The sequence below is a fragment of the Psychrobacter piscatorii genome (genome assembly GCF_904846415.1).
GTDB classification, from domain to species: domain Bacteria; phylum Pseudomonadota; class Gammaproteobacteria; order Pseudomonadales; family Moraxellaceae; genus Psychrobacter; species Psychrobacter piscatorii.
Genome location: NZ_CAJHAR010000018.1, coordinates 1 through 57,671, shown reverse-complemented (window position 1 = coordinate 57,671; position 57,671 = coordinate 1). Strand labels below are relative to the sequence as shown.

The following is a 57,671-nucleotide window of genomic DNA, read 5'->3' as shown; positions in this document are numbered from 1 at the left end:
CCGTTATGGCCAAGCGATGCATTATGTGAGCAATATCAGAAGTTATCTTGAATCTATCAAAACTCAAACGGTCTAGTTAATAGACTCCATTAGATATCAAATATCTTAAGACACCCAATTTTTACGTAAAAAAAGCTGCTCTTACATAGAGCAGCTTCTTTATGCGTTACGATTTATATTAGCGATATTTATGTATATATCATTCGATAATACGTTACTGCTTAACGATTGGGTACCGTTAGACGCTGACCACGTTGCAACATAGTATCAGCAGCGATATTATTCATCTCAGCCAATTCTTGGGTTGATACGCCATATTTACGAGCTAAACCAATCAAGCTATCGCCTGAGCCAACCGTATAGCTCACTGTCGCTTTTGGCACTTTTAGGGTCTGTCCACGCTGTAGTTGAGCGTTTGTTGCCAAGTCATTGGTCGCTGCCAAGTCCTCTACAGAGATACCAAACTGACGTGCTAAGGCAATCAAGCCATCGCCAGATTTGACCTTGTAGTTTTCAGTATTTCCTAGCTTTTTACCACTGCTTGCAGGACTACTGGTATTGGTGCTGCTAGCAGAGCTGCTACTACTCTGACTGCTGTTGCTTTGACTGCTGTTGCTTTGACTACTATTAGAAGCCGAAGAACTTGCCACGCTACCGCCAGCAGGAATAGTGATGGTACGACCTAATATCAAGTTAGAAGTCGTGCTCAGGTTATTTACTGAGGCTAAATCGCTCAAGCCGATATTATAGCGTTTGGCGACACCGGTTAGCGTATCACCTGATTTTACTTTATAACTGACGGCTTTATCATTCAGTTGGCGATCAACTAGCTCTTTTGAAACAGGTACTTTAATCGTCTGCCCACGTTGTAGGCGCGCTCTTGCATCAAAGTTACTGTTTACAGCAGCGATCTCTGCTGCACTAACACCCACGCTATTTGCAATACCAATCAAGGTATCACCTGATTTTACTTTATAGCTGGTGGTCGCTACTGAGCTTGTATTACTAGCGTTGCTAGCACTGCTAGAGCTTGTGGTGCTTGCTGCATCGAAATTAACGCTGGCAGGTACTTTTAGTGTTTGACCCACATACAGCGAGCTTGTGCTATTGATACCATTTAGGCTAGCTAACGTGTCTGTCGATACGTTAAACTGACGTGCTAAGGCAATCAGACCGTCACCTGGTTTTACTTTATAGCTCTTAGTCGCCGTGCTTGATTTGCTTGGTCTGGTAGATGGTGCTGCAGGTGTTGTGGCGGGCGCTTTTACCTTACCAGGTACTAGCCAGAGTTTTTGTCCTCTGAGCAGATCAGCACGGCTACTGAGATTATTGTAGCTGGCAAGCTGTGTGACCGATAAACCAAAGCGGTTAGCCGTACCGATAAGCGTATCACCACCTTGTACAACGTAGCTTTCAGGCTGATTGGCGGCTGGGTTACTGGCAGCGCTTAGTGGCTCGATAGTTTTGGCGTTGTATAGATACAATGTGCTGCCAGATAGTAGGTTGGCACTGGCATCTATTTGGTTCCATTCTGCGATATCACGCCAATTTACTCCTGCACGGCTCGCGATATTCGATAGAGTATCGCCACGTTTGACCGTATAAGTGGTACGCATGCCTTGCGGTTTTGGTTTACTAACTGACGTTTTAGCAAAGCTCAGCTTTTTCTCTTCACCGCTTGCTTCCAAGATAGACTGCTGCGTCTGTACCGCTGATAGGTTGATGTTACCATCTGCATTAATAACATTGGTCTCAGAGGTATTGCTACGAATTTGGTTGGCAATGAAGTCGCGCTCTTCTTTGCTAAGCGGTGGCTCTTGGACAATCGTATTATTCTGAGTAATCTGAGCTGAGGTAGTCGGTAGACTGTTGCTGCTCTTGAGCTCAGCATTGATTTTTTTGGTCTCTGCATTGGTTATTGGCGGCTCGGTACGTACTGAGGCATTACCACTATAGACAGAGCTGCTAGTCGTTTGGGCAGACGGTGAGATATAGCTCGTTGTTTGCTGAGGTACGCTTGCGCTGGCAGCATAATCAGCCAATGCGCTACTGCTGGATGGCAATGACGACGAAGTGTATGGCTTGCTGTTGTAGCTTGGCGTCGTTGTGGTTGGGGTGCTTGTATTGCTAGAGGCCAATACATTGCCTGTACCATTACCACGCAATAGACTCAGTTTGGCATCAGCATTCAAGTTAACATCGTTAGGAATGATAACGCGCTGTGGACCAGAAGAATCCACACGACCTGAAGTCAATGCCGTGTTGAGTCGCTCTAACTCATCATAACTCACGCCTGTAAGCTGTGATACTTCAGACAAGCTCACACCGTAGTTGACCGGTACACTACGGAAATGCTGACGGTTAGCGATAGCTGGTAGATATACGCCATACTGTTCAGGCTTGGCCACAATCTCGGCTACTGCCAAAAAGCGCGGCACATAATTCATGGTTTCAGTTGGTAGTTGTAGTGACCAGTAGTCTGTTGGTAGTCCACGTGCGGCATTGGCATCAATCGCTTTTTGGATACGACCAGGTCCTGCATTGTAGGCGGCTAGCGCCAGCTCCCAACTACCAAACTGATTGTGTAGCGCGGTCAAAAAGTCGTAAGCGGCGCGCGTTGATTCGATAACGTCACGGCGACCATCATAGGTGCTGCTTTGATTCAGACCATAGATACGACCCGTACTTGGGATAAACTGCCATAGACCTGCCGCTGCTGCACTACTGGTACCACTTGGATCGTACGAGCTTTCAATGACAGGTAACAACGCCAGCTCTGTTGGAATATTGCGGCGCTCAGCCTCTCGTACCGTATGGTAAATGTAGCGACTGGCACGCGCCGTCAAACGGTTTAGATAGTCTTGTCTGCTGGTAAACCAACTCTTTTGCCCTTCGATACGCTGATTATAAATCGGCTTACCACCGTTCATACGGTAGCCGGCACGTAAACGATTCCATAGGTCACCATACTGCTGAATAGCAAGCTGGTTGCCCTCCACCATCGTCATGTCAGTGGCTTCTAATAGATCTGCCAATTCATCCAAGCTCTCTGCATCCAAAAATGCAGTTGAATAATCTGCACTACCCGTAGTCGCCCCTTGATTAGCAGGACGCTTGGTAATAACAGCTGAGCTATTGGTTGCACCTTTATTTTTTACTGTTGAGGTGTTGCTACACGCACTGATAAGTAAAGTTGATACCGCAAGCGTCAATGGTAACGCAACAAACGAGCGAGATTTTGATAGCACAGTAGACATGATATTGGAAGTTTCCTAACGACAGAAAGTGATAAGACGAAGTTGAGAGATAGTATAGTATGTAACGTAAAGTAAAGACCAGCCTAATATAAAAGATACTAATAATCATTTTTATTAGTATCTAAGAGATTGTATTGACCAGTACTTAGTTAATAGCTACTTGTGATACTGCACGTAGTAATACAGCGTTACCAGTCGATACTGTCAGCGTTACGCGAGATGTCGTAACAAATGATATTTGCTGACCGTCTTTCGTCCAGCTCTCATTTGTCGTTACATTGGCTTTGGCCTGATCTCCTGTAATAACGATGTTATCTACAGAAATATCGTAGCGATAATTAGACGTATCATTCCAGCTGTTTTGCAATAGCTTCAAATACGCATCTTTATCTAAGCTAGTAGATTTACCTTTTCTAGATAACGAAATCAATGCATCGTCAGATACCAGACGCGCGACTTGATTGATACTCTGGCTATTTGCAGATGATTTCATTGCTGCGGCGTAGTTTTGCACCAAAGCTTCGGTCATGGTGGCAGCTTGCGCACTGATACTCACTGTGCTGGCCACTGCTACTATCGCAGTTATGCTAGCGCCCTTCAGTAATAGAGCCATTAAGCTCTTTCCCCATAGTCGTTTCATGATAGTCCTTAGCGATGCTATTTTCGTTATTGTCATATATTGGTTATTGTCATATATTGGCAAGGAGCGTCTTTATAGCATCTAGTTTAGCAGTATATTGGTATAAGCGTACTCATATAATAGGCCGAGCCTATCATTGAATTCTCACAGCCGTGTGACACCCTGTGTAATTATTGCGAATATAAAAGCACAGGATGCTCACAAAAGCCGTTCTTTGAATCGAAGGTTATTATATCCTCTGATTTCAACAACTTTGGTCGTGATAATAGCAATAGCATTCAATCGATAACGCTAGAATTTGTTTTCACTATTGCTGTCTTCATACTGCTCATCATCACTGAGTTTCATACCCAAACGCTCTACGCGTCTGTCCATCATTTGTCGAGCTAAGGCCTGCATGTCTTCCACGCGATCTATTTCATCGACAATCTCAAGACCTAATAATGTCTCAAAGACATCTTCTAACGTGACAAGCCCTTTGACTTCACCGTATTCGCCAACCGTAATTGCAATATGAATACGATTTTTTAGCATAAGCTCCAACAGATCAAACAGTTTCATTTTAGAGAATACAAACGTTATGTCTCTTTTGAACTGCGTCAAAGGCTTGTGCATGGCATGATTGACTTTTGCCAATAGCATGTCAGTTTTTAAAACAAAACCAGTAATGTTATCTAGATCGCCATCATAAATGGGCAATCGAGAAAACGTGAGCTTTGGACGATCAACCAATAATTCAGCCACTGTTTTGTTTTCTTCAAATGCGAGCATCACTGAGCGCGGCGTCATGATGTCTTCGACTTTAATCGCGCCAAATGCAAGCAAGTTACGAATGATACGAGATTCTAGTGGATCGATTTGACCCGACTCTTCACCGATACTAGCAAGCGCAGCAAACTCACGACGGCTAAATGCTTGTGGTTCTTTGCCACGTACCAGCAGTTTCGTTAGTCGCTCCGAAACCCAAATAAGCGGATAAAGCAGCAAGATGATACCGCGCACGAAATAAGCAACCATACCACTTAACTGACGCCAATATACCGTTCCAAGTGTCTTTGGGATAATCTCAGATAAGAATAAGATAGCCAACGTCATAATGGCAGAAAATAGCCCAAACCAAGCACTACCAAACACGATCGTAGCCTGAGCACCCGCTCCGATAGAGCCAAGTGTATGGGCAACGGTATTCAACGTTAAAATAGCGGCCAACGATTGATCAATATTATCGACCTTTAAGCGTCTTAGCATATTTGCTTTTTTTGGATTCGTTTCTTGAACATCCGCAATATAGGATGGTGTCATGCTCAGTAATGCGGCCTCTGATAAAGAGCACACAAATGAGATACCGATAGCAACAGCCACAAAAAATATCAATAATGCTACGCTAAGTGCGGTTGGTGCTGCTACAGCAGTTGGTGTTGCTACAGCACCAGCTGCCCACACTGCCTGCGGTAGCATAAGAATTGCCAATGCAGATAGTGCTGACAAAGAAGTATAACCAAATCGAGAACTAGTAGTCATTCTCGGGGGAGGCTCTGCAGATGCGTCTTTACGATGAGCACGCGGACGACATAAACGAGGTACAAACATAAAAGTGGTGAACAAGTTAGGTAACCTAAAAAGAGAAAAGGGAATATGTTGTAACGAGCAAACCATGTCGATTGACAATGTGATTTAGAGTATCGATTAATCAATATTCATAGTCGCTCAAAGCTGACTTAGTCACTATTTTAAAGCGATATTATGCTTCTATAGACAGCATACTAAATGCAGGCAATCATTGCCATTTGATAGTAGCATTGATGATACCAATGCACAATAAGTCGCTATTTTTAAGTTTTTATTTTTTGACACTTTTTATTGTTGCGTTTTGCCTCCATACTCATTATTAGTCAACGCCTCTCTTCGGCTTATCATTTTGTATTTTATCTTTGCTGATATGAACCTATTGAAGCGTGAATCCTTGGCTGGGTGGTATCTAACTGTATTCAACGTCAAGTTAGCATGATATAGCACTAAGAAAAACGTGCCCCGTCTATGATTAACAGTTACCAAGTCTAGGATTTTTTGTTACTATGCGTCTAATTTTATTTTTACCTATCCTTTATTGAGAGAGAAATATGGAACAGTTCGGTCAACTTATATTGCCTGTTGCCTTTTTTGCCATTTTTTACTTTTTGGTTATCCGTCCACAGTCTAAACGTACCAAAGAGCACCGTGCAATGGTCAATGCATTGACTGCTGGCAACGAAATCATCTTTGCTGGTGGCTTGATGGGTCGTATTAAAGCGATAGAAGGCGATTATGCCGTCGTAAGCTTAAACAACAACACTGATGTAAAAGTACAACGTGCTTCTGTTATTTCAGTATTGCCTGCTGGTACGATCGAAAGCGTTTAATTATTACTGAGCTTTATCGGTAGTAATTTAATGGTCGTATCACCACTGGGTGCAATGACCAAATAATGACCGTATATCATTTACGGTCATTTTTCGCTATTAAGGTAGTCGCTATTAAGGTAGTCGCTATTAAGGTAGTCGCTATTAAGGTAGTCGCTATTAAGGTAGTCGCTATTAAGGTAGTCGCTATTAAGGTAGTCGCTATTAAGGTAGTAAGGTACGGCTGCTATATAAGCTAGCCTAGCCTGTAGATATATTGACTTTGCCTGTTTCACCAATGATATTTTTGGTGACTCGATAAAGATACGTCTGTATTATTTGCTTTACTGTTTTATATTTTACTATCACCGCGGATGATCGCAATGGAGTCTGCTGAATGTGGCAGTCGATCATTGCTGTCGCTAACTTCCCATCTGCTAACTTGTGGCTCACGTCGCCAGTCGTTTATCAACTTAAAGAAGTGATTATGCAATATCCCGCTTGGAAATACTTACTTATTGCCGTCGTGCTCATCATTGCCGGTCTATATGCTGCTCCTAACTTATACCCTGACGAACCTGCCGTGCAGATTACGAGCGCAGCAGCAGGCACGCAATTGTCTGAAGGTATCTTGACCCAGTCTCAAAGCTTACTCGAAGAGGCAGGTCTAGAGAATCATAATGGTACGTTTGAGGGCAACAGTGCACTGGTACGTCTTAACAACCCAGTCGATCAGCTAAAAGCGCAAGAAGTACTACGTCAAAACTTGGGTGAGGACTATGTAGTCGCTCTCAACTTAGCACAAACGACCCCGCAGTGGCTGCGTGATATCGGTGCCAGACCGATGAAACTTGGCCTTGATTTACGCGGTGGTGTACGTTTTGTACTAGAAGTCGATATGGACAAGGCGCTTGAACAGCGCTTGAACAGTGCCAGTCGCGATATGCGACGTGATTTGCGTGCTGAGCGTGTGGCAATCAAAGGTATAAAAACCGAAGATCGCGGCGTTGTATTACATTTTGCTGATACAGATACGCGTAATCGTGCACAAAACATCTTGCAAGGCTCGATGAGTAACACTTTCAACTTGCAGTCTTCTATTGATAACCAAGGTCCTGCATTGGTACTGTCATATAACGATGCCACGCTTGACGAAATCAATAGCTATGCGGTCAATCAGAACTTAACAACGCTACGTAATCGTATTGCTGAGCTGGGTGTGACTGAAGCACTAGTACAATCTCAAGGCTCAAGCCGTATCGTGGTTGAGCTGCCTGGTGTACAAGATACTGCTGAAGCAAAACGTGTCCTTGGCCGTACTGCCAACCTTGAGTTCCGTATGGTAGCAGAAGACGCTGATACCTACACAGGCGGTATTCCTCCAGCAGGTACTGAAGCATTCCCATTTGAGACACTCGATGGTCCACCAGTATTGCTAGATCGCCAAGCGATCGTCACTGGTGATAAAGTGACCAATGCACAGACTGGCCTAGATGAAAGTGGTCTACCGGAAGTAAGCATTACCTTGGACAGTGCTGGCGGCAAGCTAATGCAAAACGCCACTCGCACCGCTGTTGGTAAACAGATGGCTGTCCTGTTCATTGAAAACAAGCAAAGAATCACTTACGAAGAAGATCCAGCAACTGGTGAGACAACTGAAGTACGCACACCTTACGCTGAAACCAAAGTCATCAACCGCGCCAATATTCAAGCGGTACTGGGTTCATCATTCCGTATTACTGGTCTTGATAGCACCGCTGAAGCCGCTGAGCTTGCGCTATTGCTACGCTCAGGTGCACTTGCCGCACCGATGTACTTTGTAGAAGAACGCACCATCGGCCCATCATTGGGTCAAGAAAATATTGATAAAGGCTTATTCTCTACGCAGGTCGGCTATCTATTAGTCTTTGCATTTATGATCATCTTCTATCGTCTGTTCGGTGTGATTGCCAACGTGGCATTGGCAGTGAACGTTATTATTATTATTGCGATTATGTCAATTTTGGGTTCGTCACTGACGCTACCTGGTATTGCTGGTATCGTCTTGACCATTGGTATGGCAGTTGATGCCAACGTACTGATCTTTGAGAGGATACGAGAAGAGATTGCCAATGGTGTACGGCCAAAATCCGCCATCGTGGCAGGTTTTGATCGGGCATTTAGTAGTATTTTTGATGCCAACATTACAACCTTATTGGTCGCGTTTATCCTATTTGCGATTGGTACGGGTCCGATTAAAGGCTTTGCGGTTACGCTAGCTATTGGTATTGTCAGCTCACTGTTCACCGCTATTTTGGTGACGCGTGCCCTGGTACAAATTGCTTATGGTAAGCGTAAATCCATCAAAAGTCTGAGCATCGGTTAGGAGAACATTATGGCGATCGAAAATAATAACCCTTTAGAACAGCAGAATAACCCTGATCGAAATGGCTCAAACGGTGATGCGACTACTACAAGTACCCGCCGCCGTAACAAACCACGCCGTGATGGTAAAGGTAGCAATACCAAAACCAACAACCCGACTACAGCGAAATCTGGTAAAAGTAGTAGCCGTCGTGGCGGTAAAGGCCAAGCTGGTAAAGACAATCAAGCACTCGCGACCACTGTTGATCCTAATCTAGTATCAAGCGATGCCGCTGATGATGCGGCTGCAGTCGCTGAAGGTGGCATCAAAGCGGTTGGCAATCAACGTATCATTCCATTTATGAAGATAGAAAAGCCAATGGCGCTGCTATCTTTGTTTATGGTGATCGGTAGTATCATTGCTATTGCCGTCAACGGTTTGAACTTAGGTCTTGATTTTACTGGTGGTGTCTCAGCAGACATTCGTTATGAGCAGCCTGTCGAACAGGTTGCCGTTGTACAAGCACTGGCAGACAATGGTTTTGATGATGCGGTTGTACAGTACTTAGGTACGCGTGAAGAGCTACTCGTACGTTTGCCGCCCCAGTCTGATAACGTGGATGGGCTGAATACTGACCTAACTCAAGCATTAGCACTACCTAACAATACCGCTACTATCAGTAACGTCAATATCATTGGTAGCCAAGTGGGTAATGAGATTTACCTCAACTCAGTCATGGCACTCGTGCTAGCATTGGTATCTATGCTTGGTTATGTTGCCTTACGATTCCAGTTCAAACTATCACTAGGTGCCGTATTATCGCTATTTCACGATGCAGTGGTGACCATTGGTGTATTTGCGCTATTTGGCTTCCCGTTTGACTTAACGGTATTGGCGGCTGTTTTGGCATTGATTGGTTATTCATTGAACGATACGATTGTTGTTTATGACCGTATCCGCGAAAACTTCCGCCGCGTCCGTGGTATTACCCCAGAGCAGACGATTGACTTGTCTTTGACTGAAACCCTACGCCGTACTATTATGACCATCTCAACGGTTTTATTGGTCGTCTTGGCCATGTTATTCTTGGGCGGTGAAGGGCTATACTGGTTCTCGGTCGCATTATTTATTGGTTTGCTAGCAGGTACGTATTCATCGACCTATATCGCAAGCTCGATTCCATTACGTATGGGTCTATCACGTGATGACTTTATTGTGAAAGTGAAACCAGAGTTCGAAGAAGAGATTGTCACTTTTAATGATCCAAAGATGTTTGAACAAGACAATGTCTAATAAAAGTTACTAAAAAATAATGTACTAACCTAGTGTGTTATGAAGCTTAAAATCATTACTTGTTAAATGCGAATGATGATTGAACAAAGGCACCTGACTCGTGAATAGTGAGTCTAGGTGCTTTTGTCTTTATAGCTATTTTGCCTCACATATAAACTGTATTGCACTGCTGTTTTGCCACAGATTAAATAATATATTGCCCTCTTTATCGCCTCAGTATAAACGAGCCAACAATGTCAGCAAATTCCTCAATACCTAATGCCATGCCGCCTATCGATACAAGCTATAAGCGTATCATTGCGATTGCCCTGCCTGTACTACTCGCCAATCTCGCCATGCCATTGCAAAGTGTTATCGATACGGCCATTGTGGGCAATATGAATGAGACTGCCAAACTCGCTGGTATGGGCTTGGCGATACAGCTGCTATCCTTGTTACTTGTCAGCTTTAACTTTCTGCAATATGCCTCGTCTGGACTGTCCGCGCAAGCATTAGGACAGCTGGCCAATCATGCTGATAACAACAACCTCACTGCGACAATAGCCTCACCGTTACTGTCTATTTTGCAGCGCGCGTTGTTATTAGCCTTCTTAATCGGCGCAGTTTTGCTACTGGCCAAACCGTGGCTGATCCATATTGGTTTACAGGCATTATCTGCCAATCCTGAGAGTGGTCTCGCGGCCAAAACTTACTTAGATGTCCGCTTCTGGGGCGTCATAGCCGAGCTGATGAATTTTGCGTTTATTGGTTGGTTTGCAGGACAAGGTAAAACACGATACATGCTCTACCAGCAGGGATTTATCGCTGTCCTCAACATTGTATTGACCTTATTTTTTGTGTTTATCATGCAAATGGGATTGGTCGGTGTGGCGCTGGGTACGACCATTGCATTTTGGTTAGGTGTATTATTGGCATTGTGGCTTAGTTGTCATCATTTAAAAATATCTTGGGCCGCATTATTCAAAGTTGATAAGAACCACTTTACAAAAGAGAAAATACTTAGGCTATTTTCTTTAAATAAAGACATTTTTGTGCGCACCCTTATTTTAACGCTCAGTTTTGCTTGGATTACTCGACTGTCTGCCCAAAGTGGCGATGTTATACTGGCAGCCAATGCTATTTTATTACAAGTACTAAGTATCTCTGCCTTTGCGCTTGATGGCGTCGCAGTCTCTGCTGAGACCTTGAGCGGACAAGCCGCTGGTCGACGTGATTGGCCGCGTTTTCGTACTATCATCAAGCGTACAGGCGTCGTCAGCTATGGGCTTGCCATTATGTTAAGTGCTATCTGGTGGCTTGCAATGCCAACTTATCTAGATTTTATGACCAACATTGAATCGGTGTTTGCCCTCGCCTATGAGTACCACCTATATGCAGTGTTGCTACCCCTCGTGGGTGTTGGAGCCTATTGGTTGGATGGTATATTTTTTGGTTTGACAGCAGGCAATGTGATTCGTAATGCTGCCCTGATATTAGCTGCTGCTTTCTTTCCGTTAAGCTGGCTGCTTTATCAGCAATGGGATATGACTGGGATTTGGCTAAGTGTATGGTGCCTGCTGCTATTGAGGCTAATTATCTTGGGCGGATTTTTGTACCGTGCTCATCAATCAAGTAGTTATGAGAGGCTACAGCCAGAGGCTTAAACATTTTTTATTGTACAGCCACTGATCACACAGTCGTTTATCATACAGCCATCACATACCATTTTGACGCAATACAGTGTTTATTTTTAAGTGTAAAACAATCCGTTTATAAAATAGTGTAAGAAAATTTAGGATGCCATGTGACCACTCATTCAAACGAACTCAGTCATCAACAAGAACGCACTCACGATTGGGCTGAGGGCTTCAAAAAAAGCTTGCCCGTTGCGATGGGATATCTGCCTGCTGGCATTGCCTTTGGTGTACTGGCACAAGTTGCTGGTATTCCTGTATGGGCAACGATTATGCTTAGCATTGTGCTCTATGCTGGAGCGGCTCAATATGCTTGTTTGCCAATGCTCAGCGCTGGCCTACCGATCGGTAACATCGCGACCAATATCGCCGCCATTAATTTACGCCACGTGTTTTATGGTATGCCGTTATTGCAATATCTACCAAAACATAAACTGGCAAAAACGTATTGCTTATTTGCCCTGACTGACGAGACTTTTTCAGTCATGACCAGTTTGCCAAACGAGTCACGACAAGCACTCATACTTCCGATTAGCTTATTTAACCAAAGCTGGTGGGTGCTCGCGAGTGCCATTGGCGTGATGATTGGAAGTACGCTTAGTGACTTAATTCCACATTTGGATTTTGCTTTGGTTTGTCTGTTTGCGATTTTGGCATATGAACAATTCCAAAGTATTAAACGTTATTTTCCTATTGGCATCGCTGTGATTGGCTTGATTGTCGCGTCTTTATTCACTAGTGATTGGTTGTTATTGGTGGCTATCACTATCTGTATGTTGATGATTTTGGTGCGTGGATTTTGGATGCAGCGTCAAAATATAGGAGAGCGTCATGACCAGTAGTTATCTTATTTTTGCGACGCTTGCCATGGCAGCGGTGACGTTCATCACTCGTGCATTGCCAGCATTAATCCCTAGAAAAGTTTTAGATACGCCTTGGCTACATCGACTGAATGAAAGTCTTCCCCTATCGGTAATGGTCTTACTTATCTTAACCAGTCTGTCATATCAGAACTTGCCAGTGGATATTGCCTTGAGTGATCCTGAACTACATCTGTTAATGGCCCAGGTTTGTGCGCTTATATTGGTACTTTTTATTTATCATATTAGCCGCCAGCTCTTGGTTAGCATGGTTGTCGGTATTGCCGCGATCAATGGTTTTGTCTGGATATTTACCAACTTTTTGACTTAGCAGCATCCTACCTTATACCAACACCCAGTATTAATTTTACTGGTATTTTTGGTAAAAAAAAGCTGGACTCTATTAAGAGTCCAGCTTTTTATTTTCAAGCAATATATTTATCGCTATCTGACTTAAAGCTCTTCAACACCCATCATATCCACAGGTGTATCCGCTACTATTTGCACGCCTTTCTTGCCAGTTTTAGCCGTATCATTACGCTGCTCTTGCAAGTGATCAAGATACGCTTCATTGATTTGGCCCGTGATGTAGCAGCCATTAAATACAGCACAATCAAACCCTTCGACTCTGCTGTGCTTGGTATCTTTGACAGCATCGATCAGATCGTCTAAATCTTGGAATATCAAACGGTCAGCGCCAATGATCTCACGTACTTCCTCAACACTATTACCTGAAGCAATCAGCTCGGTACGCACTGGCATATCAATACCGTATACGTTTGGAAACTTCACTGGTGGCGCGGCACTCGCAAAAAACACCTTATTAGCACCTGCATCACGCGCCATTTGAATGATCTCATGACACGTCGTACCACGAACGATTGAGTCATCAACCAACAGCACGTTTTTGCCTTTAAACTCTAACGGCACCGCGCTTAGCTTTTGACGAACGGATTTTTTGCGCTGCTGCTGACCTGGCATGATAAACGTACGACCGATATAGCGGTTTTTCATAAACCCTTCACGGTACTTGACATTCATTTTTAACGCCAGCTCCATCGCTGAGGTACGTGACGTATCTGGAATCGGGATGACCACGTCAATATCATGATCCTCGCCCCACTCTGCAAGGATTTTGTCAGCCAATTTTTCACCCATACGTAGGCGTGATTTATAAACTGAGATATTGTCCATAATAGAATCTGGACGGGCAAAATAAACATACTCAAAGATACAAGGCGTATATTCTTTTGGCGCTACGCATTGATGCGTATGCAGCTTATGGTTCAAATCAATAAAAATAGCTTCGCCTGGTTTTACATCACGAACGATAGTGAAGCCAGAACCTGTCAATGCGACTGATTCAGAGGCGACCATATACTCGGTGCCACCGTTTTCTGCCATGCGCTTACCAAAGATAAGCGGACGGATACCGTTTGGATCGCGGAACGCGAGTAATCCATGACCAGTAATCAAGGCCACAACGCCATAAGCACCTTCACAGCGTCTATAGACGGCTTTTACTGCTTCAAAGATGTCATCAGCTGTTGGATGCGTCTTACCTAGATTTTGCATCTCATGTGCGAGTACGTTCAGTAGCACTTCAGAATCTGAATCGGTATTGAGATGGCGACGATCTTCGATATATAAAGATTTGGCCAGACTCTCAGCATTGGTCAAGTTACCATTGTGCGCAAGCGTGATACCATAAGGTGAGTTAACATAAAATGGCTGAGCTTCAGCGCTACTAGAAGTACCAGCGGTTGGGTAACGAACGTGACCGATACCAAACTTACCGACCAACTTCATCATATGACGATTCATAAATACGTCACGTACCATACCGTTTTCTTTACGTAGGTAAAGTCGACCATCTTGCAAAGTGACAATACCTGCTGCATCTTGCCCGCGATGCTGTAGCATCGTTAAGCCGTCATAAAGTATCTGATTGACTGGCTCATGAGCTGCAACTCCAATGACTCCACACATATAGCTATATCCTATTTTAACTCATACATTAGTACGACAATAACGGCAAAACTGCTGACAGTATGTGGCTAAAATCACGCACTGTCGTCCACCGCTAACCTGATGATTTTGTAAGAAACTTCATGATAATTTTTAATCATCTGTTTTCGATGATCAGTGACACATGCAAACGTTTAGAAGTATAAAAAGAATTAGAACAATAGAAAATTACGACTGATTGACTTGATCCCAAGCCATGCCCAACACATCTGACACCAATGCTTTACCCATAGGCGCATAAGGCATCAGCTCAGGGGCCAACACTGAGGTTTGCCATTGCGGCATTTGTACTAGTAGTGGCGCACTCACACTTAACACAACCAATACCATGAGTACATTTTTGGCAGCACCAAGCACCCCGCCTGCCATTTTATCGACCACGCTCAACCGTAGGGTTTTGAGCACACCTGAGAATACAAAAGCCACCAAGTGCATGATCGCCAATATCACAATCACCACTAGCAAAAAGGCCATGGCCATTTGTAGCACTGGGCTTTGCACGATACCAGATAATTGAGGCGACACCGATCCTGCGAGCCGGGTCGCAGCGATAAGAGCGATAAACCAGCCTACTAAGCCAACAGCTGTTTTGATCAGGCCAACTTGAAAACCGCGCCACAAACCAATCAAGACAACAATAGCAATCACAATATCTAGACCGCTCATATTTTGCGCCTCACCATCTCATTCATTTGACTAGCTTTCCATGGCATCATAATAGCCACCGATTGCTTGAATACAAGACTGTACTAGCCCAGGTCCTCTATATATAAGACCTGTATAGAGCTGTACCATGTCCGCACCTGCTTCGATTTTTTTGACGGCTTTGGCACCACTATCGATGCCACCCACCCCTATCAAAGCAACTTTACCATCTAGCTGATCAGAGAACTGTTGTAAAATCTGGGTACTAATGTGGCTCACCGGACGACCTGACAAGCCGCCCATTTGATCGCCATCACGCAAGTCTTCGACACCCACGCGGCTCAGTGTCGTATTGGTTGCAATCAAGCCGTCAATTTCAAAGTCTAATAACTGCTGTGAGATATAGTCAACTTGCAGTGGCTCTAGGTCAGGTGCAACCTTGAGCACCAATGGCACATAAAAACCATATTCGGTGGCTAGTTGACTGTGACGGTTTTTAATTGTATCCATCAGCTGGGTCAAAGCCTCACCACTTTGCAAGTCACGTAAATTTTTGGTGTTTGGCGATGAGATATTTACCGTGATATATGAGGCGTGCGGATACACACGTTCCAAGCAATAGACATAATCATCAGCGGCTTGCTCTACTGGCGTGTCGGCATTTTTACCAATGTTGATACCGATATTGCCTTTGTATTTGCAGCGTTTGACATTATCAATCAGATAATCAACGCCTTCATTGTTAAAGCCCATACGGTTGATGATGGCGTCTGCTTGCTTGATTCTAAACAGTCTTGGCTTATCGTTGCCTGCTTGCGGCCTTGGCGTGACCGTACCTACTTCTATAAAACCAAAACCCAGCTCAGCCAACGCGTCAATGTAGTCACCGTTTTTATCCAGTCCTGCTGCCAGACCCACTGGATTAGAGAACTGCAATCCCATACAGTCAGTAGGCTGCATCGACTGACCATACGCCAAACCTAAAACACGCGCTTTATGTGCTTTATCCAATAAAGATAAAGTCATCTCATGGGCGTGTTCGGGATCCATATTAAACAAAAAAGGACGAAGTAAGGCATAAGACATAGTGATGGCGGACCCTGCTCGAAAGAAATAGTGGATAAAGAATATGAGTGAAATCAGGCGGAGCGATTATATCAGCTTAACAGAAACAAGAGCAAAGTTTCACACGGTAAATTTCCACATTTAACCCGCCGTCAGCGCATATCAATCAGCATTTATTAGATAGCAATAATAGTTCACTGTCTTTTAAGCTCAGCTGAATCAACAGCGAAAGACAACTACGGCATCGTATTAAGGTACTGGGCGGCCGTCAGTGAGTGCAATCCAACCACGTATAATTCGATATAAATGCCAGATAAAGGTGAATGTCACAATCAACAAACCAAAGCCAGCCAGTAACGTCGAACCAATAGCGATATTGCCACTATCAGCTAGCATACTCACGCCAAAACCACCTAAAGCAAAAGCAGTGATGACAATACCAATAATAAACCAAACGATACTGTACCAAAACGTTTTGATTTGCCAATCAAAATGCGTGGATAACCATGTGCCATCAGCATCGTGGCGCTTGGCATAATTCATCACAATCGGCACGATCCACAGCAGACCAGCGGTAAAATAGCTAATCACGTATAAGAAATAAGTGATGTGATTATAAATGGTTAAAGAACGGCGCTTATCGTTGCTCATACTGTCACTCATTGGTTTGCGTTGTCCTTGCTGGTCAGTAATCTTGTCTGCTGAAAACTATGCTCATCAGTATCGTTATTAAGAAAGTGCTGTATGCTAAATATCTATCGTTAGCAGTGGCTAATAAATGTTTAATGGTGACAGATAAAAAGCTTTTCAATGACATCTAACTCAAAATACCATTTGAAAAGCAAGTTACCGATAAATTGAATTGGAACATATCATGTTCTGTTACTTATATTCTACTATTAAGCCCATACCTGCTACTAAACAGTATCAAGTTATAAAGTGACAGTGGCTTGCACTTGGATAGATTTATTCGTTAGGTCTTGCTGCATAGACAACTGCGTGAACTGCCAACCTTGCTGCTCTAACTTGCCAAGAGCGGTACTCACGACAGCTTGACTGGGGTGGATAAAGCTTAACTGCACCGAATCACCAGCCGCAACGACCTGAGCATCTGTAATTCCTGTGGTATTTAGCAGCGCACTAATGCGATTGGCAGGCGGCATGTCAGCCTCTCCATTAGCGTTATTGCCAGTACTTAATGCATTACTATCGATATTACCTGCTTGCGCCCGCAACCAAAAATAATCAGCCACTTGTTCCTGATAATCATTTTTACTCTCTTTTGCCGCTTGATGAATGCTATAACCGCCATAACCGCCGATAAACAACAGCAAAAATACGGACAAGATGGCTAACGCTAATTGATCACGTTGAGGTAGCGCTTGCCAGCGCGTTGATAGCACATTTTGGTAACTGCTCATACGCTCTGAGAATGCGTGCGTTTCGGTATTGGTTGCAGAGACAGCTGCACTGCGTTTGGTACGGCGCTGTAATCGTTTCATGTTTTGACCTTTTCTTACCAATACTCTGATGAATTATGATGCTGCTGGAGTGTTCGCCGTATCGCTGTTTTCCACCACATCCACAGTGACCTGGGCACTAAATTGACCTTGATCATTACTACTCACTTGCGCAAGCTTGGCATTCAAACCTTGCGCTACTAGCGTGCTCGTGAACTGATCCAAACTGCCACGATCAGGAGCAATGAGCGTAAAACTAAGTGCGGATGGTTGCATCACAAGTGTCTGTGCACGCAATGAAGATTGTTTGATTAAGGGTGATATCTTTGACAGCGCTGCCATGTGTGATGCCGGTGCTTGGCTGTCACTAAGCAGTTTTGGTTGTAATTGCACTTGGAGCTTGGTTCGAGTACTGAGCGGCTCATCAGCGAACCAAGATTGATATTGCGCAGCTATTTCAGTCTTGGTGGCAGCTGTTGCCTCATTATACTTGTACCACTGCACCCCATCGGTTGCCATCTGTAGTACTAAAGCCGATAACGCAACCATCATTGCTACCCGTAAATACGGTGATAACTGTGAGTCGGTTGATTTGATAAAGAAGTTCAGCGCATGACGTTCTGGGTTGTCAATGGGCGCTGGTGCCGTGGGCAAGCTCGTTAATAACAGCTGGTGATCGGCGATCAGCGCTTTCGTTTGCGCCATAGAACTGGTTGTCGCTGATGTTGCTGGGATATTATTGATACCCATACTATCCATTTCATTAGCGGCTAAATCACTGATAGCAAGGCTATTGGTTTCAATAGAATTCAGCAACATCACTTCGCTTAAGTGCGGAAAGCGCTCAAAAATCAACGGTAAATAGCTGACAGCCATGCCTTGGCGCAATGATTGGCGCAATAACAGAGTATGCTCGTCTTGATACAATGTCACTTGCTGACCTGCGCCTTCTTCTGGCGGTGGCAGTAACAAGAAATCTGGCAGTAGTGCCACTATATTCATACCCACGAGCTGAGCACTTTGCTGCCATGCCTCAATATCATTTTGTGCCAATGCGTATAGCTGCGTCGTATCAGCATGGCTCAACTGGCGAATAACCAATTGTTCAACTGGTGTTAGGGAGGTTTCTTCAAACAAATACTGCTTACCACTATTACCCAGCTGCTTGAGCTGAGCAGTATTAAGCGCTGTGTCTACTTGCAATACATGACTTGAGGGGAAATATAAACAAATTGCCTTTTGGCCATTGGATTTATGATGACCATAGATAGTTTGTAGCTGTTGCCAACCGTCAACCGTCTGCCATTGCTGTACATCTTCGTGCCAAACAGCTAGCGGGCTATGCTGCGCTCGTAACCAAACATGTAACACTAAACGTGTCCTCGATTATTGCTGCGGTTATAAAAGTACTGTGATGAAGCAGTGCTACTATTCAAAAAGGATTGAGTCATTTTATCTGCTGAGCCAGTCGCTTAATTGGCATGATTGCCTCATTCTGAATTCATCCTATCTAAGAAATGGCTAGCCTAGTATGGTTGATCAGGTACAAAACGATCCACTTCAGTGGCCATCCCAGTCATGACAAAATCCATTTCAAACACTCTGGCTTCTGCCAAAGAAAATGACTCAGGATAATCACCGGTCAACAAGCCTGCGATATAAGCGACGATTGACATATGACAAACAACAACCAGACATTCTGCATCGATATTCGAAATATCCATTAAAGCCTGACGGGCATCATCAGAGGGCGTGATATTGTCCTGCACTGTTGAAGGTACTTTTGGCATTCGCGACTGGAATGCAGCCAGTGTCTGCTGCGCCCTATCATAAGGACTGACGATAAAACGATCTGGATGATAGTGTGTGGTCACATACTCTGCCGTCTGTGCCGCTTGCTGTTGACCAAAGTCAGTTAGCTGACGCGCACTATCTGGACGCGTCTCATCTTCGGCTTGACCATGACGTACTAATATAATTTTCATAACCTTCCTTGGTGCGCGGAGTTAGCACTGTCTCTCAACAGTACCTTTTAATAGAACATCTTACTTATCAGCATCGCTATTTTTACTTTTGGCATCGGCTTTGGTATTGTCTTTAGCGCTGTTACTTGAGTTTTTCATATGAGCGGTAAGCGCAGCATTGCTATGGTCATGCGCCATCACAAACTCAACATCACTACGGAACCCAGCTTCCATCAAATGTAGTGCCACGCCTAGCGCTGCTTTATCTTCATAAATGACTGCATAGAGCGCATGGGTGATAGGCATATAGATGCCCGCTTTGGTGGCTTTTTCGTGGACTTGCTGAATGGTGTTGACTCCTTCAGCAGTTTGACCCAGTTTTTTGACTGCGGCATCAATACTCATGCCGCGACCTAGCATATTACCAATACGATAGTTGCGGCTTAGCTCTGAGCTACAAGTGGCATATAGATCACCTACTCCTGACAAACCTAAAAAGGTCAGCGGATTGGCCCCTTCTTCGACACCGAAACGACTCATCTCTGCTAAGGCACGAGTAAGAATCATTGCTTTGGTATTTTCACCCACTTCATAAGCAGCTGCCATACCCATGGCGATGGCATAGATGTTTTTGAGCGCGCCGCCAAGCTCGACACCGCGTACATCATCACTCGCGAACACTCTAAAGAAGGCACTGTGTAAGGCCGCTTGGACCGCATGACGCAATGGCTCAGACTCACTTGCAATCACCGTGGCAGACGGCATGTTTTTCATGATTTCTATGGCAAGGTTTGGCCCTGACATGACACCGAAATTCACTTCAGGCAACACTTCTTTAATAATGTCGCTCATCATGGCAAAGGTATCTTTCTCCATCCCTTTGGTCAGCGATACGATAGACTGCCCACTGATCAAAGGCGCAATGTTTTTTACCGTTTCGCGAAAAGCCAATCCCGGCACGGCGATAAAAATAATATCTTTGTCTTTGACGGTAGCCGCCAGATCATGACTGTATTTCAAACGGTCATCAAGCTTGTAGCCAGGCAGATATTTTTTATTAGTTTGAGTTTTTGCCATCGCTTTTACAGTACGTTTATTACGTACCCACAGCGTAGCATCGCAGCCATTACGCGCAGCCAAATTTGCCATTGCCGTACCAAAGCTACCACCACCTAAAAACGCCAAACGCAGCTTGGTAGGATTGCTGTGAATCTCTGCCATATCTTTTGCGACTGCCGACTCAACCGGGTTAGGTGTTGATTTTTTACGACCGATGCCTGACTTACTTGCACGCTCTAAGATACCTGCCAACATGCCGTTTTGTTTTTCAGACGTATTGTTGCCCGCCTCATTGTTAGCGCTGTTGTTATCTTTATTGCTATCGTTAGGACTTGTCATGTTCTTTTATCCATGTTGACTGACTTATTCTCAATAGGAGCTACTGTTCCCAGATATTTCCGATACTCGGGCTCACGGTCTTTTTGAGGTAATAATTTTACCAAGAGACAACACCGAGTCAAATTATGACTCGAAGCGTACTAACGGTTCGATATCAATAGGTTTGCGTTTGGATTCATCTTTTGGACTAGTGCCAGTATAAACAAAAGCAGTCACATAATCATCTGGACCCACATCAAAATAAGCTTTTACCGCAGGCTCGTTACATAACAGCCCAGTACGCCAAACTGTACTAAATCCCTGAGCTTTGAGTGCCAGTATCAAATTTTGCACAGCAGCACCGGCACTTAGCATTTGCTCAAAGGGTGGGACTTTTTTATGCTCTTGCATTTGCGTCACGACCGTTATGATAACAGGCGCTCGAAGCGGCATAGTATGGGTTTTTTTGATGGTTTTCTCAGACAGCTCTTCGCCATCTTTGAGCGCTTTTTCTTTTACTGCGGCTACCAACGCGTTACCTAGCTCGTGACGTGCCTCCCCTTGGGTCACAATAAAGCGCCATGGACGCAGTTTTTTATGATCGGGCGCTGTCGCTGCACACTCAATAGCAGACTCAATTTGATCCCGCGTTGGGGCTGGTGTATCCAAATTACCCATGCTGCGTCTTGAATTAATCCAACCAATCAGCTCTTCACTGCTAGCTGAGACATCATTTGCGGCTACATTCTGAACAGGCAGTTTATTGTCCTGTGACGCTTGGTTATTTTCATCTATTGTAGTCATTGTCTGTCCTTATTTATTATTATTTCTTTCTTTTTACGAACTACTTTTAAATTTGATACTTGTCATTGAAAATACTAAGCACCGAATGCTAAAAAACATTTGAGCTCTAGCAATACCGTTTTAAAAAACATCAACTATGCAGCATCTTCGACACGGTGATCCATGCGTAGATAGTCTTCTGACTGCATCTCAAGCAAGCGCGAGCGGGTACGCTCAATCTCAAACGCTAGCTTTTCCCCTTGATACAAGTCCAAAATCGATTGCTCTGCGCGTACCAACAGTTTTACACGGCGATCATAAAACTCATCAACCAGATAAATAAAACGGCGCGTTGGATCACGCAAATCATCATCTAAAGCGGGTACTGAATCAACTAATACCGTGCTGAATTGTTTTGCAAGCTCAATAAAATCAGATGCCGAGCGCGGCGCCATGCATAAATGTCGAAAATCGCAAAACAAGATATCTTCGGTACGCGCGTTGACTTTGACTTCGCGGCCATTGATAGTAATTGGCTCGTTGCTAATTTTTTGATTATTAGACAAGCTGGCAAAGCGGTTAGCTAACCAGTGATGGTTGGCTTTAGTCATTGGTGATTCATATAACTCTGCTTGCTGAAGCACGCGCAGACGATAATCAATACCGGAGTCGATATTCATCACTGTCGTATGGCTCTCAACCTCTGCAATGGCTGGTAGAAAACGGTCACGGTGCAAACCATCTTTGTACAAACCAGATGGCTCAATGTTTGACGTAGCGACCAAGGTAATACCGCGATTAAACAGCATCGTAAACAAATCACCCAAAATCATGGCATCAGAGACGTTAGACACAAAAAATTCATCAAAGCAAATAATGACCGCTTCTTTATAAATAATATCGGCAACTTTTTCGAGTGGATCACTTTCGCCTTGGAGTTTATTCAATTCTTGATGAACACGCTGCATAAAATGATGAAAATGTAGGCGCATTTTGCGTTCAATGGTCAATGAATCGTAAAACATATCCATCATCCACGTCTTGCCGCGACCGACACCGCCCCACATATATAATCCAGTTGGCGCGACAGGCTTGGATTTCAAAAATCCAAAGAACCCTTTCTTTTGCGGTGCGCTATTGATGAGCTGATGGTAGATCTCATCAAGATAACTCATGGCCTGAAACTGCTGCTCATCCCGAGTAAACTCATCTGTACTGACGGCTTTCTCGTAACGTTGCAATGGAGATAAACTCATAATACGACTCATCGTTGGATTAAATAAATATCAAAATATTGGGGTGGCTAAGTGCGAGCCTAAAACATGCATTAGCGATTAGGGTCAAAACTATGCATTGCTATGCGTTTCTAATAACTTTTTAAGTTCTGATAAGCGACCATGAAAAAAGTGACCAGCACCATCGACGACGCTTACTACAATTCCTAAGCGATCTGCAAATGCCTGCATATTTTCAGGCGCGATTACTTCATCCGCATTACCATAAATCTCAAAAGTTCTATCCGCAGGCAAACTAATATCAGTACTGTCGTTTTTTTCGACTGATGGTGCGATAAGTGCGATTTTCGACACATCAAAATCATCCAACCCCCATATATGCGCGGCTTCAAGTACTTGCTCAGCCACGCGGGCCGTGACATAACCACCAAAAGAAAAACCGCCAAGCCATAGCTTTCGGGCATTGGTTTGTTCAGCAATCCATTGTAGCACGGTCATTGCATCGACCACTTCACCTTCCGCATAATCATGCTCGCCTGTCGATTGACCAACGCCGCGGAAGTTAAAACGTACCACATGCATGCCATTGTCACGGGCAAAGCGGTACATAGTCGTGACCACTTTATTGTTCATTGTCCCATCGAACAACGGATTGGGATGGCATAGCAGCGCGACGGTATCTGTATTTGGGTCATTAGGATTGTCATTTTGCCATAGTGCGTCGACCTCGAGCACACCAGCAGGAGCAGGAATCAATTGCATAGTATTACTTATTAATAAAAAATGAATGGCTCAATTATCCTAGATATGATTTTTATTTCAAGTGATTTGCTGTGTACGGGTGCGACTTGTTTTATTTTAGGCCAAAATTGACTCGTAGCAGTTGAGTATATTATTGATTTAAGCAAGCTTTGTTTGTCATAGATTGGGTAGGCAATACTGCTGTAATACCGCACACAATAAGCGTCTAGACAGGTAATATCTAGATACGTTACATTCATGAAGCTTTGCCTATCGCTAAGACGTTCTGTTTATATACATTAGGAATTATTTATGAATACCTTTAATAAAACTGCCAGTTTAAGTGCAATATTGGCCGGTGCGCTCGTTTTAAGCGCTTGTCAAAGCACGCCATCATCACCAGTGATCCAGCGCGCTAACTCTATTTATGAAACCACTGGCATTGCTGATACCAAAGTCAAAGCACAGCAAAATGCGATCGATAGTGCGCAAAAAACCTGTCGAAGCAAACAAGTCATTATCGTTGATGACAATGTCAAATATAATGGCATCTTAAATGAACGTACTGGCCGTATGGTTGGACAAGTGGGTTCCGTGGTCGGCTCAATCTTTGGTACAGGCACACCAGATTTGTCACGCAATGATGATTATGAGTACAAGATCAATTTTCGTTGCCAGTAACTCTCTATCAGCAACTCTCTAAATGAGCGACGCCATTTGCGTTTCTCTAGCATCACCTGACATACTGTGATTTATGAAATAGCCAACAAGCTGCGATATGGATAATATATCAATCAAAGCTTGTTGGCTTTGCTTTTTGTGTGCGCCCTTTTGGGTTAAACTATCCGCTATCGTATTCAGCACATCCTCATTAGTCTTTATGTTTTCATTATCCTTGGTCTTATATCATGCGCAAACCCAATCTTTCAAACATCAAACAGGCCAAAGTACTCGAACCTGCCAAAGATTTGGCCACTCTAGAGGCCGAACTCGCTGAGCAAGAAGACGAGCTAGAAGATACCGTTTTACGCCTTAGTGACTATTTATCCGCGGTTGAAATGGTCATCAAACAGACCTTTGACCACCGGGTCTGGGTAAAAGCAGAAATCCGTAACCTATCTAGCAAGGGTGGTCACTATTATTTTGAATTGGCAGAAAAAGACGATGATGGCAAAGTGGTCGCCAGTTGCCGCGGCAATCTATGGCGCTTTAAAGCGGCTCGTGTATTAGCCAAGTTTGAACGCGCGACTGGTATGCCGCTTGAGCGTGACTTGACCGTACTCCTCAAAGTATCGGCAGGATTCCATGCCCAGTATGGCTTTTCAATCACAGTTGAGGATATCGACCCCAGCTATACGCTAGGCGACTTGGCACGGCAATATGCAGAAATGGTCGATCGTTTAACAGGCGAAGGGCTATTACACCTTAATCAGCAGCTACCCGCTCCTTTTGATATCGAACATGTGCTGGTTATTGCTCCTGAAAAGGCCGCCGGATTGGGCGATTTTCAAGCAGATGCGGATCGCTTAGCCGGTACAGGTGCGTGTCACTTCCACTATCATAATGCGACTTTTCAAGGCAATCATGCGCCTGCGGAGATACGCCAAGCCATCGTTAATGCTCAGCAGCAGTTTTATGACACTTATCAGCGTTTGCCTGATTTATTGGTCATTATTCGCGGCGGCGGTGCGGTTGGTGATTTGGCTTATCTCAATGATTATGAGCTGGCAGCGTTGGTTGCTGAGCAGCCTGTGCCTGTCTGGGTTGGTATCGGTCATGAGCGTGACAAAGTCATCTTAGATGAAGTGGCGCATACCAGCTTTGATACGCCCTCAAAAGTGATTGCTGCTATCCATAGCCATTTAGCCCAGCTCGTCACTCAAACGCTGCACTATCAGGCGCAAATCAAGCAAGCTGCTCAGCGCCAATTGAATACTGCTGAGCAACAAACCGCACGCCAGTTAAGCCAAATACAGTCACAGACTATCGGACAACTCACCGCTCTACGAAAAGACAGTGACTATGCGTGGCGCAGCATTCAACAAAGCGCACAGCGCCAAGTAAAGCAAGCAGTCAGACTAACAGCTGAGCGATATACGCAAACGCAAACCTTGGCACGTCAACAACTGACGAAAGCCGCGACTAATAGCAGAAGTCATCAAGAGTCAATCATGCAAAACGCGCAGCAGCAAATTGTGCAAGCACAGCGCGATAGCGAACATCTACGTGATATTGTGCTATTACATCGCCCGTCTCGCGTGCTCAAACAAGGCTATGCCATGCTCACGGATGCCAAAAACAACCAAACGCTCACGAGCAGCACCCAACTGTCTCCTGAGCAAACTGTCAATATCATTTTAAAAGATGGCAACGCAAAAGCGCAGATTATCGATATCAATATGGATAAGAAAGCGACTGAAATCTCAGACATGCCCATTCAATCATATAATAATATCTAACAACTACTTATCTACTTACCTTTAAACATTAGGAAACTTTATGACCACCCCTACTCGCAGACGCAAAAAAGCCGCCCCAAAAACCTTTAAGGCGGCTTACGACATTTTAAAAACCAATGCGACTGAACTGCAGCAACAAGACGAGCCTGATATTGATAACCTAATGACTACGGTTGAAGAATCTATTGCGGCTTATCACGTTTGCGAAACCCGTATCAATGCGGTACAGCAAGCATTGGATGCAGCCTTCGCCGAAGAAAAATCTACTAGCAGCACGGACAATTAGATTATTCAGGCTCATCAACTTCAAAGACTTGGCGTAGATAGGCAAGATACGTGTCATTATTAATCATGGTCTTGCCTGGGCTATCAGACAGCTTGGCCACTGGCTGACCATTGCATTCGACTAATTTGAGCACGATATTAATCGGTGTGATGCCCATATCATTAGTCAAATTGGTGCCAATGCCAAAGCTGGTTCTAATACGATCTTTGAAGTATTGATGCAGCTCCCACGCTTTTTCTAAATCCAGCCCATCGCTGAAAGTCAAAATCTTTGTCTTTGGATCTATCTTTAGCTTTTCATAATGTGCCACTGCCTTATCTCCCCAGATGTAAGGGTCGCCACTATCGTGACGTAACCCATCAAAGAGCTTGGCAAAATACAAATCAAAGTCGCGCAAGAACGCATCCATGCCGACCACGTCTGTCAATGCAATGCCCAGATCGCCCCGGTACTCATGCACCCATGCTTCAAGCGCGGCCTTTTGTGAATCACGCAAACGCACATCTAATGCCTGAAATGCTTGCATAAACTCATGTGCCATCGTGCCTATCGGTGTCATTCCTAGCTGTTTTGCCAGATATACATTGGATGTACCGCCCACGATTTTTGGCTCAGCTTTGTGTAGTGTCTCAACCACATGCGCTTGCCAGCGTTTACTAAAGCGTCGACGCGTCCCAAAATCAGCGACGATAAACGGCGGTATATCACGCCCATACTTTGCCTGCTCTAGGGCATATTGATGCAACAGCGCTACTTTTTCATCAAGGCGACGTTGCCCTTCTTCAATCACACTATCATTCGATAACGCATTAAAATAAAGCTCATTGACGATAGCCAGTACAAATACTTCAAAGAACATTGCCTGAATCATCGGTCCTTCGATGTCGATAGACAGGCGACCTTTATCATCGGTACTGACTGTAATAAACCGGCGTTTTAACTTGAATAACTCAAGATAATCGACAAAGTCTGAGCGCATAAAGCGCAAACTACGAAGGTAGTCCAGCTCATCCGGCAAAAAACGCAGCTCACACAGGCTATCTAGTTGCTGCTCTAAATCTTTTTGAATATCGGCCAGTGGATAAGCCGACTCTTTATTATTGCGGCAGCGAAAACGATATACGCCATGTGTCTGTGGAAACTGATGCAGCATGGCTTGTAACATCGTAAATTTGTACAAATCATTATCGAGCAGTGAGGTAATAATGGGTGAATAGGTAGCAGTCATGCTATGGCCTTAAAAGTGCAGAAATGAGAAACAAGTGTCACCGAAACGACCAAGCGACCTTATGTCTGAATAATAAATGATATCTGGATAATAAATAATAGACACTCATAGAGTGTGCATCACCAATAAACCATCAAGTATAGCGAAGTTTGGGGTTTATTTCAGAATTCGCGTCAGATTGCAGCAAAATTCGTACAACTAGCGAAAATGATAATCAAATATCTAACAGTACATGGCACAAAAAAGACGCTAAGATTGAACTTGGCGTCTTTTTTATTTATTCAAAGGTAGCAATAAAACGACTATGATTTCACCAGTTTTACTAGTGGTGCATAGCCTGATTGCGGCATCACACTAACTGGGATGAATTGTAGCGCCCCGCCATTGATACAATAACGCAGACCACCACGGTCTTTTGGACCATCAGGAAAGACATGGCCCAAATGCGAGTCAGCCACGCGGGAACGAACTTCAGTACGTACCATATTAAAGGCATTATCCTGATGCTGGGTAATCACTTGCATATCAATAGGCTTAGTAAAGCTGGGCCAGCCGCATCCTGACTGGTATTTGTCCGTCGACAAAAACAACGGCTCACCACTGACCACGTCAACATAAATACCAGGCGCAAATAAATCATCATATTCATGACTAAAGGCGCGCTCCGTCCCAGCCTCTTGCGTGATATTGTACTGCGCTTTGGTCAATGTATTCTTTAGCGCATTTTTATCAAATTTAGCATAGCGCTTGGGGTCTAACGTCTCAGCCACGGTATTAACGGGTGCAAGGGTCACTGGCGCAAGCTTAGTACGAGTTGTCTCTTCAGGCTTATCATCAGCAAGACTTAAATCAATATGACAATAGCCGTTTGGATTTTTTGCTAGATAATCTTGATGGTACATCTCAGCCAAATAGAAATTATCTAAAGGCTCATTTTCGACCACGACTTTTTGCTCGTATTTGCTTTGTACACGCTTGAGCGCAGCATCAATCACGGCTTTATCTTCTTTGTCGGTGTAATACACACCTGAGCGATACTGGACGCCCCGATCATTGCCTTGTTTATTTAAGCTCGTTGGATCAACCACTCGGAAATAGTATTTTAAGATGGTATCGAGGTCTGTTTTGTCGGCATCATAGGTAACTTTTACGGTTTCTGCATGCCCTGAACCACGAATGACTTGCTCATAGCTTGGGTTGGCTGTATCGCCATTGGCGTAACCTGATACGGCATCAACAACGCCGTCGACACGCTCCATATAAGCTTCAACACCCCAAAAACAGCCCCCTGCAAGGTAGATTGAGCGGGTGTTGATTGGTTTGCCTGTCTCATTGTAATACACGCCATCTTTTTGCTTGATAGATTCGATTTTATTGTTGTCTGATGCTTGTGCATTGGCAGGTTTAGCGTTACCTGCTTTGAGCTCAGCGAAGCCATTATCTGCATTTTCGGCAAGTGCGTAAGCCTGCTCTGCTGATATATTACCTTTTACCAAGTGTACCAGATTGCCATTTTTATCGAGGATAGCCCAGCTCGGATAAACTTGCACGCCAAGCTTATTGATAAGTTCACCTGAAGGATCAGTCAAGACAGGCAAGTTTGGGTAGTCAGCTTGTACGCCCGCATACCAAGTACTAAATTCACCATCAGCTTTTTCATTGAGATGACCGGGGCTTGCGACTGTCACCACGTTTAAGCCTGAAAACTTAGGATCAGTGCGCCACGTCTCAGTCTCCTCTAATGTACCCAAACATAACGGGCACCAGCTTGCCCAGAATTTTACCAAGGTCGGCTTATTAGGATCAATCACTGCCGCACCTGTGTCGCCTAAGCCCTTTGTTAGCTGCGGCAATGCTTGCATTTGTTTGAGCATATCGGAGGGCAACATGTCACGCGAGCTGGTGACGCCAGTATTTTGACTACCTGATTTGGTACTACTGCTTGCGCTGCTTTCTGCATTACTCATCTGGCCACAAGCCACCAATATGCCTGCACTTAGCACTGTCGTCATGCTAAAGGCGCTAACGTTTTTTAGCCAGCTTGATGAGCGAGGTTTCTTAGTTTCTTCATGATTACTATTTTTTTGATTGTTTTTATATGACATGACGTGTCCTTGTTACGGATGGTGCGAGTTTTGGCAACTATGAGCGTGTAAATAGCTCAAAATCCTATTATGAGGCAACTCAAGTTAAAGAGATAAGACTTTGAAAAATGGTGGAGAGACAGTGATTCGGACTGTTGAGACGCATTAGTTTGTCTTAATAGTATACAACGCTATTGGAGCCTACTTCAATAGTAAGCTATCGATAGCTACACTTATTTAACAGGATAGTAAGAGTCCTGATATAGAGGGCGTTTCAATACAATAATCAGTGCATATCAAGCCTTTGCACTCATAAATTGCTCAACATAGTCATCGGCAGGATTGTGCCTTAAGTCGCTTGGCGTTCCTGTCTGTATTAAGCGTCCACCATTTAGAATACTGATGCGCTGACCGACTTTGACTGCCTCATCAATATCATGGGTGATAAAAACAATGGTTTTATTGAGTCGATCTTGCAATGCAAGCAGTTGATCCTGCAACTGGGCACGAATGAGGGGATCAAGCGCAGAGAACGCCTCATCCATTAGTAAGATAGGATTGTCCGTTGCTAAGGCTCGAGCCAGCCCAACACGCTGCTGCATCCCGCCTGATAACTCATCAGGGTAGCTGTGCTCTAAATTGTTAAGGCCCACTTCATTGAGCCAGTGACGCGCGACCTCATGACGCTCGCTCACACTCATTTTTCGGACACGCAGACCATAAGCGACATTTTGAATCACAGTCATGTGCGGAACTAAGCCGAAATGCTGGAAAACCATGCTGACTGTTTGCTGGCGGTAGTGCTGCAACTGTTTATCATTGAGTTCTAAAATATTGATAGCGTTAGATGAGCGTTTGTCTACTGGCGCAGTGTTTGCCTGCGGATTATCCTTGGCGTGCGTTTTGGTATTGACCGTTGTATTAACCCATATCTCACCGCTGGTTGGATCAATCAAGCGATTGAGATGACGTATCAAGGTCGACTTGCCAGAGCCTGATAGCCCCATGATGCAATGTAGCTCGCCTGCCTTGATATTCAAGTTGATATCGTAAAGTCCAACCGAGTAGCCGGTTTGTTCTTTGACTGCAATACTATCCATACCCTCAGCCAGTAACGTCAATGCAGACTGGGCTTGCGTGCTATTGGCATTATAGATTTTACTGATATTTTTTAGCTGGATATGATTCATCGTGACTCTCGCTATTTGCTTGATTTTTTACGCTGGCTTTATTCATTGACTACTAGACGCATTATTACCCAATCGGACGCCTGCCTGCTTTGATTGTTTTTTGACGAGCGCGCTTCCCTTGACCAAAGGCTTGAGTGATGCGGTCAATTATAATGGCAACGATAACGATAGCCGTACCTGCTTGTAAGCCTTGCCCGATATTGAGCGTTTGGATAGATTGCAATACATCTTCACCAAGGCCCGGGGCACCAATCATCGACGCCAGTACCACCATGGCAAGCGACATCATCACCGCTTGGTTAATACCTGCCATGATACTAGGCAGTGCTTGTGGTAATTTAATCCAAATAAGTAGCTGTAAATGCGTACTACCAAAAGAGCGTCCTGCTTCGACCATTTCGTGATTGACTTGCGTGATACCCAACGTCGTCAGGCGAATCAGTGGTGGCAGCGCATAGATAACCGTTGCAAAGAGTGCAGGCACTTTACCAATACCAAACAGCATCAGCACGGGGATGAGATACACAAAGCTTGGCATCGTCTGCATCACATCGAGGACTGGCGTCACAATTTTTCGCAGCAGCTTGCTACCCGACATAGCAATACCGATAGGAATACCGATCACCACCGTGACCAGTACGGATACGATGAGTAACGCCAAGGTATCAATCAGCGCGCCCCATAACCCAAAAGCACCAATCAAAAACAGCCCTGCACCGCATGCCAGCGCGAACCAAATCTTGCGTACACCAAACCAAGCAAGCACCGTCACAAGCGCGATAATGAGCCAAGGCGGAATAACCGTTAATAATCGCTCAATGGGTAACAGCAAGTAAGTAAGTGTCACCGTGCTAATAGTGCGAAATACGTCTCCATAGTTTTGGACGACGCTTGATAAGGCATTGTTGAGCGGAGTCTCAAGCGACCACGAAGGGAAGCTGGATGAGAGTGCTGACTGATCACTATTATAGGTAGCTGGATCAGCACTGATAACAGCACCGTTTAAGCTAATGCCTAGCTTAGTCGCAAGATTAGTGGCAGCGTCTTCAGACAACCATTCTTTCCAAACATTTGGGTTATCACGCAAAAACGCCAACGCCTGCTCATCGCCACTACGCTTACTCTCACTCATTTCCAAGATAGCGCCGTTCAGCTCATCAGGCGTAAACTGTACCTTTTTGAAGACCTCTGCTAGCTCAGGGTTGGATTCGATAAATGGGGTAGATACGGCAATACCGAGAGGCGATACTGGAAAACCAGATACACAATCAGATGTACCGTCAGCGAGTAATAGGTCTTGCCAGCAGGCATCTTTATGAGGGGGAAACTCCAAAGCAGCAAAGTCATACTTTGCCATTAGGCCCGTAGGCTGCCAGTAATAAAACAATAGCGGCTTGTGCTGCTCAAAAGCAGAGGCGATTTCGGCATCGAGCGCAGCGCCCGTACCGGGGTGAGCATTGTTAAAGATACTACCAAGCCCTGTATTTTTTAGCAGACGCGTATTAAAAATCTCACAGGTCCAGCCAGAGGGACAATTCATAAAGCGAGATTTGCTCGGATCTTCAGTGTCTTTGAATAGCTGAGCATATTTTGGCAGGTCTTGATAACGACGTAGCCCTGGGTTTTCTTCCAACACGTATTTTGGGACATACCAGCCTTGGGTCGCACCGCCTTTGAGCGTATCGCCAATGACGGCCACTTTGTTCTGCTCGATGGCATCTTCCATGATTGGTGAGCGTCCAATCCACTGCTCACCGATGATCTGAATATCGTTTTGAGACAATGCGGTCTCAAGCGCAGGCCCTGCTCCTGGTACTTCTTCTACCGTACAGCCATAACCTTCTTCAGCAATATACTTAAGCACCCCAGAGGTAAACTGTCCGCTCTCCCACGTCAGTGCGCCAAACTTGATCGGTGACTGACAAGCTGCGGATGCTGATACAGGCAGCAACAGCGCGCTCATACACAGTAAGCTTAATGCAATCCATTGGCGCATGTTCTGTCCTATTTATCGTTTTTTACTGGCATGAAAGAAGCATCAAAACCACAGAATTTCACGATACCATGTTGATTCACAACATCTATGAATCATCTACTGTTGTTTAGACTTACTACAAAGTGTAGCGACTTATAGGAGTAATGACAAATGCTTATTTATCGATTGCTGAGATGGTTAAACCTCAGGCCATGCAGATATAAACGCTATCATTAATAAATCTTTTTCCAATGCTAACCTTTGATTTTGGGACAAAAAAATAGCACCTATTTTGATAGATGCTATAGATATAGGTACTATAGATTACGGTATCAAATGAAGAGAGTTCAAAATCAATTTTTGAATAACTCCCATAGGGCAACTATTTCAAAAACAGTGCCATCGCCTTTTTAAACAGTCCACCATAAGGCGGCAATAAGAAATTGAGACCATTTAGCTTGGTCTGTACAAAGATAGGTTTCATATGGCTCAAGCGCTCAAAGCCCGCTTTGCCATGGTATGCGCCCGTACCAGAGTCACCGACCCCACCAAACGGTAAGTCATGCTGGGCGACATGCATGATCACTTCATTAATACATAGACCACCAGAGACCGTGTTGTTACGCACGTTTTCGACGCTATTATAGCTGTCACTAAAGACATATAGCGCTAGTGGCCGTGGACGCGAGTTCACAAAATAAATTGCATCGTCGAGTGTCTCATAATGCATCAGCGGCAAAATCGGAGCAAAAATCTCATTTTGCATCAGATCGCTATCAGGCGCAGGCTCGCTCACAATCACAGGTGGCATCAGACGCGTTTCTATATTGGGCTCAACCGCAGTAAGTGCGTGTATCTCATCACCTGTTAGCGCGTCTAAGTAGCCCTTAACCCGTTTAAACTGCTCACCATTGATAATGCGTGAATAGTCTGGATTGTTTTCGATATTGGGATAGTGCTTGGCCATCCACTCTTTTGCCAAATGGATAAACTGGTCATGATATTGACGCTGAATCAATACATAATCTGGGGCAATACAAGTCTGACCTGCATTTAGTGTTTTGCCCATCATGACACGGTTGACCACCGACTCTAGATTGGCATCATCCAATACAATCACTGGTGACTTACCGCCAAGCTCAAGCGTCACTGGTGTTAAGTTAGGCGCGGCGGCAGCCATCACCTTTTTGCCTACAGCAGTCGAACCCGTGTATAACAAGTGGTCAAATGGCAACTCACTAAAGGCGGCAGCAATATCAACCTCGCCCAGTACCACACAGATCATATCTGGCGAAAAATAACGAGAAATGGCATCAGCGAATGTCTGAGCAAACTGCGGCGCAGCTTCGCTCATTTTGACCATGATTCGGTTGCCCGCGGTGATTGCATCAATCATCGGACCAATCGCCAAAAACAGTGGATAGTTCCACGGCACCATAATGCCGACCACACCCAATGGCTGCGGCTGAATCTCATTGTGAGCTGGCATATACAACGCTGAAATAGGCGCGCGATGTGCTTTCATCCACTTTTTGCCGTGTTTTTTGGCGTGACTGATACCTGTGAAGCTCGGAAACAGCTCGGCAAACTGAGTCTCTGATTGGCTACGATACCCAAAGTCTGCGCTGATTGCTTTTGCAAAGCTTTCTTGATTGTCGCTTAGCATCACTTCTAAATTATCTAGCTGAGTCTCACGAGTGCCCCAGTCATTGATCGGCCGCGTACGGCTCAATGTTTGTAGGCGTGAGAATTGAGATTTCATCTCATCGATGGTTTTTGCAGTACTCAGTGCTTCAGGCATACGCTGCAGCGCAAAACCTGCATCGGTTGGGGCCTGCTCATGGGCGTGTTTGTTGCTATCTGTCATTTGTCTTCCTTGTCGTAGTCACATGTACTCATATGTCGTGTAGTCACTACATTATATTGGGTCATAGGCGCTGTCTTTCTAGTCAGACGCGCGCTTTAATAACCTGCCCTGACTGTCAATTTCATCAGATTCCATTCATTATACTTTAATGTAGCGCATCAACTGTGCAATGAACAGCACCTTTCATTGACTGCTGCGTTTGTAATCGCCTACTAAAGCCATGATATTAAAATGGTTTTACTTTTTTCTAGTGCGTTTCTATTGGTACTCACATGCCAGATCCGATGCTAGACTGCAGATAAACTTTGGGCGATAGATGCCAAAACTGCTACACTACCTATCGACATTATCTATCTTTAAACCAGACAATAATAAGACAGACACGCTCATGCAAAACGACACACAACTGCTCAATGACACGCTGATCAGTAAATCTCTGTCAGCAGCCGATTATGTTCCCACTCTCGATGCCATGCTGTCACGTACTCTCGAACGTATCGATCTAAAAAAACAGCAAGGACTACGCACGCCTGATGAGTTATGGATCGTTGACCATAACGATGTCTATACGCTTGGACAAGCAGGCAAAGAAGAGCATATACTGCAGCGCACCGACACGCCTATCATCAAGACCGACCGCGGTGGTCAGGTAACCTGGCATGGTCACGGACAGCTGGTCCTTTATTGGTTGTTTGACTTAAACAGTTTGGGCTGGAGTGTGCGCCATCTGGTCTCCCATGCTGAGCAAGCGATCGAAGACGTCGTCAATGACTGTCTGTATAGCTCGCCATCTAGTCGTGACAATATCAGTGCCCATGCCCGCCGTGATGCACCTGGCGTTTACATGTATTCTGACCCCACTGTAGCGGATGACAGTAGCAATGCTAATAGCAACTCGCTAGATGACAAATCTCTTGATAATAAGATTATGCTTGGAAAAATAGCGTCGTTAGGCTTCAAGATTAAGCATGGCTTTAGCTATCATGGTATCGCAATTAACTTAGACTGTGATTTGTCAGCATTCAATGCTATCAATCCCTGCGGTTATGCGGGTATGCAGATGTTGCGCTTGTCTGATTTTGTGGCCATGCAGACAGAATCAGAGCAAAAAGAGTCAGAAACACAAACGACTCAGCAAGTCAGCGATACACTCAGCTACAAGATAGTTACCCAAAAACTTATCGATAACATCGCCAAGCGTCATGCTGGACTGATTGAATTGAGAGCCATCGCGCCAAAGTGAGTTTTGAGTTCATTTTTGCATAATCTTTTTTTGCATAATATCTTGCACGCTTAGACTTAAGCATTAAGAGAAAATTTAGACCAAACTTGTTATAATCGCACCCAGTACAAATCGGATGCGGCAAAAATTTTGCAGTATCCCTAGCTACATCAATCATTCAAACCTCTAAAACAAAAGCAAATTGGAGTATTTCATGGCAGATTTTAATAAAATTTTGGACGCAGGCGACGTAGACGGCGGCATCATCAACGTAGTAGTAGAGATCCCAGCTGGTAGCAGCCATAAAATTGAGTGGAATCGCGAATTGGCCGTATTTGAGCTTGATCGTATTGATCCACAGATTTTTGCTAAGCCATGTAACTATGGTTTTATCCCGCAAACGCTTGACGAAGATGGCGATGAGCTTGATGTGTTGCTACTGACTGAACAGCCACTACCGACTGGTATCTTCCTAAAAGCAAAAGTCATCGGTGTGATGAAGTTTGTTGATGACGGCGAAGTGGATGACAAAATCGTTGTTGTACCTGCTGACGACCGTGACACCGGTAATGCTTACAACAGCCTAGAAGACCTACCAAAGCAGCTAATCAACCAACTAGAGTTCCATTTCAGCCACTATAAAGACCTGAAAAAAGCAGGTACTACTGTAGTTGAATCTTGGGGTGATGTTGCAGAAGCGAAAGAAGTCATCAAAGAATCTATCCAACGCTGGAAAGACCTATAATTTATCAAAATTGGCATAAATGCTAATCGTAGATAAATACCAAAATACCGCGATCGCAATGTGATCGCGGTATTTTTTTGCTTGAATATCGTTTGTGTAAAATGGTTATAATGAACCCTATTACTCATTCACACGCATACGCCGTAATAAGGACAGCCATGTTTAACCCCGACCCTAGCAAAAAGCCGGTCAATACAAAATTGCCAAAAGACGTCATCATGATGGTCGAAAAAAACAACTTGGTAATGGCCATCAAAACGTTGGCGGCAGACGAAAACATCAGTATGGATGAAGCCAAAACTAGGATTGATGCCTACGAGACAGCACTAAAGGTAAAACAACAGCAAAAGCTCAATACCATCGCTAGTAAACAAGGTATCCCCAATCAAGCCATTAGCTTCGATAGAGAGCAAGAGATCGATGACGGGCCTGGACCATTGGTAAAAAATCGTGTCAAAACCACCAAGCAAAGCCAAGGATTTAAGAGCCTGCAAGATGGTGTCGATGGTCAGCTAAACGACTTGGGCTATAAGAAACCTTTGCTCCCTTATTGGCTAAAACGATTACTCGTTATCGCTGTCTTGATGATAGGTATATTTTGGATATTGTGGCGAGTGTTTGTTTAAATAAAGTACTGAATCGCGATACTTTTTATAGAACTGTTTATCGCTGATACTGTAGCCTGCGAGTATTGTTACTCACAGGCTGGACAATAGAAAAGCCTAATAAGCTCTGCTGGTTTCGCTAGTCTGTTATAAGTGGTTCCATGATAGCGGTCTGTTTTAAGTAGTCTGTTAATAGGTTTTTGAAGCCTTTTTGATGGTTCCCCTAGGGTATACCTTTACATAACTATCTCTATTCATTATCTCTTCTACCGGCACGATCAATTATTCATCTTTCAGAGAATATTAACATGAGTAATATGCAACGATTGAAATCCACATTGTTAAATAAAAGTAACGATAAATGGTATGAGAACGGACAGCTATACACTGGCATCATCTTTTTTGATAAACCAGATTATCAAATTGAAGCTTATGAAGTTAAAAATGGTGAGATTATCAAACCTTATGTTTCACCTTGTCAGAGGGGGCTATCTTCACCTATCCAAATAGATTCTACAGAGTTCTGTAATGAGATTGATGACATATACGGTTCTCGTGGAATACCACAACTCTATAAGAATAAGCTATATCAAGGTATGTCTTCTACCTTTGTAGAAGGTAGGTGCGACTTAGAGTTATATACTCACGAAGACGGTATATCTGAAAATCGAATAGACTGGAATACTCTTTCGTATGAACCAAAAGAATTCTTATTAAATTATCTCAATGATGGAGTAATGTACTCTTATAACGAACATTCGAATGAAATAAACTTTACTTATCACTGCTCTCTTGTCGAAAAAAATAATGACGAAAAGGTTGGTATAAGATACACCAAACCGTTAGCCACAGTTGGCTATTTTGAAGTCAGTGGTAATGCTTTAATCACAAAGTCTTATATGAACAGCCCTATATCTGTGCCTGACGTGTATAGAGTATTAAATAGCTATAAGAGCTTTGTATTTAGTAAGTCTATACGGCTCGATATAGATAAAAATCTTATAGAGGATCTATTTGATATATGGATAAAAAATAACAGCTTTGAACACGTTGAAAGTATGTCTATTAATGGACTGAATGGTTTAAAGGATTTAGATTTTTTTAAAAACACACAAGCATTTGGAAAATTAAAAGAGATTCGTCTGAATAAGATAACTTCAACCATACAAATAAATCAACTCAAAGAGCATATGTCTCATATTGATATTATTATACTAAATTACTAATTGTTTATTCCTAAGCTCTAGTTCGATGTCTGTATAGCGCACCGATCACGAACATAATATATATGACAAGTACACCATGAAGTACACTGTGACTATTTCAGCGAGTTAAAACTTTGATACCATTAGCCCACAGCCGAAGATTCAAGTCCTCACTAGGGAACCGCCCATTCTGCGCACAAAGCTACATTATGGCAAATAAACTTTAACCGAAGTAAATTGCTAAGAACAAAAGGCTACTAACGCCTTACCTATCTATATTATAGGAACATTAATACAAATAGATAGAGCATTAAAAAAGGATACCATCGTATCCTTTTTTTGTTTTCATAATAATTGAGAGTAAGCCAATTTTAGTGATGCTCACCAGGGAGAATTCTGGCAAAGGCACGCTGAGCAAAGTTAGGCTTGCTATCCGTCGTTTGCGCCGCCGTCGAACTTGGAAAGATACGATAACCAATTGATTGAATACCGACGTTAAATGCTGGCACCAACGAGTACGTCGCTGAGGCAAATTTGCCCATATTACTGGCGATACTATTTGGCTTATGGACAATCGCTTTTGCGACCATTAATGCGGCTTCATCAGGCATCAAAGCTGGCATATAACGGTATAGCTTGGTTGGGGCGATCATAGGGGTACGTACCAAGGGCATAAAGATATTGGTGACCTTGATATTATCGCCTTTGACTTCCGCGGCTAAGCAACGACTAAACGCATCTAGCGCAGATTTTGACGCCACATACGCAGCAAAACGAGGGCTGTTGGCTAATACACCAATCGACGAGATATTGACAACTTGACCCGTTTGGCGGCTAATCATCGTCGGCAAGAAACCAAGAATAATTTTGACCGCGCCAAAATAATTGATCTCCATAGTGCGCTCAAAGTCATGAAAACGGTTGACCGACTCATGGACTGAACGGCGAATCGAACGACCAGCATTATTGACCAATACATCCACATGTTTAAAATCAGCAAGGATTTGTTCGCTAGTTTTTTCAATCTCATCCATATTGGTAAGGTCACATGGATAATAACTGGCCCTGCCACCCAATATTTCAATATTTTCTTTGACGGTTTTTAGTTTGTCTTCAGTACGCGCCAACAAAATAACATGCGCCCCGCACTCACTTAATAAAAAAGCCGTACGCTCGCCAATACCACTTGACGCGCCTGTAATGATAATATTTTTACCTTTTACTGCTTTGGTTATTGCTTTTTTCGAGGGATTAGCCATAAAAAGTCCTTTTTGTCTGTCCTATACCAATGAATATTCGTTTACAGCATAGCAAAAAAATATCGCATACAGTGAACAAAACACCAGTAGCTGATAGTTAATTTGACGATTTTAGGGGTTTATAGTGATATATCATCATATAATAGTGACGATGTTTAGCGCCATACTTTTTGCTGACTGATACAGAGGAGACGTTATTTTGATCGGAAACTTAACCCACTATATTGACTTGATTGCCAAGATAGTCGAAGTCATAGGTGTCTTGATTATGTTTTTTGGACTCCTCTTTGCTTTTTACAAAGCATTTCGGATATCGGGCGGCCTGAACCACAATACCTACGTAGAGATCAGGCAGACCGTTGGCAAATCCATTCTTTTGGGACTTGAGGTATTGATTGCTGCAGATATTATGGCAACAGTGGTGACAGAGCCGACATTACGCAGCGTCTTGGTGTTGGGTATTATCGTGCTTATTCGTACGTTTTTGAGCTTATCGCTACAAGTTGAGCTAGAAGGCCGATTCCCTTGGCAAAAAGAAAAGCCCACACCTGAGAAAAATCCTGATGCTATGCCTTTCAATGAAGCCGCCCCTATTGATAAAACATAGATTGAATCAATAGAGTTGAAAGAGGTATCAGTGATTTATGCTCATAATAAGCGTGATGAAACTGTGCAGGCCATTACTACTCATACGTCTGCAAAAAACTCTCAACCACGCGGAACTGTCCGGCGGTACTCTCCTCGCCATACATCGCTTGACGGAAGGCGTTGGAGTTGGGGATGCCTGTCGTATACCACGCAATATGCTTGCGGGCGATACGGCAGCCAGAGTACTCGCCATAAAAGTCATACAGCTCTTGCAAATGTGCCAGTACGATTTCCTTTATCTCACTGACACTAGGGGCATCTAGACGCTCGCCAGTACGCAAAAAATGCTCGATATCGCGAAATATCCACGGCTGCCCTTGCGCGGCTCGCCCAATCATCACTGCATCACAGCCTGTCATCTCATAAACATGCTGCGCTTTTTGCGCGCTGTCGATATCACCATTGGCAATGACAGGAATGCTAATGCTGTCTTTGACTTCGCGTATTAACTCGTAACGCGCCTCGCCCGTATACATATCTTCGCGCGTACGCCCATGGATGGCAATCGCGGCAATACCTGCTTGCTCTGCCCGCTTGGCGACTCGTAGGATGTTTTCACGACCATTTTCAAACCCCAATCGTGTTTTTAATGTCACAGGCGCATCAACAGCATTTACAGCGGCATCAAGCAGTCTTGCTACTAAATCCTCATCTTGTAGCAGCGCTGAGCCTGCCAGCTTACGACAAACCTTTTTGGCAGGACAGCCCATATTGATATCGATAATCTGCGCGCCATTATCGATTTGATAACGAGCCGCTTCAGCCAATTTTTCTGGTTCTGCGCCTGCTATCTGTGCAGAAATAGGCGCAATCTCGTTATCAAAGTTGGCACGATATAGGGATTTTTTGCGCGCATAAAGTGCCGTATCAGCGATGATCATCTCACTAACTGCATGACCTGCGCCAAATGATTTGCACAATCGGCGAAAAGGGTTATCCGTCACACCTGCCATCGGTGCGACCATCAAACGGTTTTCAATCGTCAGACCACCTATATTCAATGGCTGCAACAATGGATGGTCAGAAAAAGTCGAGGACGAGGGTAAAACAGGAGAATCAATAGACATAAAAAAACGGCTTGATTTGTAAGGAAAACAAGCCGTTATTCTAAGGATTCTTGCACTTATTGCAAGCGATTAACGTGAATAGCTTGCATAAGCATTAGTCATTTTTGATACATGCCGTGCATTATTTATCAAGCACACTGCCCTGCTCTAGCGTGATGTCATCATCATGCTCTTGCATGCGCCACGGTAGACTATCAGGCGATACATTGAGGAAATGTAAATACTTCTCGAACTGATCGATGATGTCATTAATCACTGATTCAGATTTGTAGCCGTATAAATCATACGTCTGACCACCACGGCGTAGATACACCTCAGCACGATGATGGTGCTCTTGTGGCAATGTATCTGCACTGTCTTCAGTATAATAATCGGGCGCATCATGCTCAGATAGGCGCACTTCATACCAAAACTCGACATCGTCACCACGTTGTAACTCAAGCACCGCACGGTTATTGACTGCGTCATAGTTGACCTCAGTCGTCCAACCAGTTTCTGCAAATTTAGACGACACTTCCATCATCGAAGGCATCACCACTTCTTTGATGTAATTCAAGACCTTTTCACGCGTTGGCTTGTCGGTCATATAGTCGATACGCTCGCGCCATGCAGACGGTTTAAGTAGATGCGGTGGCAGTCTGTTGTCATTACCAAGGCTCTGATTACGATGTCCTTCGATACGCAGCGCACGCCACATGCCAAACATTGAGATCAGAATGATAATCGCAAACGGTAACGCACTGACGATAGCTGCCGTTTGTAGCGCCGTTAGGCCACCTGCAATCAGTAGGACGGCTGCCACAGCGCCTTCGGTCACTACCCAAAAGCTACGCTGCCACCACGGCGTATCACTGCGACCACCAGCTGCTAGCGAATCGATCACCAACGAGCCAGAATCCGATGACGTCACAAAAAAGGTAATAATCAATAAAATGGTCAATGACGACACAAATTCAGTAAATGGCAAGTTCTCTAGTAGCTTAAACAGAGCAATCGCTTGGTTGTTTTGTACTTCACTGATCAATGAGGTATAACCATCGACCATAATCATGTGTAGCGCGGTATCACCAAACACCGAGAACCAAAAGAACGTAAAGAAAGTCGGTACGAGCATCACACCCAATACGAACTCACGGATGGTACGACCACGGCTAATCTTGGCGATAAACAGACCCACAAAAGGCGCCCATGCAATCGTCCATGCAAAAATAAACAAGGTCCAGCTGCCGATCCAATCGCTATTTTCGTACGCCTGTAAGCTAAAGGTACGCTCGACGATATTACCCAAATAGCTACCCGTATTTTCCATAAAGGCGTTCAAGATAAAAATCGTCGGACCGACAACAAATACAAATAGCATCAGCGCAGTTGCCAATAGCATATTTAAAATAGATAAGCGTTTTACGCCCTTATCCATCCCTGCCAATACCGATACCAATGCCGCGGCTGTCACCAAGGCAATGGCAATCACCTGTACGGTCGTATTCACTGGAATGATATCTGGCAACAGATAATTGAGTCCCGCATTAATTTGCGATACTGACAAGCCCAAACTGGTAGCAATACCGAACATCGTACCCAATATCGCAAACACATCGACCGTATGACCGATAGGGCCATGAATCCTGTCACCAATAATCGGATACAGTGTCGAGCGTATTGATAATGGTAGACCATGACGAAACGCAAAATACGCTAAGGATAAACCAACGACACCATAAATCGCCCAAATATGAAAACCCCAGTGGAAATACGCAATTTGCATCGCCTCTTTTGCCGCGGCAATAGTCTGCGGGTCCGACATTGGCGGACTGGAAAAATGCATCACTGGTTCCGCTACCCCATAAAACAGTAGCGCAATCCCGTAGCCTGCCGAAAATAGCATGGCAAACCATTCAAGGAATCCGTACTCCGCCTCAGCATGATCAGGGCCCAGCTTGATACTGCCATAAGACGAAAACGCCAGTACAATAATAAACATCAAAAACAGGGCCACTGCCAGCATATAAAACCAGCCGAATGTCTCAGTCGTAAAACTAAGCACATCACTGAACAGAGCACCCGCTGCCTCAGGATCAATCGCGGTACCGATGACTAGCAGCAGCATAATGACCGCTGCAGGTATAAAAACGGGCAATAAAATGGTAGAGCGTGAACCGTTACTCATAAGCAGTGGTATCCTCAAAGCCAAGAAAATAGGAGATAAAAACGATATCCCTAAACATAATCAACATAAAAACTATCAATATAGAGACTGCTAAATCATCATGGCGGTGGTAATACCGATTGATAATAGCCAAGTAATATGTTGGTAGTGTTAAACAAGGATACTGTGTAACATAATCTTTGCCTAAACCCTAGAACGGGCGCGTATTTATAACAATAACTTAACGATTCTTACACAATTATTACTGGGCAATAAAAAAGGCAACTTGTTAGTTGCCCTTCAATCTTATATACCTATCATCCTAGCAATTTATGCCTCGATATCAGACGGCACTAATAACCATAGCAAGTCGCTGAGCAATGTCTGCAAGCTCACCTTGATTAGCCTGCGTTACTGCATGACGTCCTAACTCATGAATGCTCGATGGAATCAGATGCACATGATAATGAAATACGGTTTGACCAGCTTCCGCACCATTCAACTGCATTTGGATAATGCCTTCACGTTCAAACACTTGACGCTGGGCCTGCATGACCTTTTTAGACGTCATTAATACCGCAGCGGCATACTCTGGCTCAAGATCTGCCAAATCTACCGCTTTCTGCTTCGGTATCACCAATACATGACCTTCGGCTTGCGGCATGATATCCATAAAGGCAAGCGTCTTATCGTCTTCATAGACTTTGTGACAAGGAATATCACCGTCCAGCATTTTGGCAAAAATATTATTGTCGTCATAAGCAGTCTTTTGATTTACTTCAGTCATTATTTTTTCCTTTGATTATTTGATTGTTGGATGCTTAACAGCTTTTAAAATGGTTTAGAGCGCTTGTCATATAGTGGACGAAATATAAGTTTAGTACAAGTTGCTATCATTTCCGTCGTTGATAAAATCAAGCTGTATACTCCCTAGCTTATCCCACTAATTTATTGGCGAGTCATGCCTTTTAAATGTTATATTAACCCTCTATTTTAACAACGCTATGTTTATGGATTCGTCTACTTTGTCAACTCAACCAGATATGGATAATACTGCTATAACCCTTGATAATAAGGAAGAACACTCTGATATTGAGAGTGAAAGCGGTACTCAAACCATTGACCCAAATGCTATTATCTTAGCAGAAGCCTTGACTGACAAAGCTATTAGCTGGCAGATACACAACTGCAAAATTGTCAAAAAGACCGTCACGCAAGATTTGCCACTGCCTTTTCTTTATCATTACGATAGCTTAGACGATGCCGTCAAGCAGTCGCATCCACTCACCCCTGAATTACTGCTTCAATTCAATACGCCTATGTCAGCTCACGAAGCGGCTAAATTGATTGGCATTGATGAGGAACTGTTGACCAGTCCTTGGCATGTGAAAGTCATTGGTTCATTGGTGGTGTTCAGTGAGGCATTGCAGTTAGCCGTTCGGTTGCATTGGACCAATACGGGCAAAGAGACGCAGCAAATCTATACTAAGGATGCCGCCGACGCTATGATTGCCGCTTTTGAAGACTGGCAGTTTTTTGGTCGTGTCGACGTTCTTTATAAAAATAATAAGCAGACGTTAATCAGTATTGATGCGCAAAATGCCAATACTCAAGCATTACCTGCCGAATCGCTATTGACGATTGACGCAAGTGGCGACTATCAACAGCTTTTGGCCACCCATGCGCTGGCAGCTATTTTGAAGCTAGAAGCCGATAAAGCTGAACTACCTTGGTTTGATAAAGCGATTTTAGCTCGCATTGAATAGTGCCTTAATTGTACTTTTATCATATTAAACCCATTACCATTACTAAGCTATTTTCAATTATTCATATCTAATGGTATGGTAAAGACTTAGTATTATTCACTAGTCTTCATATCAGATAAAAAGCAAACTATAAGCATCACACTTGCGAGTTCACACTCAAAAAAATCTCGCCTATTAGTAAGGAATATCACATGGATTATCGCTCAAAAACCTCTACCGGCGGTCGTAATATGGCAGGCGCGCGCGCATTATGGCGTGCCACTGGCATGACTGACGGCGACTTTGGCAAGCCAATCATTGCGATTGCCAACTCTTTTACCCAATTCGTACCCGGCCATGTGCATCTAAAAGACCTTGGACAACTGGTCGCACGTGAGATTGAGCAAGCTGGCGGCGTTGCAAAAGAGTTCAATACTATTGCAGTCGATGATGGTATTGCGATGGGTCATAGCGGTATGTTGTACTCGCTACCAAGTCGCGACCTGATTGCTGACTCGGTCGAGTATATGGTCAATGCGCACTGTGCTGATGCGCTAGTGTGTATTTCCAACTGCGATAAGATCACCCCCGGTATGCTAATGGCGGCAATGCGTCTTAACATACCCGTGGTATTTATTTCGGGTGGCCCGATGGAAGCAGGCAAAATCCTAGCCAGTACCGTTGGTAAGAGCCACAATACCGATAGTAGTGATAGCAGTGCCGTTCGTAAACTTGACCTTGTCGATGCCATGATGGATGCCGCTGACGACAGCATTAGTGATGAGGACGTAGCAGCTATTGAAGCCTCAGCCTGCCCGACTTGCGGTTCATGCTCTGGGATGTTCACAGCCAACTCTATGAACTGCTTGACCGAGGCGTTAGGCTTGGCCCTACCGGGTAATGGCTCGCTACTCGCTACTCATTCACTACGCCGTGAGCTATTTTTAGAAGCGGGACGCACTATTGTCTCGCTTGCGAAACGCCGCTATGAGCAAGATGATGATTCGGTATTGCCGCGCTCTATCGCGACAAAGGCAGCTTTTGAGAACGCCATGAGCTTAGATATTGCCATGGGCGGTTCAACCAATACGATCTTGCATCTACTTGCTGCGGCCAATGAAGCTGAGATTGATTTTAAAATGGCTGATATTGACCGTCTAAGCCGCGGTGTGCCCTGCCTAGCAAAAGTAGCCCCTGCCTCGCAAAAATTCCATATGGAAGACGTGCATCGTGCGGGCGGCGTCTTTGCCTTGTTGGCTGAACTTGATCGTGCGGGATTGTTGAAAACTGACGTACCGACTATCCATAGTACGACAATGAAAGAAGCGATTGATAAGTGGGATATCATGAATCATGATAACCATGAGGCACGCGCGCGCTTCCTTGCCGCACCGGGTGGCGTTCGCACCACCGAGGCATTTTCACAATCAAAAGAGTGGTCAAACCTTGACGTCAACCGTGAGTCAGGTTGTATCCGTAGTGCCGAACACGCCTACTCTGCAGATGGTGGCTTGGCCGTACTGTACGGCAATATTGCCGAGCGTGGCTGCGTGGTCAAAACCGCTGGTGTCGACGAGAGTATCTTAACCTTTACCGGTCGCGCACGTATTTTTGAATCACAAGATGATGCAGTTGCTGCGGTATTGGCTGACCAAATCGTTGCAGGCGATGTGGTCATCATCCGCTACGAGGGCCCTAAGGGTGGTCCTGGTATGCAAGAGATGCTCTACCCAACGACGTATCTGAAGTCAAAAGGACTGGGCAAAGAATGCGCCCTACTCACTGATGGTCGTTTTTCTGGTGGTACATCCGGTCTATCAATCGGTCATGCTAGCCCAGAAGCTGCTGAAGGCGGTGCCATTGGTCTGGTTGAAGAAGGCGATAGCATTCACATCGACATCCCAAATCGCACTATTAACATGCAAGTCAGTGATGCAGACTTAGCCGCTCGCCGAGAAGCTATGGAAGCGCGCGGTCGCGATGCATGGAAACCCGTCAGCCGTGATCGTCACGTTTCTCCCGCATTACGTGCTTATGCAGCTATGACTACCAGCGCTGATACTGGTGCTGTACGTGACGTAAGCCAAGTAGAGCGCTAAGAACTCTATCTAAACCCTTCGTTTTCATAACTTACTTATAAAAATCTATCAAGCCTGCGCCATGCAGGCTTTTTTTTCACCAAAAAACAACGCATCTGTCGTTCTGATAACTATTTTTTTCGGTAATAATTCTTTTTTATCGTCATGATAAGTCATATTGCAGACTAGATATTAAGCATCCATACCAGCCATTACCAATATCAAAAGTCAACCTCTCAAAACCAGCCCTTAAAACATAACAACATGCGAAAACCTTATGATTGAAAACTACAATTTATTTTTATTAATCTGCGGTATCGCCTTTTTATTAGGGGCATTGTTTCCTGTTATCTTTAAACGCACCTCGATCTCATTGCCTATGCTACAAGTGAGCTTCGGTCTAATGATGGGTTACTGGTGGACGTCTCTATCGTTTTTGGACCCTATCAATAATGGGATAATCATCGAAAAACTGACTGAAATTGTCATTTTGGTCTCATTGGTTGGTGCGGGTATCAAAATTGACACCGAATTTTCTTGGCGGCTGTGGCGACCCACGGTCAGGCTCTTACTCATCACGATGCCCATCGGTATTTTTGCGATGGCAGGGTTAGGCTATTATGCCTTTGGCTTGAGCCTCGGCGCTGCTATTTTGCTGGGTGCGGTATTGGCACCTACCGACCCTGTTCTGGCCTCTAGCATTCAGGTGGGGCCACCTAATACAGGGAGAGAAGACACACCTCGCTTCACGTTGACTTCAGAAGCAGGGTTAAACGACGGATTGGCTTTTCCTTTTGTCTACTTAGCCATTAAAATTGCGGAAGCTTTTAGTGAAGGAAACGCTTTTACCAGTGAGATGCTGTGGTCATGGTTCACCCATGATGTTTTATGGAAGATTGGCGCAGGGGTATTGGTGGGTGTGCTGGTTGGTAAAATATTGGCCAAAGTCGTTTTTTCTAGACACACTCGCGAAACTACCATCTCACAAGGCTATGTGGTTATTGCGCTGACACTACTAGCCTATGGACTTGCAGAGTATGTACATAGTTATGGCTTTATTGCTGTATTTGTGGCTGCATTTGCGTTTCGTCGCTCAGAGTGTGAGCACACTTATCATCAAAAACTACACGATTTTGCTGAGCAATCAGAAGGCTTGCTCATGTCATTAGTGCTGGTTATTTTTGGTATGTTCTTGGGTCAAGGTTTGCAATCTGGGGTTGAGCTTACATGGCGTGTCTATGTCGTCAGCTTTACTTTCCTACTACTTATACGCCCAATTGGCGGATTTATCGCCTTATCAGGACTCCATTTACCCCGTGCTGAAAAATACGCAATTTCAGCACTAGGTATTCGCGGTATTGGTACTTTGTACTATCTATCTTATGCGCTCAACACAGATTTCTTTGCTGAGGATGATGCACTCAAACTGTGGATTGTCTGCTCGATCGTGATTCTAACCTCCATCTTCATCCATGGTCTGAGCGCAACAAGGCTACTTAAAATGACACCGAAAGGGCATCATTAATCATTCATGATGCCAGTATCATTGATAAAGTGAGTTCACTTATAGAGCTGACTTTATCAGCGCACTTCATCAACCCAGCTCAAAACCGCTTCTGTCAATGCAAACTGGCGGATATCATTGAGCATAGTGGTATCAAAATTATGGATAAAGGCAAATGACAGTTGACGCGTAGGATCACACCAAGCGACTGAGCCGTTATATCCCATGTGCCCAAACCCTGATAGTGCTGGATCAATGCTATTATCGATAGTATCTTTACTGCTACATATACTGAATAATCTGTGGTAGCCCAATCGCCACTGCATTGGTGCTGGCATGACGGCATCTAGGCCTGTGACTTGAATTGTGGAGAGCTGCTTAAACGTAGCACTATCAATTAGCGTCTGCCCTTGCCAAACCCCACCATTGGCCAACATGGCATAGATAGTGGCTAGCGCATCCGCTGAAGCGACACCATTAGCAGCGGGAATGATTGCCTGTAGTGTGTTGCGATTATGATAATCAAGTGCTTGTTTTCCGGCAGGAATGAGCGCTGCCTTATAGTTTTTCAGATTGAGCTGGCTGGTATTGAAATATAGGCTATTAATACGCGCAGTATTTAATACAGGTTGTATGTTATCAATATTTTTGTTATCTAGATCGTCATTAAGGCTACTTTGCGTTTCAGCTGTACGCTCATCATTTAGCATTTTCTGTTGCCAGTAATGATAGCTAGGTAGACTTGCATAAGTACGTAAAGTGCTTGGTGAGTCGGATTTTAAGGTTGGTTTTTGGCGCTTGTTACGCAGTTGTACGCTATCCTCATTTGATGACTCAAAGTCTTTGGCAAGCTTTGCTACTTGATCTACTTTGCTATCTGGCACACCAAAATAGCAACTGTCTGCAATACCTAAAGGCTCAGTTAGATACTGGCGTAATGCTTCGGCTAATGACATATGCGTTACGGCTTCTATCACACCGCCGAGTACCCAACCATATATCAACGCACTGTACGCGCTGTCATATGCAGCGGCGTCCTCAGGTGCTGTGATAGGCATTTCCTCAATATGACTCAGCATAGCGCGCCAATCGAGCACCGTGTCACTATCGACATCGATACTGGTGATCGAAAACAAATCAGCCTGATGTGACATCACCTGTCGCAAGGTGATGTTGTCTTTACCTTTTGCGGCAAACTCTGGCCAATAGTGAGCAATGGGCACATCATAACCAAGCAGCTGCTGCGACACCAATACATGCGCTAGCGTCGCTAAAATGCCTTTACCGGTAGAAAAATTAATGGCAAGCGTATCAGACTGCCATAATGCATCCAAACGCGCCATACCTGTACTTGCCTGCGCAATACACTCGCCTGCCTGATACACAACCACAGCACCACCAGCTGGCGCGTCATCAAGTTGTAAATCTGTCAATAACTGTTGTAAGCGGCGTTGTAAATCTATGCTCATAGATGTATCGATATTTTTATTATTTTGATCATTGCTTTGCTTATTGTCGTCCATCATTGCTACCTTGCTCCAGTATTGTGAACTGTCCTAGTATTAAAATCAGTTGGGTACATGCGTTATAGAGATATTGTAGATCAGTATAAATGCATTGATAACCAATAAAAAAGGCCACCTATCGGTCGCCTTTTTATGCTTCAACTATTATGATAATTTAGCGCGGTACTAGCAAGCGATTATGGACTTCTTGTTCAAGCTTGGTCAAGCCGTGACTACGTCCACGCTCCATAGCAGTATCCATCTTGCGCCCACGCAACCAGCCTGCGCGTAGTGCAATGGCAGCCCCTACTCTGTTGCCTGAACCGCAGTGCATGGCCATCTTTTTACCATGATACTGACGCAATATATTATCAAACGCCAATATCTTAAGCTGCTTTAGCTCTTCAGCGCCATTAATAGGCAGGTGCTCGTAGCTCATTCCTGCGCGCTCAACAGCGGCTGATTCATTAAAACTTAACTCATCCTCTGGCTGCAAATTAATCACCAATTCAACGCCAGCTTTTGCTAAGGCGGCGACTTTTTCCTCATTTAACGCGCCGCACACAATGGTATTGGCATCCGGACGAAAATAAGGCTCAAAAACAGCGGACAAATCGACGCCATTATCTGAGTCGCTATGGTCATCACTTGAGATGTCAGTGGTAATGTTTTCATTAGCAGCTGCTGTATCAATAGTCATTGATCTATCAGCTTGATCCGTACTTGTCGCGCTATTTTGTGAATTCATGTTTTGTGCAGTCATAATGATAAACGTGTTGGTTAAATATGGCTATTAAGATATAGGTTTTAATACATCGTACAATGCTTGCTACTTGCTACTTGCTATTTAATGTCACGATACCTGCCAAATGTGGCTTACTGTTTTTAGAGCTGTACAAGCCAAAATCACAGGTATCTCCTGCGTTCTCAAGCTTCGCTACTGGTTGAGCGATAAGCTCTACTTCTGCTGGCAAAAAGATAGGCAGTTTAAATGAGACGTCGACTGTATAAGCATCAGGCAGCTCATCCATTAGAGCAAGACATTTAGCTTTTGACCACATGCCGTGTGCAATCGCTTTAGGAAAGCCAAAAGCGCGCGCTGATAGTGGATGCAAATGAATCAAGTTAAAGTCACCTGAAACAAAAGCATAACGACGACCGATATCTTCTGGTACTTCAAAAATACTGTGTACGTCTTTTTTACCTACTTCTGGCTTCACAGCAACTGGACGCGGCGTGCTTTTTTTATCTTTACTGCTGGTCGTTTTTTTGCTGCGTGATAGGTAAGTTGACGTCCCTTCCCAAATCACTTTGTCCTCTGCTTTAACCGTGGTGACAAAGTCAAATTGCTGACCTTGAGCATGGTCACGTAAGTTATCAAAAGTGACTGACATAGACACCGTTTCGCGCTCACCGATAGGACGATGCTGCGTGACGCTATTGTCTACATGTACCAGACCCAACATCGCAAATGGGAACGGCTCTTTGACCATCATATTCATCTGTAGAGTCTGTGATAGCACTGAAAAGTACGTCGCTGGAACTTTACCATTATCAGCAAAGCCACAAATTTTACGATAGTCATTTAGATTATCATGATCGATATGCAAGTCATCGACGTAATAGGTGGCCTGCGGCAATTGATCTTTACTGACTTTGCCACTGTTACCAATAGGTAGTAAGCTTTTGACGATATTGGCATAGGTAGTGTGCGCTTTTGGCAACGCGTCATAATGGGTGTCTGACATAAGTAAATCCTAAATGTGGCTTGAACAAGATTTTTAACGTATCTAGAGATATTAAGCAGTCATTGACTGGTACCTATTATCTAATAAGCACTATATTCAATCAATTTTACAAGTATCTTTAATAGCAAAAAATAGTTTGGCTGATGGCTCTTGTGTTTTTATCATAAAAAAGCCACCCGTGGGCAGCTTTATTACAATTTATCAGCAAATATTTCGTAAGCATATGTGAGGCAAATCAAAAACAAGGGATAATACCATCACGCTACCCTCTCATTGTTTTCCACATACTCTCACCAATAAATCAGTATTATGCGCCAAGTAAGCTTTGACCACAAACACGAACTGTGTTGCCATTTAGGCCACCCGAAGCAGGTGAAGCCAACCATGCGATGGTCTCAGCCACGTCAACTGGTAAGCCGCCTTGGCTCATTGAGTTCATACGACGACCAGCTTCGCGAATAGCAAACGGAATTGCTTCCGTCATTTGTGTTTCGATAAATCCTGGTGCTACTGCATTGATAGTCATGCCTTTGGCATTGTCTTCTAACTGCTTAGCAGTCGCATCAACCAAACCGATAACGCCCGCTTTAGAAGTGGCATAATTGGTCTGACCCATGTTGCCAGCGATACCTGAAATAGATGACACACATACGATACGGGCATTTTCTTTTAGTACATCATTATCGAGCAAGTAGCGATTCAGTTTAGCAATGCTACCCAAGTTGATATCGATGACCATGTCCCACTTTTTCTCATCCATTCTCGCCAATGTCTTATCACGAGTCACGCCAGCATTATGAATGACTGAATCTAGACCACCACGCTTTTGCGCCGCATCTGCGATTTCTGCGCCAGCGTCATCGCTAGTGATGTCTACTGTCAATGCAGAGCCACTGATTTCGCTAGCAACTTTTTGTAGGTCAGCTTGCTGCTGCGGTACATCAAGACAAATCACATGCGCGCCCTCGCGAGCCAAGACACGGGCGATTGCTTCGCCGATACCACGACTTGCGCCCGTCACTAGCATCGTTTTACCGCCTAAAGGCTGATTCCAATCGACGTCAACTGAGTCGCCCTTGCTCACACGTACCACTTGTCCTGAGACATAAGCTGAACGTGCTGAAGTGAAAAAGCGCAAGGTCGAGTCTAGGTTCTGCTCAGCGCCCGTTTCTACATAGATGAGCTGGGCTGTAATGCCGCGCTTGAACTCTTTACCTACTGATTTTACAAAGCCCTCAAGTGCACGTTGTGCCATGGCAGTTTCGATATCAGTGATGTCCTCTGGCGTACGACCAATAACGATCACTCGGCCTGATTTTTCTACGCGGCGCGCCTCGCTATGAAAAAACTCGTACACTTCTTTTAGCTGATCCGCATTGCTAATATTGCTTGCATCAAAAAGCAACACTTTGAACTGATCGTCACCACCTGTATTGGCTTTTGCTTCAACGCCTGCATCAGCAAGAGCGTCTTTAACATCATCACGGCTGTTTACATATACATCAGCATGCACATCTAACAAAATACGTGCAACAGATTCACTAATGCTTTTGTCCTCACCATTAGCACGGCCAACTAATACACTGCCACGAACCAAACGCTCACCGCTTTCAAAACGATCAAGCGTCGCTGGCATTGGCAAACCTAAGTTCTTTGCGACTTTTTTACCAATAGAAGATTGAACAAAATCACCATAACGGTCTGACATAATATATTCCCTATAAATAATGAATGGTTGAAATAATAGTAAACACTAAATGTAATACGCCTATTATATAGACTCATCAACATTGTAATTATTGATATTTGGTAAATCATCTTAAAACTAGCCTAACTATACACTGCCATTAGAAACATGTCCAAAAACAGACAATGTCTACAACAATCTGTAAACAAGTCAGTATACAAGCTGGCGACTTTTTACCAACTTACTGACCATCATAACATGTTAAAATCCGACCTATAAGTTATGGCAAACATAATTATTGATAACAATATATTATCAAACGTATTGTTATGCAATGCTACTATCTGATACTCGTTGGTACTCGCTAGTCTATTAGCGCCTTAACCAGTATGCTTAAAGCTGTCATTGAACTTATATAAGCGACACATCGTTTGCTAAAGATATACATTAAACGAGCACAAAACGACTTATCATACACAGCGATACTAGGTGATAAATGATAATATTTGATTTTTGCTTAACATGACTTTGCCACTTTTTTTATTTTTACCCTTCAACTTTTCTGCCCATACTTTTTAAGGATAATATTATGAGTAATAAAAACAACCACCCTGATAGTCCAGTTGTCGAAAGTACTGTTGTTAAAGCCAGCGATGCAAAACCACAAGAAACTGCTGAAAACAATGAGCCTACTAAAACTGCTGACGTTAAAGCCGATACTAAGGCTGATAGCACACAAGCTGACAACACAAAAAAAGAAGCGCCAGCTACTAAAAAATCTGATGCTAAAGAAACTGATACCAAAAGCTCAGAGACTAAAGACACCACTAGCAAAAAATCAGATGATGAAAAATCAGAAACCACAGTAGCTAAAAAACCAGCGACTGCTGCTAAAAAAGCGAGTAAGACTAAACCTGCCTCAAATCAAAATCGTGTGGCAATCTTAGGTGGTAACCGTATTCCATTCGCGCGCTCAAATGGCTCATACGCTGACGTTAGCAATACAGATATGCTGACAGCTGCCCTAGACGGCTTGGTTGAGCGCTATAACTTGCAAGACGAAGTCATCGGTGAAGTAGTTGCTGGTGCCGTTATGAAGCTAAGCCGCGATATCAACCTGACTCGCGAAGCAACATTGAACACCGCACTGAACCCACACACGCCAACTTATGATATCTCACAAGCTTGCGGTACTGGCTTGCAAGCGACTTTTGCTTCTGCCAACAAGATCGCACTTGGACTTATTGACTCAGCCATCACTGGCGGCGTAGATACCACCTCTGATGCGCCTATCGCTATTGGCGACGGCTTGCGTAAAGTATTGATCAAACTTGGTGCCGCCAAAGACAATAAGCAACGTCTAAAAGCATTAATGGGTCTAAATCCAAAAGATTTGATCGATTCACCGCAGAATGGCGAGCCGCGTACTGGTCTATCAATGGGTGAGCATCAAGCAATCACCGCGCTTGAGTGGAACATCACTCGCGAAGCTCAAGACGAGCTAGCTTTTAACAGTCACAAAAACCTAGCACGTGCTTATGATGAAGGTTTCTTTGATGACTTGATCACGCCATATAAAGGCCTGACTCGTGATAACAACTTACGCCCAGATACCACGCTAGAAAAACTGGGCAAATTGAAGCCTGTCTTTGGCAAAAAGAACGCCAACCCAACCATGACTGCCGCTAACTCTACGCCACTGACTGACGGTGCTTCTTGTGTACTATTAGGTACGGATGAATGGGCAAAAGAGCACGGCCTCAAGCCACTGGCTTATATCGTTCATCAAGAAACAGCAGCGGTAGACTTCATCGGTAAGTCTGGCACGACAGAAGGCCTACTCATGGCACCAGCTTACGCTGTACCGCGTATGCTTGAGCGTGCTGGCCTAACGCTACAAGACTTTGATTTCTATGAGATTCATGAAGCGTTTGCCTCACAAGTATTATCGACACTGGCTGCTTGGGAAGATGAGACATTCTGTGAAGAGCGCCTAGGTCTTGATGCGCCACTAGGATCGATTGATCATAGCAAGTTAAACGTAAATGGTTCATCACTAGCAGCAGGTCATCCGTTTGCCGCGACCGGTGGTCGAATCCTAGCCACCGCTGCGAAACTACTGGATCAAAAGGGCTCAGGCCGTGCGCTAATTTCTATTTGCGCCGCTGGTGGTCAAGGCGTGACTTGCATCTTAGAAAAATAAGCTTCATAAATTGTGAATCAAAAATACATGCTGACTAATTATTTTAATCAGCATATATCTATCCATAAAAAATGCCCTTTAACTATTTAAAGGGCATTTTTTATTGTCTGTACTTTGCTATGATAGAACCGACCTAGATAGTAGCCTCTTAAAAAAGCCGATACGCCAAACAAAGGTAATATTTATGGGTAAGACAGAACTTCTACTTAAAAAAAAGTTTCTATTAAGAAAAATGAGGCAAATCATTTTTGGCTCTGAAAAATTGGTAATGACAAAACCCGTTACAACCAGTGATTTTCAGTCTCTAACCACTAAGGAGGATTTGGATCGGTACAATCAGGAGCAAGCTATCCTGTCTGAACGTATCGAAAAAGACATTCTTGATGATGAACTGCGTCGAAAAATGCATCAAGATTTAATTGATACCTATGATGAAGAATTAGAAAATGAAATAGATGATTATGCGCGTGACTTTCGTTTTAACGGACGTGAGATGAGCGAGCAAGAAAAACTGGATCGGCGTACCTACTTCCATGAGTTGGTACGATTGCAGCGAGAACTTATCAAGCTGCAAGACTGGGTGGTCGCAAATGGTGAGCGTATCGTCGTTATCTTCGAAGGGCGAGACTCTGCTGGCAAAGGTGGGGCCATTAAACGTATCACTCAGCGGCTCAATCCGCGAGTTTGCCGTGTTGCCGCCTTACCTGCTCCAACGGAACGCGAGCAGACACAGTGGTATTTTCAGCGCTATGTCGCGCATTTACCAGCTGCAGGTGAGATTGTGTTGTTTGATCGCAGCTGGTACAACCGAGGCGGTGTTGAGCACGTTATGGGTTTTTGTACCGATGCGCAGTATGAGGAGTTTTTTCAATCGGTACCAGAGTTTGAACGCATGCTCGTACGATCAGGCATTCGCTTAGTCAAATACTGGTTTTCTATCACCGACGATGAGCAGCATGCACGCTTTATGAGTCGGATATATGATCCGCTAAAACAGTGGAAACTCTCACCAATGGACCTGCAGTCACGCAGGCGCTGGGAAGACTACACCAAAGCAAAAGAGACCATGTTTGAGCGTACCCATATCCCTGAAGCGCCATGGTGGGTCGTTGAAGGTAATAACAAAAAGCGCGCTAGGCTCAACTGTATTGCACATCTGCTCGAGCAAATCCCTTACAAAGAAATACCTCGTGACGAGATTGAATTGCCCAGTCGCAAACGCGATGATGAATACTACCGCGAGCCTATTCCTGATGATATGTACGTACCGCCGCGCTACTAGCACTAACTGATACAAACATATGTCCCAAAAAAAGCCTTATAACTTTATAAGGCTTTTTTATTGATCCTAGATTCAAATAAGAAGTGCAACGTTTTAAAAGAATGAGTTGAAGAGTAAGATGTGCCGTGTTGCATTTCAAACTTCAACTCCTACATATCAGAACGTTATGAAACACTATACACATCTTACC

The 57,671-nt window shown here is 44.2% G+C and carries 47 protein-coding genes (1 of these 47 running past the window's edge); 20 read left to right on the top strand and 27 right to left on the bottom strand.

Going from position 1 to position 57,671, the window contains the following annotated elements; translation table 11 throughout:
* On the top strand, positions 1 to 76 hold the 3' portion of the coding sequence (locus tag JMX83_RS09360) for a transglycosylase SLT domain-containing protein (RefSeq protein ID WP_201600986.1). Its footprint begins 1,130 nt before the window's first position; only the last 76 of its 1,206 coding nucleotides appear in the window; the start codon falls outside the window, past its left edge; it ends in the stop codon at positions 74 to 76.
* Between the two features lie 145 nt (positions 77 to 221).
* Here JMX83_RS09360 and JMX83_RS09355 read toward each other — a convergent pair whose 3' ends face one another.
* The 3 genes from JMX83_RS09355 to JMX83_RS09345 all read right to left on the bottom strand — a co-directional run bounded on the left by JMX83_RS09355 (position 222) and on the right by JMX83_RS09345 (position 5,385).
* Positions 222 to 3,257 carry a LysM peptidoglycan-binding domain-containing protein gene (locus tag JMX83_RS09355; protein WP_201600985.1) on the bottom strand — a complete coding sequence of 1,012 codons (3,036 nt, stop codon included), beginning with the start codon at positions 3,255 to 3,257 and terminating at the stop codon, positions 222 to 224.
* A gap of 145 nt (positions 3,258 to 3,402) precedes the next feature.
* Complete coding sequence (locus JMX83_RS09350) at positions 3,403 to 3,897, bottom strand: hypothetical protein (RefSeq protein ID WP_201600984.1); 495 nt, start codon at positions 3,895 to 3,897, stop codon at positions 3,403 to 3,405.
* 291 nt (positions 3,898 to 4,188) lie between these two features.
* Positions 4,189 to 5,385, bottom strand: coding sequence for a hemolysin family protein (locus JMX83_RS09345; RefSeq protein WP_406947626.1), 1,197 nt, complete (start codon positions 5,383 to 5,385; stop codon positions 4,189 to 4,191).
* Positions 5,386 to 6,017: 632 nt separating this feature from the next.
* On the opposite strand from JMX83_RS09345, the gene yajC reads away from it, so the two are divergent.
* From yajC to JMX83_RS09315, 6 genes are all read left to right on the top strand, one after another.
* Positions 6,018 to 6,296, top strand: coding sequence for a preprotein translocase subunit YajC (yajC, locus tag JMX83_RS09340; RefSeq protein ID WP_058024991.1), 279 nt, complete (start codon positions 6,018 to 6,020; stop codon positions 6,294 to 6,296).
* A 466-nt stretch (positions 6,297 to 6,762) separates the two neighbouring features.
* Positions 6,763 to 8,640, top strand: coding sequence for a protein translocase subunit SecD (secD, locus tag JMX83_RS09335; RefSeq protein ID WP_201601012.1), 1,878 nt, complete (start codon positions 6,763 to 6,765; stop codon positions 8,638 to 8,640).
* Between the two features lie 9 nt (positions 8,641 to 8,649).
* Positions 8,650 to 9,912 carry a protein translocase subunit SecF gene (gene secF / locus JMX83_RS09330; RefSeq protein WP_201600983.1) on the top strand — a complete coding sequence of 421 codons (1,263 nt, stop codon included), beginning with the start codon at positions 8,650 to 8,652 and terminating at the stop codon, positions 9,910 to 9,912.
* 233 nt (positions 9,913 to 10,145) lie between these two features.
* The gene (locus tag JMX83_RS09325) at positions 10,146 to 11,555 is read left to right on the top strand and encodes an MATE family efflux transporter (RefSeq protein WP_201600981.1); all 1,410 of its coding nucleotides are present in this window, start codon (positions 10,146 to 10,148) and stop codon (positions 11,553 to 11,555) included.
* 140 nt (positions 11,556 to 11,695) lie between these two features.
* Entirely contained in the window at positions 11,696 to 12,427 is a 732-nt protein-coding gene (locus JMX83_RS09320) for an AzlC family ABC transporter permease (RefSeq protein WP_201600979.1), read from the top strand.
* On the top strand, positions 12,417 to 12,776 hold the full coding sequence (locus tag JMX83_RS09315; protein WP_201600977.1) for an AzlD domain-containing protein: 360 nt from the start codon (positions 12,417 to 12,419) through the stop codon (positions 12,774 to 12,776). Before JMX83_RS09320 ends, JMX83_RS09315 begins: the two co-directional genes overlap by 11 nt.
* 122 nt (positions 12,777 to 12,898) lie before the next feature.
* Here JMX83_RS09315 and purF read toward each other — a convergent pair whose 3' ends face one another.
* The 11 genes from purF to JMX83_RS09260 form a co-directional block, all read right to left on the bottom strand.
* A complete protein-coding gene (gene purF / locus JMX83_RS09310) occupies positions 12,899 to 14,434 on the bottom strand; it encodes an amidophosphoribosyltransferase (RefSeq protein ID WP_058024985.1) in 1,536 nt (511 codons plus the stop codon).
* A gap of 207 nt (positions 14,435 to 14,641) precedes the next feature.
* Complete coding sequence (locus JMX83_RS09305; RefSeq protein ID WP_201600974.1) at positions 14,642 to 15,139, bottom strand: CvpA family protein; 498 nt, start codon at positions 15,137 to 15,139, stop codon at positions 14,642 to 14,644.
* Between the two features lie 30 nt (positions 15,140 to 15,169).
* Complete coding sequence (locus tag JMX83_RS09300; RefSeq protein WP_201600971.1) at positions 15,170 to 16,204, bottom strand: quinone-dependent dihydroorotate dehydrogenase; 1,035 nt, start codon at positions 16,202 to 16,204, stop codon at positions 15,170 to 15,172.
* A gap of 228 nt (positions 16,205 to 16,432) precedes the next feature.
* Complete coding sequence (locus tag JMX83_RS09295) at positions 16,433 to 16,834, bottom strand: DUF4870 family protein (protein WP_071003577.1); 402 nt, start codon at positions 16,832 to 16,834, stop codon at positions 16,433 to 16,435.
* Between the two features lie 281 nt (positions 16,835 to 17,115).
* Positions 17,116 to 17,685, bottom strand: a complete 570-nt coding sequence (gene gspM / locus JMX83_RS09290; RefSeq protein WP_201600968.1) for a type II secretion system protein GspM — start codon at positions 17,683 to 17,685, stop codon at positions 17,116 to 17,118.
* Positions 17,686 to 17,718: 33 nt separating this feature from the next.
* Entirely contained in the window at positions 17,719 to 19,014 is a 1,296-nt protein-coding gene (gene gspL, locus JMX83_RS09285) for a type II secretion system protein GspL (protein WP_201600959.1), read from the bottom strand.
* A 155-nt stretch (positions 19,015 to 19,169) separates the two neighbouring features.
* Entirely contained in the window at positions 19,170 to 19,628 is a 459-nt protein-coding gene (locus tag JMX83_RS09280) for a SixA phosphatase family protein (protein ID WP_201600956.1), read from the bottom strand.
* A gap of 60 nt (positions 19,629 to 19,688) precedes the next feature.
* Complete coding sequence (locus tag JMX83_RS09275) at positions 19,689 to 21,005, bottom strand: NAD(P)H-dependent glycerol-3-phosphate dehydrogenase (RefSeq protein ID WP_201600954.1); 1,317 nt, start codon at positions 21,003 to 21,005, stop codon at positions 19,689 to 19,691.
* Positions 21,006 to 21,128: 123 nt separating this feature from the next.
* Entirely contained in the window at positions 21,129 to 21,788 is a 660-nt protein-coding gene (locus JMX83_RS09270) for a nitroreductase family protein (RefSeq protein ID WP_201600952.1), read from the bottom strand.
* A gap of 134 nt (positions 21,789 to 21,922) precedes the next feature.
* Complete coding sequence (zapE, locus tag JMX83_RS09265; RefSeq protein WP_201600950.1) at positions 21,923 to 23,023, bottom strand: cell division protein ZapE; 1,101 nt, start codon at positions 23,021 to 23,023, stop codon at positions 21,923 to 21,925.
* A 90-nt stretch (positions 23,024 to 23,113) separates the two neighbouring features.
* A complete protein-coding gene (locus JMX83_RS09260; protein ID WP_201600948.1) occupies positions 23,114 to 23,764 on the bottom strand; it encodes an alpha/beta hydrolase in 651 nt (216 codons plus the stop codon).
* A gap of 291 nt (positions 23,765 to 24,055) precedes the next feature.
* Here JMX83_RS09260 and JMX83_RS09255 point away from each other — a divergent pair, with 291 nt between their 5' ends.
* From JMX83_RS09255 to xseB, 3 genes are all read left to right on the top strand, one after another.
* Positions 24,056 to 24,424 carry a hypothetical protein gene (locus JMX83_RS09255; protein WP_201600946.1) on the top strand — a complete coding sequence of 123 codons (369 nt, stop codon included), beginning with the start codon at positions 24,056 to 24,058 and terminating at the stop codon, positions 24,422 to 24,424.
* Between the two features lie 227 nt (positions 24,425 to 24,651).
* Entirely contained in the window at positions 24,652 to 26,202 is a 1,551-nt protein-coding gene (xseA, locus tag JMX83_RS09250; protein ID WP_201600944.1) for an exodeoxyribonuclease VII large subunit, read from the top strand.
* A 40-nt stretch (positions 26,203 to 26,242) separates the two neighbouring features.
* Positions 26,243 to 26,488 (top strand): exodeoxyribonuclease VII small subunit, encoded by a 246-nt coding sequence (gene xseB / locus JMX83_RS09245; RefSeq protein ID WP_201600941.1) that lies wholly within the window; start codon positions 26,243 to 26,245, stop codon positions 26,486 to 26,488.
* Between the two features lies 1 nt (position 26,489).
* Here xseB and pncB read toward each other — a convergent pair whose 3' ends face one another.
* From pncB to JMX83_RS09220, 5 genes are all read right to left on the bottom strand, one after another.
* The gene (gene pncB / locus JMX83_RS09240) at positions 26,490 to 27,716 is read right to left on the bottom strand and encodes a nicotinate phosphoribosyltransferase (protein ID WP_201600939.1); all 1,227 of its coding nucleotides are present in this window, start codon (positions 27,714 to 27,716) and stop codon (positions 26,490 to 26,492) included.
* Between the two features lie 302 nt (positions 27,717 to 28,018).
* Positions 28,019 to 29,821 carry a bifunctional peptide-methionine (S)-S-oxide reductase MsrA/peptide-methionine (R)-S-oxide reductase MsrB gene (gene msrAB / locus JMX83_RS09235; RefSeq protein ID WP_201600938.1) on the bottom strand — a complete coding sequence of 601 codons (1,803 nt, stop codon included), beginning with the start codon at positions 29,819 to 29,821 and terminating at the stop codon, positions 28,019 to 28,021.
* Between the two features lie 275 nt (positions 29,822 to 30,096).
* Positions 30,097 to 30,990, bottom strand: coding sequence for an ATP-binding cassette domain-containing protein (locus JMX83_RS09230; protein ID WP_201600937.1), 894 nt, complete (start codon positions 30,988 to 30,990; stop codon positions 30,097 to 30,099).
* A 64-nt stretch (positions 30,991 to 31,054) separates the two neighbouring features.
* Positions 31,055 to 32,986: a glycine betaine ABC transporter substrate-binding protein gene (locus JMX83_RS09225; protein ID WP_201600936.1), complete on the bottom strand. Its 1,932-nt coding sequence runs from the start codon at positions 32,984 to 32,986 to the stop codon at positions 31,055 to 31,057.
* A gap of 361 nt (positions 32,987 to 33,347) precedes the next feature.
* Positions 33,348 to 34,766, bottom strand: coding sequence for a coniferyl aldehyde dehydrogenase (locus tag JMX83_RS09220; RefSeq protein ID WP_227675805.1), 1,419 nt, complete (start codon positions 34,764 to 34,766; stop codon positions 33,348 to 33,350).
* A gap of 454 nt (positions 34,767 to 35,220) precedes the next feature.
* Here JMX83_RS09220 and lipB point away from each other — a divergent pair, with 454 nt between their 5' ends.
* The 4 genes from lipB (at position 35,221) to JMX83_RS09200 (ending at position 38,630) form a co-directional block, all read left to right on the top strand.
* On the top strand, positions 35,221 to 36,075 hold the full coding sequence (gene lipB / locus JMX83_RS09215) for a lipoyl(octanoyl) transferase LipB (RefSeq protein ID WP_201601008.1): 855 nt from the start codon (positions 35,221 to 35,223) through the stop codon (positions 36,073 to 36,075).
* A 193-nt stretch (positions 36,076 to 36,268) separates the two neighbouring features.
* Positions 36,269 to 36,799: an inorganic diphosphatase gene (locus JMX83_RS09210; RefSeq protein ID WP_057759479.1), complete on the top strand. Its 531-nt coding sequence runs from the start codon at positions 36,269 to 36,271 to the stop codon at positions 36,797 to 36,799.
* A gap of 158 nt (positions 36,800 to 36,957) precedes the next feature.
* Positions 36,958 to 37,425 (top strand): hypothetical protein, encoded by a 468-nt coding sequence (locus JMX83_RS09205; RefSeq protein WP_201600932.1) that lies wholly within the window; start codon positions 36,958 to 36,960, stop codon positions 37,423 to 37,425.
* A gap of 287 nt (positions 37,426 to 37,712) precedes the next feature.
* Positions 37,713 to 38,630: a hypothetical protein gene (locus tag JMX83_RS09200; RefSeq protein ID WP_095568602.1), complete on the top strand. Its 918-nt coding sequence runs from the start codon at positions 37,713 to 37,715 to the stop codon at positions 38,628 to 38,630.
* Positions 38,631 to 38,980: 350 nt separating this feature from the next.
* On the opposite strand, the gene JMX83_RS09195 is transcribed toward JMX83_RS09200, so the two are convergent.
* On the bottom strand, positions 38,981 to 39,868 hold the full coding sequence (locus tag JMX83_RS09195; protein WP_201600931.1) for an SDR family NAD(P)-dependent oxidoreductase: 888 nt from the start codon (positions 39,866 to 39,868) through the stop codon (positions 38,981 to 38,983).
* A 199-nt stretch (positions 39,869 to 40,067) separates the two neighbouring features.
* Between JMX83_RS09195 and JMX83_RS09190 the strand changes: the two genes are divergently transcribed.
* Positions 40,068 to 40,475 (top strand): DUF1622 domain-containing protein, encoded by a 408-nt coding sequence (locus JMX83_RS09190; protein ID WP_238037552.1) that lies wholly within the window; start codon positions 40,068 to 40,070, stop codon positions 40,473 to 40,475.
* A 76-nt stretch (positions 40,476 to 40,551) separates the two neighbouring features.
* On the opposite strand, the gene dusB is transcribed toward JMX83_RS09190, so the two are convergent.
* The 3 genes from dusB to JMX83_RS09175 form a co-directional block, all read right to left on the bottom strand.
* Positions 40,552 to 41,583, bottom strand: coding sequence for a tRNA dihydrouridine synthase DusB (gene dusB, locus JMX83_RS09185; protein ID WP_201600928.1), 1,032 nt, complete (start codon positions 41,581 to 41,583; stop codon positions 40,552 to 40,554).
* A gap of 121 nt (positions 41,584 to 41,704) precedes the next feature.
* Positions 41,705 to 43,750: a BCCT family transporter gene (locus tag JMX83_RS09180; RefSeq protein ID WP_201600925.1), complete on the bottom strand. Its 2,046-nt coding sequence runs from the start codon at positions 43,748 to 43,750 to the stop codon at positions 41,705 to 41,707.
* 322 nt (positions 43,751 to 44,072) lie between these two features.
* On the bottom strand, positions 44,073 to 44,516 hold the full coding sequence (locus tag JMX83_RS09175; RefSeq protein WP_201600922.1) for an HIT family protein: 444 nt from the start codon (positions 44,514 to 44,516) through the stop codon (positions 44,073 to 44,075).
* Between the two features lie 238 nt (positions 44,517 to 44,754).
* Between JMX83_RS09175 and JMX83_RS09170 the strand changes: the two genes are divergently transcribed.
* From JMX83_RS09170 to JMX83_RS09160, 3 genes are all read left to right on the top strand, one after another.
* Positions 44,755 to 45,495, top strand: coding sequence for a hypothetical protein (locus tag JMX83_RS09170; protein ID WP_227675803.1), 741 nt, complete (start codon positions 44,755 to 44,757; stop codon positions 45,493 to 45,495).
* Between the two features lie 191 nt (positions 45,496 to 45,686).
* Positions 45,687 to 47,573, top strand: coding sequence for a dihydroxy-acid dehydratase (gene ilvD, locus JMX83_RS09165; protein WP_201600920.1), 1,887 nt, complete (start codon positions 45,687 to 45,689; stop codon positions 47,571 to 47,573).
* Positions 47,574 to 47,829: 256 nt separating this feature from the next.
* Complete coding sequence (locus tag JMX83_RS09160) at positions 47,830 to 49,077, top strand: cation:proton antiporter (RefSeq protein WP_201600918.1); 1,248 nt, start codon at positions 47,830 to 47,832, stop codon at positions 49,075 to 49,077.
* Between the two features lie 56 nt (positions 49,078 to 49,133).
* Here JMX83_RS09160 and JMX83_RS09155 read toward each other — a convergent pair whose 3' ends face one another.
* The 4 genes from JMX83_RS09155 to JMX83_RS09140 form a co-directional block, all read right to left on the bottom strand.
* Positions 49,134 to 50,579, bottom strand: a complete 1,446-nt coding sequence (locus JMX83_RS09155; protein WP_406947625.1) for a serine hydrolase domain-containing protein — start codon at positions 50,577 to 50,579, stop codon at positions 49,134 to 49,136.
* 157 nt (positions 50,580 to 50,736) lie between these two features.
* Positions 50,737 to 51,261 (bottom strand): beta-lactamase hydrolase domain-containing protein, encoded by a 525-nt coding sequence (locus JMX83_RS09150; RefSeq protein ID WP_201601003.1) that lies wholly within the window; start codon positions 51,259 to 51,261, stop codon positions 50,737 to 50,739.
* 136 nt (positions 51,262 to 51,397) lie between these two features.
* The gene (locus JMX83_RS09145) at positions 51,398 to 52,309 is read right to left on the bottom strand and encodes a MaoC family dehydratase (protein WP_201600914.1); all 912 of its coding nucleotides are present in this window, start codon (positions 52,307 to 52,309) and stop codon (positions 51,398 to 51,400) included.
* A 307-nt stretch (positions 52,310 to 52,616) separates the two neighbouring features.
* The gene (locus tag JMX83_RS09140) at positions 52,617 to 54,017 is read right to left on the bottom strand and encodes a 3-oxoacyl-ACP reductase (protein WP_201600912.1); all 1,401 of its coding nucleotides are present in this window, start codon (positions 54,015 to 54,017) and stop codon (positions 52,617 to 52,619) included.
* A 568-nt stretch (positions 54,018 to 54,585) separates the two neighbouring features.
* Here JMX83_RS09140 and JMX83_RS09135 point away from each other — a divergent pair.
* Together JMX83_RS09135 and ppk2 are read left to right on the top strand one after the other, a co-directional pair.
* Complete coding sequence (locus JMX83_RS09135; protein WP_201600910.1) at positions 54,586 to 56,199, top strand: acetyl-CoA C-acetyltransferase; 1,614 nt, start codon at positions 54,586 to 54,588, stop codon at positions 56,197 to 56,199.
* A gap of 322 nt (positions 56,200 to 56,521) precedes the next feature.
* Positions 56,522 to 57,481 carry a polyphosphate kinase 2 gene (gene ppk2 / locus JMX83_RS09130; protein WP_265089522.1) on the top strand — a complete coding sequence of 320 codons (960 nt, stop codon included), beginning with the start codon at positions 56,522 to 56,524 and terminating at the stop codon, positions 57,479 to 57,481.
* The last annotated feature ends 190 nt before the right edge of the window (positions 57,482 to 57,671 follow it).

Excerpts from the sequence above, each read along its gene's own strand:
- JMX83_RS09355 (WP_201600985.1), bottom strand. The coding sequence starts at position 3,257 with ATGTCTACTGTGCTATCAAAATCTCGCTCGTTTGTTGCGTTACCATTG.
- JMX83_RS09350 (WP_201600984.1), bottom strand. The coding sequence starts at position 3,897 with ATGAAACGACTATGGGGAAAGAGCTTAATGGCTCTATTACTGAAGGGC.
- yajC (WP_058024991.1), top strand. The coding sequence starts at position 6,018 with ATGGAACAGTTCGGTCAACTTATATTGCCTGTTGCCTTTTTTGCCATT.
- secD (WP_201601012.1), top strand. The coding sequence starts at position 6,763 with ATGCAATATCCCGCTTGGAAATACTTACTTATTGCCGTCGTGCTCATC.
- secF (WP_201600983.1), top strand. The coding sequence starts at position 8,650 with ATGGCGATCGAAAATAATAACCCTTTAGAACAGCAGAATAACCCTGAT.
- JMX83_RS09325 (WP_201600981.1), top strand. The coding sequence starts at position 10,146 with ATGTCAGCAAATTCCTCAATACCTAATGCCATGCCGCCTATCGATACA.
- JMX83_RS09315 (WP_201600977.1), top strand. The coding sequence starts at position 12,417 with ATGACCAGTAGTTATCTTATTTTTGCGACGCTTGCCATGGCAGCGGTG.
- purF (WP_058024985.1), bottom strand. The coding sequence starts at position 14,434 with ATGTGTGGAGTCATTGGAGTTGCAGCTCATGAGCCAGTCAATCAGATA.
- JMX83_RS09305 (WP_201600974.1), bottom strand. The coding sequence starts at position 15,139 with ATGAGCGGTCTAGATATTGTGATTGCTATTGTTGTCTTGATTGGTTTG.
- JMX83_RS09300 (WP_201600971.1), bottom strand. The coding sequence starts at position 16,204 with ATGTCTTATGCCTTACTTCGTCCTTTTTTGTTTAATATGGATCCCGAA.
- JMX83_RS09295 (WP_071003577.1), bottom strand. The coding sequence starts at position 16,834 with ATGAGCAACGATAAGCGCCGTTCTTTAACCATTTATAATCACATCACT.
- gspM (WP_201600968.1), bottom strand. The coding sequence starts at position 17,685 with ATGAAACGATTACAGCGCCGTACCAAACGCAGTGCAGCTGTCTCTGCA.
- JMX83_RS09280 (WP_201600956.1), bottom strand. The coding sequence starts at position 19,628 with ATGAAAATTATATTAGTACGTCATGGTCAAGCCGAAGATGAGACGCGT.
- JMX83_RS09275 (WP_201600954.1), bottom strand. The coding sequence starts at position 21,005 with ATGACAAGTCCTAACGATAGCAATAAAGATAACAACAGCGCTAACAAT.
- JMX83_RS09270 (WP_201600952.1), bottom strand. The coding sequence starts at position 21,788 with ATGACTACAATAGATGAAAATAACCAAGCGTCACAGGACAATAAACTG.
- zapE (WP_201600950.1), bottom strand. The coding sequence starts at position 23,023 with ATGAGTTTATCTCCATTGCAACGTTACGAGAAAGCCGTCAGTACAGAT.
- JMX83_RS09260 (WP_201600948.1), bottom strand. The coding sequence starts at position 23,764 with ATGCAATTGATTCCTGCTCCTGCTGGTGTGCTCGAGGTCGACGCACTA.
- JMX83_RS09255 (WP_201600946.1), top strand. The coding sequence starts at position 24,056 with ATGAATACCTTTAATAAAACTGCCAGTTTAAGTGCAATATTGGCCGGT.
- xseA (WP_201600944.1), top strand. The coding sequence starts at position 24,652 with ATGCGCAAACCCAATCTTTCAAACATCAAACAGGCCAAAGTACTCGAA.
- xseB (WP_201600941.1), top strand. The coding sequence starts at position 26,243 with ATGACCACCCCTACTCGCAGACGCAAAAAAGCCGCCCCAAAAACCTTT.
- pncB (WP_201600939.1), bottom strand. The coding sequence starts at position 27,716 with ATGACTGCTACCTATTCACCCATTATTACCTCACTGCTCGATAATGAT.
- msrAB (WP_201600938.1), bottom strand. The coding sequence starts at position 29,821 with ATGTCATATAAAAACAATCAAAAAAATAGTAATCATGAAGAAACTAAG.
- JMX83_RS09230 (WP_201600937.1), bottom strand. The coding sequence starts at position 30,990 with ATGAATCATATCCAGCTAAAAAATATCAGTAAAATCTATAATGCCAAT.
- JMX83_RS09225 (WP_201600936.1), bottom strand. The coding sequence starts at position 32,986 with ATGCGCCAATGGATTGCATTAAGCTTACTGTGTATGAGCGCGCTGTTG.
- JMX83_RS09220 (WP_227675805.1), bottom strand. The coding sequence starts at position 34,766 with ATGCCTGAAGCACTGAGTACTGCAAAAACCATCGATGAGATGAAATCT.
- lipB (WP_201601008.1), top strand. The coding sequence starts at position 35,221 with ATGCAAAACGACACACAACTGCTCAATGACACGCTGATCAGTAAATCT.
- JMX83_RS09210 (WP_057759479.1), top strand. The coding sequence starts at position 36,269 with ATGGCAGATTTTAATAAAATTTTGGACGCAGGCGACGTAGACGGCGGC.
- JMX83_RS09205 (WP_201600932.1), top strand. The coding sequence starts at position 36,958 with ATGTTTAACCCCGACCCTAGCAAAAAGCCGGTCAATACAAAATTGCCA.
- JMX83_RS09200 (WP_095568602.1), top strand. The coding sequence starts at position 37,713 with ATGAGTAATATGCAACGATTGAAATCCACATTGTTAAATAAAAGTAAC.
- JMX83_RS09195 (WP_201600931.1), bottom strand. The coding sequence starts at position 39,868 with ATGGCTAATCCCTCGAAAAAAGCAATAACCAAAGCAGTAAAAGGTAAA.
- dusB (WP_201600928.1), bottom strand. The coding sequence starts at position 41,583 with ATGTCTATTGATTCTCCTGTTTTACCCTCGTCCTCGACTTTTTCTGAC.
- JMX83_RS09180 (WP_201600925.1), bottom strand. The coding sequence starts at position 43,750 with ATGAGTAACGGTTCACGCTCTACCATTTTATTGCCCGTTTTTATACCT.
- JMX83_RS09175 (WP_201600922.1), bottom strand. The coding sequence starts at position 44,516 with ATGACTGAAGTAAATCAAAAGACTGCTTATGACGACAATAATATTTTT.
- ilvD (WP_201600920.1), top strand. The coding sequence starts at position 45,687 with ATGGATTATCGCTCAAAAACCTCTACCGGCGGTCGTAATATGGCAGGC.
- JMX83_RS09160 (WP_201600918.1), top strand. The coding sequence starts at position 47,830 with ATGATTGAAAACTACAATTTATTTTTATTAATCTGCGGTATCGCCTTT.
- JMX83_RS09155 (WP_406947625.1), bottom strand. The coding sequence starts at position 50,579 with ATGGACGACAATAAGCAAAGCAATGATCAAAATAATAAAAATATCGAT.
- JMX83_RS09150 (WP_201601003.1), bottom strand. The coding sequence starts at position 51,261 with ATGACTATTGATACAGCAGCTGCTAATGAAAACATTACCACTGACATC.
- JMX83_RS09145 (WP_201600914.1), bottom strand. The coding sequence starts at position 52,309 with ATGTCAGACACCCATTATGACGCGTTGCCAAAAGCGCACACTACCTAT.
- JMX83_RS09140 (WP_201600912.1), bottom strand. The coding sequence starts at position 54,017 with ATGTCAGACCGTTATGGTGATTTTGTTCAATCTTCTATTGGTAAAAAA.
- JMX83_RS09135 (WP_201600910.1), top strand. The coding sequence starts at position 54,586 with ATGAGTAATAAAAACAACCACCCTGATAGTCCAGTTGTCGAAAGTACT.